Annotated in this window: 39 protein-coding genes (1 of these 39 running past the window's edge); 31 read left to right on the plus strand and 8 right to left on the minus strand. The window is 66.6% G+C overall.

Annotation, left to right across the window (positions count from 1 at the left end):
• The first annotated feature begins 233 nt into the window (after positions 1-233).
• The 4 genes from EP7_RS05420 (at position 234) to EP7_RS05435 (ending at position 8,182) form a co-directional block, all read left to right on the plus strand.
• The gene (locus tag EP7_RS05420) at positions 234-2,792 is read left to right on the plus strand and encodes a U32 family peptidase (protein ID WP_463526590.1); all 2,559 of its coding nucleotides are present in this window, start codon (positions 234-236) and stop codon (positions 2,790-2,792) included.
• 106 nt (positions 2,793-2,898) lie between these two features.
• Positions 2,899-4,914, plus strand: a complete 2,016-nt coding sequence (locus EP7_RS05425; RefSeq protein WP_463526592.1) for a hypothetical protein — start codon at positions 2,899-2,901, stop codon at positions 4,912-4,914.
• A 923-nt stretch (positions 4,915-5,837) separates the two neighbouring features.
• Positions 5,838-6,665, plus strand: coding sequence for an FkbM family methyltransferase (locus tag EP7_RS05430; protein WP_463526594.1), 828 nt, complete (start codon positions 5,838-5,840; stop codon positions 6,663-6,665).
• A gap of 212 nt (positions 6,666-6,877) precedes the next feature.
• Complete coding sequence (locus EP7_RS05435; protein WP_463526596.1) at positions 6,878-8,182, plus strand: homoserine dehydrogenase; 1,305 nt, start codon at positions 6,878-6,880, stop codon at positions 8,180-8,182.
• An 18-nt stretch (positions 8,183-8,200) separates the two neighbouring features.
• On the opposite strand, the gene EP7_RS05440 is transcribed toward EP7_RS05435, so the two are convergent.
• Positions 8,201-8,617 carry a helix-turn-helix domain-containing protein gene (locus EP7_RS05440; RefSeq protein ID WP_463526598.1) on the minus strand — a complete coding sequence of 139 codons (417 nt, stop codon included), beginning with the start codon at positions 8,615-8,617 and terminating at the stop codon, positions 8,201-8,203.
• 27 nt (positions 8,618-8,644) lie between these two features.
• The gene (locus EP7_RS05445; RefSeq protein WP_463526600.1) at positions 8,645-8,959 is read right to left on the minus strand and encodes a type II toxin-antitoxin system HigB family toxin; all 315 of its coding nucleotides are present in this window, start codon (positions 8,957-8,959) and stop codon (positions 8,645-8,647) included.
• Positions 8,960-9,294: 335 nt separating this feature from the next.
• Between EP7_RS05445 and EP7_RS05450 the strand changes: the two genes are divergently transcribed.
• From EP7_RS05450 to EP7_RS05465, 4 genes are all read left to right on the plus strand, one after another.
• Positions 9,295-10,503: a cofactor-independent phosphoglycerate mutase gene (locus EP7_RS05450; RefSeq protein WP_463526602.1), complete on the plus strand. Its 1,209-nt coding sequence runs from the start codon at positions 9,295-9,297 to the stop codon at positions 10,501-10,503.
• Positions 10,504-10,607: 104 nt separating this feature from the next.
• Entirely contained in the window at positions 10,608-12,407 is a 1,800-nt protein-coding gene (locus EP7_RS05455) for an aspartate kinase (protein ID WP_463526604.1), read from the plus strand.
• A 33-nt stretch (positions 12,408-12,440) separates the two neighbouring features.
• On the plus strand, positions 12,441-13,184 hold the full coding sequence (locus tag EP7_RS05460; protein ID WP_463526606.1) for a phosphatase PAP2 family protein: 744 nt from the start codon (positions 12,441-12,443) through the stop codon (positions 13,182-13,184).
• 2 nt (positions 13,185-13,186) lie between these two features.
• Positions 13,187-13,912, plus strand: a complete 726-nt coding sequence (locus EP7_RS05465) for a biotin--[acetyl-CoA-carboxylase] ligase (RefSeq protein ID WP_463526608.1) — start codon at positions 13,187-13,189, stop codon at positions 13,910-13,912.
• A gap of 113 nt (positions 13,913-14,025) precedes the next feature.
• Here the strand turns inward: EP7_RS05465 and secD are convergent, their stop codons facing one another.
• The 4 genes from secD to EP7_RS05485 all read right to left on the minus strand — a co-directional run bounded on the left by secD (position 14,026) and on the right by EP7_RS05485 (position 20,335).
• Positions 14,026-17,046: a protein translocase subunit SecD gene (gene secD, locus EP7_RS05470; RefSeq protein ID WP_463526610.1), complete on the minus strand. Its 3,021-nt coding sequence runs from the start codon at positions 17,044-17,046 to the stop codon at positions 14,026-14,028.
• A 182-nt stretch (positions 17,047-17,228) separates the two neighbouring features.
• Entirely contained in the window at positions 17,229-17,603 is a 375-nt protein-coding gene (yajC, locus tag EP7_RS05475) for a preprotein translocase subunit YajC (RefSeq protein ID WP_463526612.1), read from the minus strand.
• 63 nt (positions 17,604-17,666) lie between these two features.
• Positions 17,667-18,782: a tRNA guanosine(34) transglycosylase Tgt gene (tgt, locus tag EP7_RS05480; RefSeq protein ID WP_463526614.1), complete on the minus strand. Its 1,116-nt coding sequence runs from the start codon at positions 18,780-18,782 to the stop codon at positions 17,667-17,669.
• Between the two features lie 164 nt (positions 18,783-18,946).
• Positions 18,947-20,335, minus strand: coding sequence for a DNA-directed RNA polymerase subunit alpha C-terminal domain-containing protein (locus tag EP7_RS05485; protein WP_463526616.1), 1,389 nt, complete (start codon positions 20,333-20,335; stop codon positions 18,947-18,949).
• 769 nt (positions 20,336-21,104) lie between these two features.
• Here EP7_RS05485 and EP7_RS05490 point away from each other — a divergent pair.
• From EP7_RS05490 to EP7_RS05550, 13 genes are all read left to right on the plus strand, one after another.
• The gene (locus EP7_RS05490; protein WP_463526618.1) at positions 21,105-22,835 is read left to right on the plus strand and encodes a glycosyltransferase family 4 protein; all 1,731 of its coding nucleotides are present in this window, start codon (positions 21,105-21,107) and stop codon (positions 22,833-22,835) included.
• Positions 22,836-22,858: 23 nt separating this feature from the next.
• Positions 22,859-25,117 carry a polysaccharide biosynthesis tyrosine autokinase gene (locus tag EP7_RS05495; protein WP_463526620.1) on the plus strand — a complete coding sequence of 753 codons (2,259 nt, stop codon included), beginning with the start codon at positions 22,859-22,861 and terminating at the stop codon, positions 25,115-25,117.
• Between the two features lie 26 nt (positions 25,118-25,143).
• Positions 25,144-26,706: an O-antigen ligase family protein gene (locus EP7_RS05500; protein ID WP_463526622.1), complete on the plus strand. Its 1,563-nt coding sequence runs from the start codon at positions 25,144-25,146 to the stop codon at positions 26,704-26,706.
• A gap of 51 nt (positions 26,707-26,757) precedes the next feature.
• A complete protein-coding gene (locus tag EP7_RS05505) occupies positions 26,758-29,613 on the plus strand; it encodes a hypothetical protein (RefSeq protein ID WP_463526624.1) in 2,856 nt (951 codons plus the stop codon).
• A 72-nt stretch (positions 29,614-29,685) separates the two neighbouring features.
• A complete protein-coding gene (locus EP7_RS05510) occupies positions 29,686-30,717 on the plus strand; it encodes an exosortase/archaeosortase family protein (protein WP_463526626.1) in 1,032 nt (343 codons plus the stop codon).
• Between the two features lie 81 nt (positions 30,718-30,798).
• The gene (locus EP7_RS05515; RefSeq protein ID WP_463526628.1) at positions 30,799-31,473 is read left to right on the plus strand and encodes an EpsI family protein; all 675 of its coding nucleotides are present in this window, start codon (positions 30,799-30,801) and stop codon (positions 31,471-31,473) included.
• A 63-nt stretch (positions 31,474-31,536) separates the two neighbouring features.
• On the plus strand, positions 31,537-32,553 hold the full coding sequence (gmd, locus tag EP7_RS05520; RefSeq protein ID WP_463526630.1) for a GDP-mannose 4,6-dehydratase: 1,017 nt from the start codon (positions 31,537-31,539) through the stop codon (positions 32,551-32,553).
• 98 nt (positions 32,554-32,651) lie between these two features.
• Positions 32,652-34,082, plus strand: a complete 1,431-nt coding sequence (locus tag EP7_RS05525; RefSeq protein ID WP_463526632.1) for an alkaline phosphatase family protein — start codon at positions 32,652-32,654, stop codon at positions 34,080-34,082.
• Positions 34,083-34,167: 85 nt separating this feature from the next.
• Positions 34,168-35,487 carry a glycosyltransferase family 4 protein gene (locus EP7_RS05530; protein ID WP_463526634.1) on the plus strand — a complete coding sequence of 440 codons (1,320 nt, stop codon included), beginning with the start codon at positions 34,168-34,170 and terminating at the stop codon, positions 35,485-35,487.
• A gap of 34 nt (positions 35,488-35,521) precedes the next feature.
• Positions 35,522-36,868 (plus strand): hypothetical protein, encoded by a 1,347-nt coding sequence (locus EP7_RS05535; RefSeq protein WP_463526636.1) that lies wholly within the window; start codon positions 35,522-35,524, stop codon positions 36,866-36,868.
• Between the two features lie 33 nt (positions 36,869-36,901).
• Positions 36,902-38,107 carry a glycosyltransferase family 4 protein gene (locus tag EP7_RS05540; RefSeq protein ID WP_463526638.1) on the plus strand — a complete coding sequence of 402 codons (1,206 nt, stop codon included), beginning with the start codon at positions 36,902-36,904 and terminating at the stop codon, positions 38,105-38,107.
• Positions 38,104-39,312, plus strand: a complete 1,209-nt coding sequence (locus EP7_RS05545) for a glycosyltransferase (protein ID WP_463526640.1) — start codon at positions 38,104-38,106, stop codon at positions 39,310-39,312. The genes EP7_RS05540 and EP7_RS05545 overlap by 4 nt, the downstream gene beginning before the upstream one ends.
• Entirely contained in the window at positions 39,309-40,220 is a 912-nt protein-coding gene (locus EP7_RS05550; protein WP_463526642.1) for a glycosyltransferase family 2 protein, read from the plus strand. The genes EP7_RS05545 and EP7_RS05550 overlap by 4 nt, the downstream gene beginning before the upstream one ends.
• A gap of 16 nt (positions 40,221-40,236) precedes the next feature.
• Here EP7_RS05550 and EP7_RS05555 read toward each other — a convergent pair whose 3' ends face one another.
• Complete coding sequence (locus EP7_RS05555; RefSeq protein ID WP_463526644.1) at positions 40,237-41,343, minus strand: glycosyltransferase family 4 protein; 1,107 nt, start codon at positions 41,341-41,343, stop codon at positions 40,237-40,239.
• 206 nt (positions 41,344-41,549) lie between these two features.
• On the opposite strand from EP7_RS05555, the gene EP7_RS05560 reads away from it, so the two are divergent.
• The 10 genes from EP7_RS05560 (at position 41,550) to EP7_RS05605 (ending at position 57,328) form a co-directional block, all read left to right on the plus strand.
• Complete coding sequence (locus EP7_RS05560) at positions 41,550-42,527, plus strand: AAA family ATPase (protein ID WP_463526646.1); 978 nt, start codon at positions 41,550-41,552, stop codon at positions 42,525-42,527.
• A gap of 54 nt (positions 42,528-42,581) precedes the next feature.
• The gene (locus EP7_RS05565) at positions 42,582-43,979 is read left to right on the plus strand and encodes a DUF58 domain-containing protein (RefSeq protein ID WP_463526648.1); all 1,398 of its coding nucleotides are present in this window, start codon (positions 42,582-42,584) and stop codon (positions 43,977-43,979) included.
• Positions 43,976-46,237, plus strand: a complete 2,262-nt coding sequence (locus EP7_RS05570; RefSeq protein WP_463526650.1) for a transglutaminase TgpA family protein — start codon at positions 43,976-43,978, stop codon at positions 46,235-46,237. Before EP7_RS05565 ends, EP7_RS05570 begins: the two co-directional genes overlap by 4 nt.
• Positions 46,238-46,541: 304 nt before the next feature.
• Positions 46,542-47,531, plus strand: a complete 990-nt coding sequence (locus EP7_RS05575; protein WP_463526652.1) for a DUF1559 family PulG-like putative transporter — start codon at positions 46,542-46,544, stop codon at positions 47,529-47,531.
• 90 nt (positions 47,532-47,621) lie between these two features.
• Entirely contained in the window at positions 47,622-48,182 is a 561-nt protein-coding gene (locus tag EP7_RS05580; RefSeq protein WP_463526654.1) for a hypothetical protein, read from the plus strand.
• Between the two features lie 162 nt (positions 48,183-48,344).
• Positions 48,345-50,180 (plus strand): ABC transporter permease, encoded by a 1,836-nt coding sequence (locus EP7_RS05585; RefSeq protein WP_463526656.1) that lies wholly within the window; start codon positions 48,345-48,347, stop codon positions 50,178-50,180.
• Positions 50,181-50,285: 105 nt separating this feature from the next.
• Positions 50,286-53,258 carry a PVC-type heme-binding CxxCH protein gene (locus tag EP7_RS05590; RefSeq protein ID WP_463526658.1) on the plus strand — a complete coding sequence of 991 codons (2,973 nt, stop codon included), beginning with the start codon at positions 50,286-50,288 and terminating at the stop codon, positions 53,256-53,258.
• A gap of 433 nt (positions 53,259-53,691) precedes the next feature.
• Positions 53,692-54,801 (plus strand): alpha/beta hydrolase-fold protein, encoded by a 1,110-nt coding sequence (locus tag EP7_RS05595; protein ID WP_463526660.1) that lies wholly within the window; start codon positions 53,692-53,694, stop codon positions 54,799-54,801.
• 28 nt (positions 54,802-54,829) lie between these two features.
• Entirely contained in the window at positions 54,830-55,795 is a 966-nt protein-coding gene (locus tag EP7_RS05600) for a nitrilase-related carbon-nitrogen hydrolase (RefSeq protein ID WP_463526662.1), read from the plus strand.
• 744 nt (positions 55,796-56,539) lie between these two features.
• Positions 56,540-57,328, plus strand: coding sequence for a hypothetical protein (locus tag EP7_RS05605; RefSeq protein ID WP_463526664.1), 789 nt, complete (start codon positions 56,540-56,542; stop codon positions 57,326-57,328).
• A 103-nt stretch (positions 57,329-57,431) separates the two neighbouring features.
• On the opposite strand, the gene EP7_RS05610 is transcribed toward EP7_RS05605, so the two are convergent.
• Positions 57,432-57,671, minus strand: the end of a protein-coding gene (locus tag EP7_RS05610; protein ID WP_463526666.1) for a hypothetical protein. The gene runs 471 nt beyond the window's last position; 240 of the gene's 711 nt are visible here — the last part of the coding sequence; the start codon falls outside the window, past its right edge — the gene reads right to left on this strand; its stop codon occupies positions 57,432-57,434.

Genomic DNA, 57,671 nt, shown 5'->3' on the forward strand with positions numbered 1-57,671 from the left:
GGGGAGCCGGGCAGGGCGCTCTCATCGAGCGTTCATGCAACTGTAAAACAATAGTCGGCCCGCGGCAAGCTGTTTTGGACATCAATCCAATACGCACTCCTAAGGCGAACGTCAAGGATCCGGCCTCCGGATCGCCTGGTCGGCTTGTTCCCAGGCCTTCCCGGGCCGATAATGATGGGATGGTCCGGAATGCTTGATCCGACGAGGCTGGCCCCCATCCGGGGAGCAGGGGAATGACTTTGGCGACCGCAGACGTGGCCTCGACCGAGACAGCGACCGAAGTTCGGCCCGGACGGGGCCGACTGAAACCCGAACTCCTCGCCCCCGCGGGAGACCGGGCCTGCATGGTCGCCGCCGTCGAGAATGGCGCCGATGCGGTCTATTTCGGGCTGAAGGGACACAACGCGCGGGCCAGGGCGGTCAATTTCGACGATGCCGACCTGACCGAGGTCATGGCCTTCCTGCATCGCAGGGGGGTCCGCGGCTACGTCGCGTTGAATACGCTGGCCTTCCCCTCCGAGCTGGAGGCGCTCGAGACCTCAATCCGCCAGGTCGCAGCGGCCGGCGTCGACGCCGTCATCGTCCAGGACTTGGGCGTGGCCCGGATGATCCGGGCGATCTGCCCCGACCTGGACATCCACGCCTCGACCCAGATGTCGGTCACCAGCGCTGAGGGGGTGGCCCTGGCCCGCGAGCTGGGCTGCACTCGCGTGATCCTGGCCCGCGAGCTGTCGCTCGACGAGATCGGCCAGATCCGTCGGACGGCCGACCTGCCCGTCGAGGTCTTCGTCCACGGAGCCCTCTGCGTCGCCTATTCCGGCCAGTGCCTGACCAGCGAGGCACTCGGGGGCCGATCGGCCAACCGGGGTGAGTGTGCCCAGGCCTGCCGGATGCCTTACGAGGTCGTCTGCGATGGCGAGACCCGCGACCTCGGCCCGATCCAATATCTGCTCAGCCCGCAAGACCTAGCGGCATACGACCTGATCCCTCAACTGATCGAGCTGGGGGTCGCCAGCCTGAAGATCGAGGGGCGGCTGAAGGCGCCTGAATACGTCGCCAATATTTCCCGCCATTACCGGCGGGCGATCGACGCCGCCTGGGCCGGCGAGCCGGTCGAGTTCCAGCCTCGCGAGGTCCAGGAGATGGAGCTTTCCTTCTCCAGGGGCTTCAGTCACGGGTTTTTCGACGGCAACGACCACAAGCTCATCGTGCGCGGCGACCACGCCAAGAAACGCGGGATCTTCGTCGGCAAGGTCGCCTCTGTGCGTGGTGATCGGGTGCGTATCGACCTGGCCGCACCGGTCAAGAACGGCGACGGCCTGGTCTTCGACGGCGATGCAGACGCCAACGTCCCTGAGCAAGGGGGCCGAATTTACGGGGTGACCCGGCCGCCGATCCGGGGCCAGAAGCCGACCGATGCCGGCGAACTATGTGCCGGCCCGGCCGACCTAGCCTTCGGTGCCCGGGACCTTGACCTTGCTCGCCTGAGCGTCGGACAGCGGGTCTGGAAGACCGACGACCCCGAGCTGACCCGCCGGATCCGCAAGACCTACGAGGGCCCGCCCCACCGCCTGATGCCCGTCGACCTCCGCGTCGAGGCGACCGTCGGGCAACCCCTGAAACTGGAAGCCCGGACCGAGTCGGGCGTTGTGGCCAGGGTCGAGTCGGACGCACCGCTCGAAGCGGCCGATCGCCATCCCGCGACCGAGGAGATGCTAGCCGAGCAGCTCGGTCGGATGGGCGGGACAACCTACGAGCTGAGGGAGATGGACGTCCGCCTGGAAGGCCAGCCGATGGTCCCCAAGAGCCTGCTCAACGGCCTGAGGCGTGACCTCATCGTGAGACTCGATGCCGAGGCGGGCAGGGCGCCCGAACGGGCCATCGCCGAACGGTCCGTGCTGGGACAGCTACGGCCCTCAATGCCGGAAGTTAAGGCGGGTGCCCGTGTTCCGGCCGACCTGTATGCCCTCTGCCGGACCCACATTCAGGTCGAGGCCTCGATCGCGGCGGGCGTCGAGGGGCTCTATCTCGATTTCCAGGAGATCAAGGGATATCAGCCCTCGATCGCCGCGGCCAAGCAAGCTGGGGTACCGGTCTACCTGGCCACGCCCCGGATCGAGAAACCGGGCGAGGCGCCCATCTTCCGCTATCTAGCCAAGCAAGGGGCCGACGGGCTGCTCGTCCGCAATGCCGGCGGCATGGCCTTTTGCGTCGAGAATGAGATCCCCTACGTCGCAGATTTCTCGCTGAACGCGTCCAACGAATTGACGGTCGCCTACTTAATGGGCCGGGGCACCCAGAGGGTCACGGCATCCTACGACCTCAGTGTCGAGCAACTGGTGGACCTGCTTCGCGTGACCCCGCCCGACTGGCTGGAAGTGGTGATCCACCAGCAGATTCCCATGTTCCACATGGAGTTCTGCGCCTTCTGCGCGTTCCTCTCCCCCGGCACCGACAAGACGAATTGCGGCCGGCCCTGCGACGATCATGAGGTCAAGCTGAGGGATCGGACGGGGGTCGAGCACCCTTTGAAAGCCGACGTGGGCTGCCGCAACACCTTGTTCAACGCCGTGCCGCAGACCGCCGCCGAGTTCCTGCCGAAGCTCCTGTCGCTGGGCGTCCGTCGCGTCCGGGTCGAATTCGTCGACGACGACGCAGCCGGGGTGGGCCGGATCCTGGGCCTCTACCGCGGTGCCTTGACCGGGCAACGCGACGCCAGGACGCTCTGGAGGGCCCTCAAGGCGTCCAACCAGTATGGCGTGACGCGCGGGCAGCTCGCCGTCATCCAGTAAGCCCGTGCCGAATTTCTTCGGGCTCTGACAACTGTCTTGAACCGTCGAGATCCGCCCGTTAGCTTGGCCTCGATTGGGCCGACTATCCGGGCGAGGGTCTTCGACGATGTGCAATCGACTCAGCCGCTTGCTGTTTCTCTGGTTGGCTTCGCATGCGCTGGTCGGACCGGCGAGGGCCCAGCCGCATCCGACGCGTGAGTTCGAGATCCGGGGCGACCGGCCGTTCCTGGGCGGGGAGCCGATCGATCTCTGGGGGATCCGTTATGGCAATGCGCTCTATAGCGATGCGGTGACGGAACGACATGTCAACAACCTCGACAACATGGCGGCCCACGGGGTGAATTTGCTGGGCCTCTACCTCCAAGGGTCGAACGGCGGTTATCCGAATTTCGACGCCGGGCTGAACGGTTTCCATCGTGACGGGTCGTTGAAGCCCGCCGTGGCCGGTCGCTTGGCCTTGCTCGTGCGCGAGGCGGACAGGCGAGGCATGGTGGTGATGGTAGGCCTGTTCTCGCCACGCAAGGATCAATTCTTTCACGACGAGGCGGCGATCAAGCGGGCACTCCGGGAGGCGGGCGAGTTCCTGCACAAGAACGGGCTCAAGAATGTATTTGTCGACATCATGCACGAATACAACCACCCCGACCGGATCGACCACGAGATCTTCAGGGAGCCGGAGGGTCAGGCCAAAAAGGCGAGGCTGACGGCCTGGTTCAAGGAGGTGGCGCATGACGTCGAGGTGGGCGTCTGCCCGGCGGAAGACACCGGGACGGCCGACACCTACCCCGGCATGGACGTGCGGATCATCCAGAAAGAGATGCCGATCCCTGACTCCGGGTTCGTCGTCAACGTCGAGATCCAGAAGCAGGATTCCTACGAAAATGACGGTCGTTTCAACGCGGGTCACAGGGCGTTCATGGACGCCGAGTTCGCCAAGTATCTGAAGTCGCCGCATGCGGTCATGCTCTTTCATAGCGCCTTCACTCAGGGCATTTCCAACGTCAGCGGCACGGCGCCTCACGCCGAGATGGGCGGGATGGGGACGGGCCCCGACGACCGTGGCATCCGCTTCTACTATGAGTGGGTGCGCGACCACGTCGGGCGATATGAGTACCCCCGTCATACGCCATTTCAACCGGAGCCTGTGAAGGTCGCGACGACGACCAGGGTGTTCGAAGTCCGGGGCGACCGGGCCTATCTGGGCGGGGAGCCGGTCAAGCTCTGGGGGATCCGCTGCGGCAACGCGCTGATGAGCGCGGCGGTGACCGAGCGGCACATCCGCAGCCTCGACGCGATGAACCGGCACGGCATCAACCTGATCGCGGTGAGCCTGCAAGGCACCGAGGGGGGCTTCCCGAATCCCGACGCCGGGCCGAATGCCTTCCGTGCCGACGGTTCGCTGAAGCCCGAATACGCCGACCGGCTCGAGACGTTGATTCGAGAGGCTGACCGGAGGGGCATGGTCGTGGCGGTTGACATCCTTCAGCCCGGAAAGGTCCAGACACTGCGAGACGAGCCAGCGATCCGAAGGGCGGTGGAGGAAGCGGGGCGATTCTTCGCCGGCCGCCGACTTCAAAACGTCTTTGTCGATCTGTTGCACGGGCATGGACACCCCGAGTCGGCCCACCACGAGATTCTGCGAGAGCCCGACGGGGCATCGAAGCGAGCCAGGCTGCTGGGCTGGTTCCAAGCGACCGCACCCGGGGTTTTGGCGGGCATCTGCCCTCACGGTCGGTCGAAACTCGAGGATGGTGCTTCGCCAGGGTCGCTTCGACTCTTCGAGGATGGGGATGACCTGACTGGAAGTGGGTTCAAGGTGAAGGCGATCGCCGCCGAGTACGACTCGCCCGGAAACGAGGGGGTCTTCAACGCGTTCCACCGCGAGGCGATGGATCGGGAGTGGTCTACGTTCCTCGGTCGTGACGATGCGGCCTTGATCTTCCGCAGCGCCTTCGTCGAGGGGATCACCGGCGCGGGGGGGACCGGGCCGAATCCGGAGATCGGCGGTGATGGGTCGAACGACAAGGACCACCGCGGCGTGAGCATCTACGATCGATGGTTATCCGAGCATGTCGGCCCCTGGTCCTATCCCAGGCACGGCCGCCCGGGCGCCCGGCCCTGAGTCTGGCGTCGAAGGCCTGCAAACGCCTGTTGCGTGGCCAAATCGAGAACGAGCCTCGGTTCGATGGCGGCGATGGATCCGGCGATCGGGCCAGTTCAAGAGGTCCTACGGTCTCGACTTGCGCCGCGCCGGGTTCGTTTCGTCATCTCGATTTGGGCGGTCCGGGTCCCCGGGGCTCGAGCCCGGTCGGAGATGTTCAGGCTTCTCTTTATTTGGCGTTATATCTACTTTTTTTGGCGATTTCGCTGCGAGTGTTGAGATTCGGAGCATTGACTCCGCTTGAATGTTTGGACTTTGTTTAATAATTCGACTTGTTGAATCGTTGTGTTTCAAGTGGTTTTGCTCATTGCTGAAGTCCTTGCCTCGACAGGCGTTGTGGCACCGTTGGTTGGGGGGAATGCGTGAGCCCCACTAAGTACGATCCTGAAAAATGAGCCGATTTCTGCCCCTTTTCAGGAATCGATGGAAGACATCCCGCTGCTTGGACACGTCGGGCGGTTTCAGTGCTATTTCACCGTATCGGGCGAGATCTTGATCTCGGCAGGGCTGCGCGCATTCACCGGGTCGGCCGCGTTTTTGGGTGATCGTGGCGTGAGCGATGGCGGCGATTCGACATCATCGGGGGGCGGCCGACCGTCGGTTTCGCCGTCGATCGGAAGAGTCGACGCATCGTGAGGGACGTCGAGGTGGTGATGGTCGGAGATCGATCGCCTTTTTGGCTCGCAGGCTCGATGATGTGAGCGTGGATAGGCGAGTGGTCGCGTGGGCGGGCATTTCGCGACGGGACGGTCATGAAACTTGTATCGGGCGCCCAGACATGCAGTAATGGCCGAGCTTCCGAGGTCTTCGATAAGTCGGAATCAATTCGGGGCCCGGAGCGTCGCACGACGGCGGAGGGGCCTGATCATGGGGGTCTGATTCGCATGAAATACCTCTCGAGGCTGGCCCTTTATGTCAACGCGGTGGGCCTTCGGGCCGCCTTCCGCTTTCGTGTCGCGAAAGTCCAAGAGTACCTGGCCGCGAAGAAATGGATCGCGACGAGCCGAGAGCCGGTCCGGATTCAGATCAAGGGATACGCCCACCCAATCTGGATGCGAGTCGGCACGTCCGACCTCCACGTCTTCTATCAGCTCTTCGTGATGAAAGAGTACGACTTCGACATGGGCATCGACCGCGATCAGGTGCGTCTGATCGTCGATTGTGGCGCCAACGTCGGATATACGTCCGTCTTCATGCTCAATAAATTCCCCAATGCGCGAGTGATCGCCATCGAGCCGGACCCGGACAATCTGGAGGTCTGCCGCAAGAACCTCGCCCCCTATGGCTCGCGTGTGGAGGTGATCCGCGCGGGGGTCTGGTCGCACGAGACCAACCTGAAGCTGGTCCGCCCCGAGGGGCGTGATTTCGAGTGGGGAATCCAGGTGAAGGAGGCCGCCCCGGGCGAGCCTGCGGATCTGTTCGCGACGAGCATCCCGGCGATCCTGGAGCGCTCCGGAGCCTCGACGATCGACCTGCTCAAGGTCGACATCGAGGGGTCCGAGGAGGTCGTCTTCGCGAAGGACTGGGGCTGGCTCGACCACGTGAAGACGATCGCGATCGAGCTTCACGGTCAGAAGCGGGCGGACGTCTTCTTCCGCGCCATGGGCGATTACCACTACGACAAGTCGATCTCAGGCGAGCTCACCGTCTGCACCGGCATCGCCCCGATCGCGGCACACGCGGCTGCGCTGGCCCAGCCTTCAGTCGGCTGAGGACGCCCGCCGGGCTTCGACCTCGACCCCGGGGAGAGTCGGAGGCCCCGGCCCGAATCGACCACGGGGGCGATTGGGGGTCGGTTTCGAGGCCCGAGTCCACTATCATGGCAGCCGGGAGCGGTCCGCGTCGGGGCCCGGACGAGGTCGTCCGGGGGCGGGCGTGGCTGCCCTGAGTCGATCGGCCGGTTTTGCTGGGACGGGTGATTTCAATGGAACGGTTGACGGTGGGTCTGCTCGGTCTGGGGACGGTCGGCTCGGGGGTGGCCAGGATCCTGACGCGTGAAGAGGGGGTGTTCGCCGGCCGGCGTGGACCGCGGATCGCGCTCAAGGTGGCTTCGGTTCGCGACCTGGGGAAGGCCCGTCCCGACTTCCCGAGCTCGTTGACGCTGACGGATGACCCCCGTCGGGTGGTCGACGACCCCGAGGTCGACGTGATCGTGGAGGCGATGGGGGGGACCGATCCGGCGCTCTCATTGGTGCTCCGGGCGCTGGCCAACGGCAAGGACGTGGTGACGGCCAACAAGGCGATGCTGGCCGACCACGGCCCCGAGGTCTTCGCGGCGGCCAGGGCGGCCGGGCGCGCGGTGGCGTTCGAGGCGAGCGTCGGAGGCGGTATTCCGATCATCCAGGCCCTCGGCGTCGGGCTGGCGGCCAACCGGATCACGGCGCTCGCGGCGATCGTCAACGGAACGTGTAACTTCATCCTCAGCAAGATGATCCGCGAAGGTCTGGCCTACGAAACGGCCCTGGCCGAAGCCCAGGTCCAGGGGTTTGCCGAGGCCGACCCGGCCATGGACGTCGACGGCACCGACACCGCACACAAGCTGGCCGTGCTGGCACAGATCGCGTTCGGGGCGGGCGTGACAACCGACCAGATCCTGCGCGAGGGGATCGACAAGCTACAGGCCGACGACATCCGGTACGCGGGCGAGCTGGGCTATACCGTCAAGCTGCTGGCCCATGGCAAGCTCTGGGAAAGCGGCCTGGAATTGCGGGTGGCGCCGACCCTGGTGAAGAAGGGGACCCCGCTGGCCGAGGTGAGCGGGCCCTATAACGCGATCCGAGTGATCGGCGATTCGGTGGGCGACACCCTCTTCTGCGGCCGAGGCGCGGGGATGATGCCGACGGCCTCGGCGATCGTGGGCGACCTGATCGACGTGGCGACCGGCCGCGCGGCCCTGACCTTCCGCGCCCTCGACCTCTGGCCCGCCGATGCCCCCGCGACCAAGCTCGTCGGCCCCGAGCAGATCCGGAGCAAGTACTACCTCCGCTTCAGCATCGCCGACCGCCCAGGCGTGATTGCCGCCCTGACCCGGGTTCTGGGCGACCACGGGATCAGCATCGCCAGCGTGATCCAGCACGACCCCGGCGAGGACGTCCCGCCCAGCGGAGCGGTCCCCCTGGTGGTGATGACCCACATGGCCGTTCGAGCGAGTGTCGAAGATGCCCTGGCGGAAATCGACCGGCTCGACGTGGTGCATTCCCCGAGCGTCTGCCTTGGTGTCGAGGATTGATTCGATCGGTTCCGTTCGCTAAAGGAAAATCCCGGGGTTCACCCCGAAGTATGCGCCCAGGGCCCGCATCACCGAGCGGCTGGGCTCTCGCCGGCCCGCGAGGATTTCCGAGATCGTCGTGTCGCTGACCCCGGTACCGCGGGCCACCACGGCCTGCGTGACGCCCTTGCTCTCGATCAGCGACGCGAGCATGCGGGCGGGAGAGACCTCGGGCTCGCCGTACAGGTCGGTCTCGTGTGCCTCGATCAAAACGCCGAGCGTCTCCATGTAGGCGGCCTGGCCGGGGGTGTGCTGAGGGATATCGATCAATCGGTTCATCATTGCAATCGAACGATCGTGGTCGTCATCCGTGCCGATCGCCAGGAGCGGGTGCTCGTGCACGAGTGCCAGATAATCCTGGTCCGCGGCCGGCAGCTTTCGAGCCCTGGTCGTCACGATTTCCCTCCTCGAAGAGACCACACCTCAGAGTTCCATCCATCGACCTCGATCGTACTCGCGATGGGTCATCACCGCCCGGATGTACACTTTGCCCGTGGTGTAGAAAACCCTCGCAACGATCCGGTATTTGTTGCCGCCGAGATTGAAGACGACCAGGCCACCGACAAGATCAGCGTGGGCATACGATGTACGGATGTCGCTGAAGGTCCGCCAGCGTGCGTTGCGAACTTTCTTGAACCACTCGTCGAGGGCTTCGGGGAGCGACGGATCTTCGGGGTGTAAGTCGGCGAACTCACGTAAGAGCTTACGGCTGATGATGTGCTGCTGGCCTTGGCCCATCGCCGTCTCGCTTCACCGTACGACCTCGTTCAAAACTCGGCCGATCCAATGAATTTACTTCGCAAAAACGGGAAGCTCAAGGTTGGAGTTCGCAAATTCGGGAAGCGATACGAATTTTCAGCCGTTCTTGTTTGCGGAGTTCTGGACGCGGAATCGAACGTCGCAGGCGGGATTGGCAAGTGGTGCCTGTAGGTCTGCTGGATCATGAACGGTTGAAGTCGGATGGAGCGCTGGCGAGGTTTCGGACTTCCGGGCGGGTTTGCAGTAGAATCTTGGGGCTGCAGAGGGGCCCGGGAGTGGCCCTCTGAGTTGCGACGAACCGGTCGAGGCCGCCGATGTCCAGGAAGTATCTGATCGTGATCCCAGACGGTGCGGCCGATGCGCCTCAGGCTTCGTTGGGGGGGAAGACTCCGCTCCAGGCGGCGCGGATTCCGGAGATGGACCGGATTGCGCGAGAGGGGGTGCTCGGTCGGTCGCGGAATGTGCCTGATCGGTTCAACCCGGCCAGCGACGTGGCGACCCTGAGCCTGTTTGGATATGACCCCGAGGAGGTCTATACCGGGCGGGCTCCGCTGGAAGCCGCGGCGATGGGGGTGAAGCTCGGGCCGTATGACTGGGCGATCCGCTGCAACCTGATGACGATCAATGACGGCCGGATGACCGACTTCACGGCGGGGCATATCACGAGTGAGGAGGGGAAGGAGCTGATCGCGGCCCTTCAGGCGACGGTGGGCCGGGATGCGATCGAGTTCCACCCCGGAGTGAGCTATCGGAACCTGATGGTCTACCGTGGCGGTCCCGACGATTGCCCGTTCGGGCCCGAGACAAAGACCACGCCCCCGCATGACGTGCCCGACCAGCTCGCGGCGGATCACTTGCCGACGGGGCCTGGCTCGGCCTTGCTCAATGAGCTGATGCGGGCGGGAATGTCGGTGGTCGTCGACCATCGGGTGAACCGGGCACGCGAGGCGGCGGGCAAGAGGCCCGCGAATGCGATCTGGCTCTGGGGTCAGGGGAAGGCCCCGGTGCTGGTGCCGTTCGAGCAGTTGCGCGGGCTGAAGGGGGCGATCCTGTCGGCCGTGGACCTGGTCTTCGGCGTCGGAATTCTCGCGGGCTGGACGCGCGTGGACGTGCCCGGCGCAACGGGGTACCTGGACACCGATTACGCGGCCAAGGGGCGGGCGGCGATCGAGACCCTGAAGACTCACGACCTGGTCTGCGTCCACGTCGAGGCGCCCGACGAGGCGAGCCACGAGGGGCGTGTGGACGCGAAGGTCGAGGCCCTGGAGCGGATCGACGCGGACATTGTCGGGCCGGTTCGCAAGGCGCTCGAGGCGTACGGCGATTATCGGATCCTGGTCTCGCCCGATCACGCGACGCTGCTGAGCACTCGGGCGCACGACCGGGCGCCTGTGCCCTGGGCGATGGCCGGGACGGGACTGCCGGCCAGCGGTGGGACGTACGACGAGGTGGCTGCGGAGGCGGCCGGCGGGCCACTGCTGGAACAAGGGTTCCGGCTCATGGATCGGTTCCTGGAAGGGTGACGAGGCCGCCGGGGTGGTCGCCCCGGCTCGTCTGAGGGTTGGATTGGTCGCCGGGTGGGCGGTTTGCGTCGCCGGGCGTTGGTTCTTGGTTCGGAGCTTCGACGTTGCCTCTCATCGTGCAGAAGTTTGGCGGGACGAGCGTCGCCGACGCGAGCAAGATCCTGGCGGCAGCCCGGCGGGCGATCCGCGCCCACCGCGCGGGGAACAAGGTTGTCGTGGTCGTCTCGGCGCGGGGAAAGACGACCGACGAGCTGGTGGCGATGGCCCGCGAGATCGACCAGACGCCGGCCTCGCGCGAGATGGACATGCTGCTGTCCACCGGCGAGCAGGTGAGCGTGGCGCTGATGGCGATCGCCGTGCAGGCGCTCGGAGTGCCGGCGATCAGCTTCACCGGGGCCCAGATCGGCATCGTCACGGATAGTTTTCATACGAAGGCGCGGATCAAGAACATCTCGACAGAGCGAATGGTGCAGGCGCTGGATGAGGGGAAGGTCGTGATCGTCGCGGGGTTCCAGGGGGTCGACGAGCAGTACAACATCACGACCCTGGGTCGCGGCGGGTCGGACACGACGGCGGTGGCCCTGGCGGCCGTGCTGGGTGCCGACGCTTGCGAGATCTATACCGACGTGGACGGCGTTTATACGACCGACCCGCGCATCGTGCCCGAGGCGCGGCGGGTCGACCGGATCAGCTTCGATGAGATGCTGGAGCTGGCCAGCCTGGGCGCGGGGGTGATGCACTCGCGGTCGATCGAATTCGCCAAGAAGTACGGCGTGCCGATCCACGTGCGGAGCAGCTTCACCGACGCCCCGGGCACCTGGATCGTGGGCGAGGGCGACGCGCGGCGGCTGGGGGTGCACGTCACCGGCGCGGCGCTGGCCAAGGACGAGGCGCGGATCACTCTGACGGGCGTGCCCGACCGGCCTGGCGTGGTGCATGCGATCTTCAGGACGATCGCCGAGTCGAACATCGTCGTCGACATGATCGTCCAGAACGCGGCGACGGCCGGCGTGACCGTGGTCAGCTTCACCGTGGCCAGCGGCGATCTGGCGGACACCTTGCGCGTGGCAGAGATTGCCGCGAAGGCGGTGGGCGCGACCGGTGTGACGCACGACGCCCAGGTGTCGAAGGTGAGCATCGTCGGGCTGGGGATGCGGACGCACACAGGCGTCGCCCGAGAGATGTTCGCGGCGCTGGCCCGCGAGGGCGTGAATATTCAGATGATCACCACCAGCGAGATCAAGGTGAGCGTGCTGGTGGACCGTGCGTCGGGGCCGAGGGCCCTGAAGGTGGTGCACGCGGCGTTCCAGCTGGAGCGCGAGGCGGCCGATCTGCCGGGGATCAGCGAGGTGCCGCCGACTTCGGGCCGGGCCCATACCAAGGCGCAGCCGACGGAGAATGCCAAGGGCTCCGATGGGCGTATGCTCGCCGGGATGGAAGACGTGGTGGTCAGCGGCGTGGAGCTGGACGACCGCCAGGCGCGGATCACGCTGCGTGACGTGCCCGACCGCCCCGGGTTCGCCGCCGGGGTATTCGACCGGATCGCCGACGCGGGCGTCTTCGTCGACATGATCGTTCAGGACGCCGGGTTCGACGGCCTGACGCACCTCTCATTCACGGTCCCGTCGCAGCAGGCCGAGCGGGCCGCCGACGCGGTGCGGGCCGAGGCCGAGGGGCGGGTCCAGGTGGAGCCCTCCATCGCCAAGCTTTCGGTCATCGGCGTCGGGATGCGGACGCACACGGGGGTGGCCACGCGGATGTTCGGGGCCCTCGCGGAGCGGGGGATCAACATTAATCTGATCAATACCAGCGAGGTCCGGATTAACGTGGCGACCGACGCGGCGAGCGGGCCGCGTGCGATCGAAGCGTTGACCGAGGCGTTCGACCTGGGTGCCGGGGCCTGATCCGGGACGGCCCGGGAGATTGAGGATCGTCGGATGCGGACACAAGCCGATGGGGCGCCGGCGAACTGGCGCCGGCGACTCTACGTGCTGGTTCTGGCCGACTGCCTGGCGATGGCCGTGGCATTCGGCCTTCTGACGGACCAGGCGAGTCAGCCTCAGTTGGTGCCGATGGACCGGGGTGCCACGGCCTGGCTGCGCGACTATCGTGCGGACTGGCCTCTGGTGACGGATCTTGCCCACCTGATCACGGTGGTCGGCAATACGAGCGTCGCGACGGTGATCGTGATGGCGACGTTTGCAACCTGGTATACGCTGGCGCAGGCGGGCTATGTCCGATTCCGGTTGAGAGAGGCGAGCTACTGGCTAGGCGCGATCCTGGTCGGGCGACTGCTCTGCTCGGGGATCAAGCAGGTGTTGAAGCGTGAGCGGCCTCCCTCGCTCATGCGATTAGTCGATGAGACAACATATAGCTTCCCCAGTGGGCACGCGAACTTCGCTGCACTGGCGTTTGGCTTCTGCACGATGGCCCTGCTGCGTTTGATTCCCAAACGGTACGTGCTTGCTCGCTGGACGGCCGTGCTCAGCTGCCTGCTGGCGACGCTGCTAGTGGCTGGCAGTCGGGTCTGGTTGGGGGCGCATTACCCGACGGACGTGCTGGCAGGGTATCTGCTCGGCCTGACCTGGTTTTTGCTGTCCCTAATGCTGGCGACGCAGCTGGGCTTGCACGAGATCATCGACCCGACGACCCCGCCCAAGGAGTCAGGGCCATCCGCCTGATCGTGCGGGACGAGGCGGGTTCGACCAACGACGAGGCGGCCTTGCTGGCGGCCTCGGGCGGGATGACGCTGCCGTTTGCGGTGCGCGCCCTGCGACAGACGAGCGGCAGGGGGCAGGCGGGCCGGGCCTGGTGGTCGGACTCCGGGAGCCTGGCCCTGACGGTGGCCCTTGATCCGGGGGCGTCCGGCCTTCGAGAATCGCAGGAGCCGAGGGTGGCCCTGGCAACGGCCGCCTGCCTGGCCTTGCGCATCGGGCGTGAGATCCCCGCGCTGGCGGGGCAAATCGGCGTCAGGTGGCCCAATGATCTGGAGGCCGGGGGCCGGAAGGTGGGGGGGATCCTCACCGAACGAGCCGGCGGGGTGCTGCTCGTCGGGGTGGGCCTGAACGTCACGACGGACTTCGCCAGTGCCACCGACGACATTCGAGGGATGGCCGATTCGCTGGCGGGGCTAGCAGGCGGCTCGCTGGGAGAGGATGCGCCTGGTCGGGCGGCAGGCTGGGTTTGCGAGGAAGTTGAGCGGGCCGTGAACGGGCTGACGACGTCGGATGCCTGGCTCGCCGAGGCCTGGAATCGGCTGGACACGCTGGCGGGTTGTCCGGTCCGGGTTGAGCGAGCGGGGCGTCTGACGGAGGGGATCGGCCTGGGGATCGACGCGGACGGTTGTTTGCGGCTGGGCGTGCGCGGCGGGGTCGAGGTGGTGGCGGCCGGTCGAATTCTGCGCGAGTGATTCTGAAAGGCACGATCAGCCATCGCAGGTCATACGAACGGCCGCCCGTCTCCTCATGATCGAGGGGACGGGCGGCCGTTTTGGGTCCGGGATCGAGGGAGCCTGAAGGCGGCTCAGCGGGCCTTGGTTGCGGCGGCCAGCTCGCGGGCGGCGGCCTCGGCGGGTTTCTCGCCGATCCAGTCGACCAGAATCGGGGCGGCGATGTAGATGGTCGAGTAGGTTCCGCTGAGGAAGCCGACGACCAGCGAGAAGGCGAAGCCGTGGAGGCCTTCGCCGCCGAAGGCGTAGAGGATCACCACGACCAGCCAGGCCGTCAGCGAGGTCAGGATGGTCCGGCTGAGGGTCTGGTTGACGGCCTCGTTGATCATCGCGGCGGTGAGGACCGGCGTCTTGCCGCGGATCTCGCGGATCCGGTCGAAGATGACGATGGTGTCATTGACCGAGAACCCGATGAGCGTGAGGAACGCCGCGATCATCGGCAGGTCGATCTTGAACGGCTCGATGCCGAGGTACTGCTGGAAGCCGGGGATCCGGGAGAGCCAGTAGCTGGCCGCGACGGCGCCCAGGGTGAACAGGACGTCGTGGACGACGGCGATGATGGCCGCCAAGCCGTAAGTGAGCGACTTGAACCGGAGCCAGAGGTAGGCGGCGATGATGAGCCAGCTCGCGATCGTGGCGATGACGGCGAGCTGCTTGGTCTCGCCGGCGACCACCGCGCCGAACTTCTCGAGTCGTTCGTAAAGCAGGTTCGGGTTGGACTGGATCTGGGCGGCGAGGGCCTTGAGCTGGGCACCGGCGACTTCGGGCTCGAGGTCGGTGCGGACGACCAGGGTGGTCGAGGAGAGGTCGGGCGAGCCGGCGGTCGCCTTCGGGTTGACGACCTCGAACCTGGAGGTCGGGTTGATGACCTTGGCGGCGTTGAGGCTCTGCTCGAAGGCCGAGGCAATCCGGCTCGGGGGCTGCTCGCTGTTGAACGTCAGGGTGTACTGGCGACCGCCCGCGAAGCGTGAGGCCGGTGCCGGGGTGGTGCCGGCCACGGGGGCGGGGGCCGTGGCGATGGGAGCGGGCTCGGAGAGGGTCATGACGATCTTGCGGAGGGCGCCCTTGAAGGCGTCCTGGATCTTGGCGGAGACGACCGCGACATCCTGCTCGGTGGTGCGGATGTTGTACCGAAGGCCGGCCTTCTCGCCGCCGATGTTGAGGGTCTCGACGGTGACGTCGGGTAGGCCCGCGGCCTTCTCGCGGACGAACTCGGCGCGGCGGGAGCCGGTGAGGTCGCGGACCTCGGGGTCTTCTGGGTTCAGGCGGATGGTGACCAGGGTTCCGCCGGTGAAGTCGATGTTATACATGGTGTTGCCACGCATGTAGACCAGGGCCAGGCCGACGGCGATGACGATGGTCGAGCCGACCATGCAGGCGCGACGGTAGCGGATGAAGTCGATGTTGGTCTTGTCCATCATCTTCATCATCGTCAGCTTGCGGATGTAGCCCTTCGAGTAGCAGAAGTCGAAGATGACCCGCGAGACGTAGACGGCGGTGAACAGGTTCCAGATCAGTCCGATGATGAGGGTCAGGGCGAAGCCTTTGACTTCCTCGGTGCCGACGAAGTAGAGGACGAAGCCGGAGAGCATCGTCGTGATGTTGGCGTCGAGGATGGTCGTCCAGGCACGGGAGAAGCCGTTGCGGATCTGCTGGGCAAGCCCGGCCCCTCGCTCCGCCTCTTCCCTCATGCGTTCGAAGATGAGCACATTGGCATCGACGGCCATGCCGATGGTCAGGGCCAATCCCGCGAGGCCGGGGAGGGTGAACGTGGCGCGGAAGAGGGCCATCGAGCCGAGCAGGAGGACCATGTTCAATACGAGCGCGACGACGGCGACGAGGCCGGCGAAGCGGTAGTAGGCGATCATGAACAGGGGGACGACGAGCATCGACAGCTCGATGGCGAAGATCCCCTTGGCGATGGTGTCTTCACCCAGGGTCGGCCCGATCTTCTCTTCCTGGAGCGGGTTGGGATTGAGGCTGGCCGGCAGGCTGCCCGACCGGAGGATCTCGACGAGGTTGTCGACCTCCTTGGCGCGGAAGCCTTGTCCGCCCCCCTCGATGACGCCCGTCTCGCGGATCTCCGAGTTGATCTGAGGCGCGGACATGACGACGTTGTCGAGAAGGATGGCGAGCTGATAGTGGAACGCGCCCCCCTCCTTGGGGAGGTGGCTGCTGGTCAGCGAACCGAACTTTCGGGCACCGGCGCGGTCGAAGACGAAGCCGACGGCTGGCTGCATCTTCTCGTCCTGGGTGCTATACACCCGGGCGAGATACTGGCCGGTGACGTTCTGCCGCTCGGGGGGGAGCTGGCAGAGGATGTAACGCTCGACGCGGCCGGGGGCGACGGTCTCCTCGCGGACGATGGGGTCGGCCTGGCGGGTCGAGTCCTTCGGCGGCGTGCCGATGTTGCTCGGGCTCTTCTCGATCTTGTAGGAGGCAACGCTGGCCAGCCCGTGGGGAGTCTCAAGCGTCAGGGAGTCGGCGGTGTTCTCCTTGATCAGCGGCGCGACGGTGCGATCCAGGCCGGCGGCGTCCTTGCCCGTGATCTCGACGGGAAGCCCGACATAGGCGTTCTTGGTCCAACGCTGGGAGGCGTCGGTGAGCGTGGTGCCGCCGGAGTTGCTGACCGGGGCCGTGCCGGTGATGGTCTCGCCGAGCTTGGCCCAGGTGTGGCCGGCGGGGGGCTTCAGGATGGCGCCGGGCTCGTAGGCACGCTTGGCGATGGCCTGAGCGCGGGCGTCGTAGCGGTTGGCGAGGATCCGGAATTCGAGCGAGCCGACGTCGGTCATCTTCCGCTTGACGTCCTCGACCTCGTCGTCGGAGGCCTCGGACAGGATCAGCTCGATCCGGTTGCTGCCGATCTTGCGAATCGGCCGGTCGAGGACGCCATCGGGGTTGATGCGCCGCTTCAGGGCGGTGATCAGGTCATCGATGTTGGCGTTCGACTTGCCGGAGTCGTTGTTGACCTCGTAGACGAGGATGGTTCCGCCCGACAGGTCGATGCCCGGCTTCAGGCCGTAGACGTAGATGAACAGCAGGAACAGGGCGGTCAAGCCGCCGATCAGCGTGAATTTCTGGGTGAAGTTCTTCATCGTGATTCCTGCGTCCATCGCCATGGGCCGCGGGCCGGCGGCGGCGGGTCGGCAACCTGGTTTGCCCCGATCAATCGGGGGGGAGAGTCACGGCGTAGTGGATTGAATCGGGAGGGTCGAGGGCCGCTGCCGGCGTCTGCGCCGGGGCGTCGACCTGCGTCGAGGGTCGCCCGGATACGGGCTCACTCGGCGGCTTCGACCACGCGGGCGATGCTGCCGCGGCTGAATGTCAGGCGCATCTTGTTGTCATCGTCGACCCGAAGCACGACCTTGTCGGCCGCCTTGTCGATGGAGACGACGGTGCCGTAGAGGCCCATGTTGGTGATGACCTTGTCCCTGGGCTTCAGCGCGTCGACCGTCGCCCTGAGCTTCTTGGCCGCCTGTTGCTGGGGGCGGATGAGCACCAGGTAGAAGATGGGCAGCATCGGCAGGAGGGGCAGCAGGTTTACCAGGGGATTCCCGCTGGGGGCCTGCGGGGCGGGGGCCGCCTGGGCTTGGGCGAAAAGCATCACAAGGTCGAGCGGGCCGAGCATATCATCCATCCGTCGGTCGGGCATTCATAGCGGTGGTCGAGGGTGCCGGCGGGCCGTCCGGCCCGGCCTCACGGAGCACTGTAACGTCTAGGGCCCGAGAACGTCCAGGATTTCCAGCTTGAATGGGACATACGTCCCCGCGCGGATCGCTTTGCGGGCTTGCGCCATTAGCCGGTGGATGTAACTGAGGTTGTGAATCGACGCCAGGATCGGCCCGAGCATCTCGCCCGCGTTGAACAGGTGGCGGAGATAGCCCCGGCTGAACCGGCGACAGGCCAGGCAGTCGCAGCCAACCTCGATGGGCCCGGGATCGAGCTTGTGCACGGCGTTGCGCAGCTTGACGGGGCCGGCGGAGGTCAGGCAAGTCGCGTTGCGGCCGTTGCGGGTGGGGAGCACGCAGTCGAACAGGTCGATGCCGGTCTCGATGGCGTCGAGCATGTCCTGTGGCCGGCCAACCCCCATCAGGTAGCGAGGCCGGTCGTCGGGCAAGTGGTGCGTGCTGGCCCTGAGGGCGGCCCGGACCTCGTCACGGGTCTCGCCGACGCTGACCCCGCCGACGGCATAACCGTCGAAGTCCATCTCCACCAGGGCCTCGGCGCAGCCGGCGCGAAGGTCCTCGTGAGACCCCCCCTGGACGATTGCGAACAGGGACTGGTCGGTGCGGGTGTGGGCGTCCTTGCAGCGACGTGCCCAGCGGACAGTGCGCCCGGTGGCGTCGGCCACGGCGGACTTCGCCGCGGGGAGCGCGGGGCAGTGATCCAGGCACATGGCGACGTCGGCGCCGAGGGCCTCCTGGATCGTGACGGCGCGTTCCGGCGTGAGGTCCAGGAGGCTGCCATCGAGGTGCGACCGGAAGGCGACGCCTTCCTCGGTGAGCTTCGACCGCGCCGAGAGGCTGAACGCCTGGAATCCGCCCGAATCGGTGAGGATCGGCCCTTGCCAGTCCATGAAGGAGTGCAGGCCGCCGAGGGTCTGGATGACGGCCTCGCCGGGGCGGAGGGCCAGGTGATAGGTGTTGGCCAGGACCATCCGGCTGCCGGTTTCAATCAGCTGGTCCGGGGTCAGACCTTTGACCGTCCCCTGGGTGCCGACCGGCATGAACGCGGGGGTTTCCAGGCTGCCGTGCGGTGTGTGGAGGATGCCGAGACGCGCGCCGGAGCCGGGATCGCGGCAGACCACTTCAATCCGGACTGGGCGGGGCAACGCGGGGCCTCGGTGCGGGGGAGAGGGATGGTCGTCCGGGCGCATCTTCGACCGGCACGATGATTCGGGGTCTCTGAACACAATGCGATTGCCACGCGTCCAGTCGGAGGACGCGTGGCAACCGGGGTCGTCTCGGGGAATAGATCAGTGACCGCGGGCGAAACTCACTCGTTCTTGAGCTTGAGATTCAGCTCGGCGAGCTTCTCACGGACTTCATTGAGGGAGGTCACGCCGAAGTTCTTGCATTCGAGGAGCTGGTCGCCGGTGTAGCTGAGCAGCTCGCCGACGGTCTGGCAGCCGAGCTTCGTCATGCACTTGCGGGCGCGGACGGAGAGGTTCAGCTCACTGATGGTCCTGGCCATCATGGCCCGCTCTTCCTGCGACATCTCGGTGTGGCCGGAGTCGTGCCCGCCCATTCCGCCGCCGCCACCACCGCCGCCGCCACCGCCGCTGCCGCCAAGTCCGGCTGCCGCCGCGTGTTGCTGGCCGCCTTCGAGGGCGAGGCCGAGCCAGAGGCCCTTCGACTGCATCATCTCCTTGATCTCGGCGAGGCTGGTCTCGCCGAAGTTCTTGGAGGCGAGCAGCGCGGCCTCGGTGGTCCGGGTGAGGTCGCCGAGCGTCCGGATGTTCATCTTGCGGAGGCAGTTACGGCTCCGGACCGACAGCTCGAAGTCGGTGACCGGGATCTCCATGAGCTTGCCCTTGGCGAGATTGTCTCGCTCAAGGTTCTCGTCATAGTACATGTCGCGGCTGGCGCGACAGTCGCGGAAGAAGAGGCGGGCGCGGGGCTGGTTGGGGTCGAAGGAGAGCACCTGGCGGTAGCACTTCTCCGCCTCGCGGAACTCCATCCTGTCTTCGTACAGGACGCCCAGGTTGATGAGGGCGGCCATGGGGACGGGGGGCCGCTTCAGGCACTCGCGGTAATATTCGAGTGCCTCGCCATCGTTGCCATTGAGGTCGTTGTAATAAGCCAGCTCGAACAAGGCGCCGGTGTGCTGCCTGTCCGAGGCGATCGCCTTCTCGAACTCGGAGACGGCGCCGGTGATGTCGCCTTCGAGGGTCAGCAGGCTACCGAGCTGGAAATGGTACTCGGCGGTCCCGCCGGAGCCGGTTTCGAGCGTGTCGAGCAGGGCACGGGCCTCTTCGACGCGGCCGGCGCGGCGAAGGGCGCCGACGCGGTGGAGTTCGGAGACGCGGGGCTCGTGGCCGGCGGCGGCGGCGGCGGCGAAGGCCGCGGCGGCGTCGTCCCAACGCTGGATGTTCTGGTAAGCAAGGCCCTTGTGGAACAGGCCGAGGCCGTTGTCGCCCGCCCGATTGAGATGGTCAAGGCCGTGCTGGTAGCGGCCCATGAGGACCTCGCCGACACCGATCCGGAGCGAGGCATCGGGGACGGGGTTGGCCTTGTGTCGATCGCGGATGACCGCCACGGCGTCGCGCAGGGTGCGATAGCGCGACGGGTCTCGCCCGAGCGCCTCACGCAGGTCGGCGACGGCCGAGGCGGTGAAGGGTTCGCGGTCAAGCAGGGTGCGGACATCGGAAGTCAGTTCGGCCATCCGTCTCGATCTCCTCACCATCCGACGCCAAGCACGGGAGGGCGCGCATGGACCGCGGGCCAAGTCTCGTCCCAGACTGACGCTCGCGCCGGTGGCCTATCAATGGACACTCAGTCTAACAGGACTCACGCGAAGTGCAAGCCCCCGATCAATGCATGCGTGTGCGTCAGGGCTTCCGGGCGGTTCGCGGGGCACTCCTCCATGTTCCCGGGCGAACGATGGACCGCGATTGGGAGGGGAACCCACGAGCGGGGATGGCCCGACCCAGCCTGGAATCCGAGGACAGGTCCCTTCGGCATTGAGGCGGCTCGACTTGAGTCGAACCGGGTCGGAATGGTCGGATCTCGGCTTGACCTGGATTGTGGCCGGGGCAATACTGCCCTCGCCTACAGAGGTCTCCGGCCCTGGCGGAACGGCCTCGGCGGATCGACCCGGAAATTGCACCTACAGAGGATCGCGTTGGATCGCGAATCATTCATGCGCATGGATGTGCGGGGGCTCGCGTCGACCTGACGCGGATCGGTCGGCGGGATGCCGGCGATCGCAGCGGCCCCAGTTTCTCACCGATCTCCGACTGTGTTGCGTCTCACGAAGTCGTGGCAGGCGCAACATCACGTCGTCGCCTCTCGGCGTCGTCGCACGTGCTTGCCGCGTTGCGCGCCGTCGAGGGCTCCCCGCAGTCTCGCCGGCCTGCCGATGGAACCAGGCGCAGGGCAATCGCCGCGGACCGGACCGTCCCGACGCACCCCGTCGAGGAAACGCCCCAGACATGATGATCTCGAACGCTTATCTGATGATTTTCGCCGTCGCCTTCATGGGCTGCGTCCTGGCGACCCCGGTCGTCACGCGTATTGCGGTCTGGGCCGGCGCGATCGACAAGCCCGACCAGTTCCGTCGGGTCCATAAGGGGGCGACCCCGAGGATGGGGGGATTGGGCCTGGCCTTCGGCATCGCGCTGGGGCTGCTCACCGCCGCATTGGGTGCGCCTCCCGCGGATTGGTCGGAGTTCGAGGCCTGGCGGGCGACGCTCCTGCCGATCGCCTGCGCCGGCCTGATCGTCCTGCTGATTGGCGCGGTCGACGACTCGAAGGAGATGTCGCCGAGGGTCAAGCTCCTGGGGCAGGGGGCCGCGGTCCTGGTCCTCTATATGGGCGGGATCCGGGTGCATGGCCTGAACCTGCTGGGGTTCTCCATCGACCTGAGCCGGCCGACGTTCGAGCTGGCCCTGGCGGGCGGGACGCTCTCGGTCGCGTTGCCATCCTTGCTTGCCACGACGTTCTGGTTCCTCGCCTGCATGAACATCTGGAACCTGATCGACGGCATGGATGGGCTGGCCTCGGGCGTGGGCCTGCTCGTCAGCGGCACTCTGATGCTTGTGGCGATTCACCAGGACAACCTAGGTGTGGCCATCCTGGCCGCGTCGTTGGCCGGCAGCCTGGCGGGGTTCCTCCTGTACAACTGGCATCCGGCCTGCATCTTCCTGGGCGACAGCGGCAGCCTGCTGATCGGGCTCCTGATCGGTGTGATCGGCGTCCAGGGGTCGTTGAAGGGCCCCTCGACGATCTCGATCCTATTCCCGATCCTGGCGATGGGCCTGCCGATCTCCGACACGGCGATGGCGATCTTCCGCCGCTGGGTGAGGAACCTGCCGCTCAGCTCGGCCGACCGTCGGCATGTCCATCACCTTCTCATCGGCCTAGGCCTGAACCCGGCGCAGGCGGCCTTGTTGCTGTACTGCTTCTCGGGGTTCCTCTGCGGCGTGGTCATGATCGGCGTGGCCTTCAATAATGAAGTGCTGGCCCTGGTGCTGGGGATTTCGGGCTGCCTGGCCTTCCTGCTGATTCTGACGAGCCGCCGCGATGAGCTCGCCTGCCTGCGGGGCGACCTCCAGAGCCGGCTGGTTCGCGGGCGGCAGGAGCGGTTCGCGGCGAAGGTGACCTGGGAGGCGATCCAGCGCATCGAGCTCTGCGAGACGCCCGACCGGGTCCACGAGATCGTGGCCGATAGCGCCCGCAAGCTGGGCTGCGACTCGCTGCGGGTCGAGTGCTTTCGGCGGGGCGAGTCGATCTTCCGCCGCGAGGTCGAATCGTTGCGGGAGCTGAATGCCGAGACGCCGGTGTCGGGCCCGACGGCCACGTTCCGACTGGATTGCGGAGACGACCTGGAGATGGCGGTCTCGCTGCATCAGGACTCCGAGTCGAGCCTTGAGGCGGACATCGCCTTCCGGTTCCTTCAGCGGCTCTCGCTTGCCACCGCCGAGCGGGTGGGTCTTCTGATGGATCGCGAAGAATCGCCCGTCACCGCGACTGATACCGCGCCGCGTCCCGCGGCTCCCCGGGTGATCGCGTCTCAGACGCCCGCGGCGGAGCCCCGCGAAATTCTGGCGGTTCCGGCGGGCTTCCTGATCGCGCCCGTCTGGACTCCGCTCAACCGACTGCGCTCGATGATCCGAGGCGGTTCCGGCACGATGCCACGCCATCCTTCGCTCACCGACGAGTAATCTCACCGGGAGACATGCGTTCCATGGATGGAATCCAAGCCTACAACGCGGCCCCCAGGCCCGCCCCGACGACCAGCTACGGTGCGTCCGCGGGCCACCTGCACGCCCACGTGATCCCGCACTCGAGCGGCGCGACGAAGGGGCCTGCCGATTACCTCAGGGCGTTGCGCCGGCGGTTCTGGCTGGCCCTGGCCCTGGCCTTCCCGATCATCATGGCCGGCTCCTGGTACGCACTTCGGCTGACGCCGATCTACCGGTCGGTCGCGGAGATCAAGATCGAACGCCCGCAGAGCGACCACGGGATGAGCGCCCTGCTGGCCCACGACGTGGTGAGGCGGGACGCCGAGGCGGACGCGAAGTTCGCGCCCAACCAGATCCAGATCCTGCGCAGCAAATACCTGGCCGACAAGGTTCTGACCCGGCCCGAGATCGTCCAGTCGGCGGCCGCCGGGACCGACCTCGCGGCCGAGCTGATGGCCAACCTCCAGCACAAGATCCAGCCCGGGACGAGCCACTACCACATCTCGTTGGAGGGGACGGACCCGGCGCAGACGATGGTGCTACTGCGGGCCCTGCTCGCGGAATTCAAGGACCGCAGCAAGGAGGAGAGCAGCGCCCTCCTGGAGCGGAACAAGCACTTCGCGGCCGAGCAGCTGAACACCCTGCAAAAGAAGTTGGCCGTCCTCGACTCGGAGATCACCCGCCGACTGACGAGCTCGACGACGATCGGCCCCGAGGGGAAGAGTCTCGTTGAGGACGAATATGAATATCTGAAGGGGATGGAGGCCCGCAAGCAGAATCAGGTGGACGACCTCGCCCAGAAGATGCAGCTCGAGAGCCTTTATCCGACCCTTCGCGACGCATCGCCGGCCAACCCTTCCGCCGGAGCTCTGGCCGAGCTGGAACGGCAGCGGCGCCTGCTGACCGGCCGGATGAAGAAGGCGATGAAGGCGACCAGGAATCCCAAGGGAGACCCCGGCCTGAAATTCCTGTCGGGCGAGTTGAACGAGGTAATGGACGAGATCCAGCAGTATCGCCAAGGTGCCACGGCTCCCGTCGAGCACGAGGACCGGACGGGCTTCGTGATCGAGACCGCCAAGGCCGAGGTCGAGAGCATCCATGAGAAGGCCAAGTCGGCCCTGACGAAGTTGCAGGACTCGATGCCCGACCTCCACGACTTCCAGAACCTGATGGAAGAGCGTCGGCGCGTTCATGTGCTCCTTGCCGAGACCGAGGGCAAGAAGCAGAGCTATGACGCGATCTCGCAGACGCAGGGCGAGCCCGTCACGATCATCAGCAATGCGAGCGAGCCGACGACGCCGGTCCGGCCGAACCGGCCGGTCTACTTCATCGCCTGCGCCATCCTTGGCCTCGGGCTTGGCGTCGGCCTGGTCTGCGGCATGGAGCACCTGGATAAGTCGGTGAAGGTGCCCGAGCACCTGACCACAGGACTGGGACTGCCACTCTTCGGCGTCATCCCGCGCATCCGCAGGACGGCCCGCGTCCACCGAGGCGGGCACCTCTGGACCCCCGGCGCACCAACATCGTTGGAGGCGGACGCCTATCGCAATTTGCGGGCGAGTCTGCTGGGCCTGACCGGGCCCGACGGGCCGATGGTCACGCTGCTGATCACCAGCGCCAAGGCCGGCGAGGGGAAGAGCACCACGGCCCTGAACCTGGCCGCCACCTGTGCCCGCGCCGGTGAGCGGACTCTGCTGGTGGACGTGGACTTCCGCCGTCCCAGCCTGGCGTCGGCGTTCCCAGACGACGGGCACAATCTCGGACTGGTCGACGTGCTGGCCGAGGATATCCCCTGGTCGCGGGCTGTTGTCCGGACCGAGATCCCCAACCTCGACTTCATCCCGGCGGGCGACACGAGCAAGATCCCCGTCGAGATCCTGGGCACGCTGGAGATGCGCCAGCTTCTGAAGAGCCTGTCGCAGCATCACTATGACCGCGTCATCCTGGATGGGCCGGCGATCCTTGGCCTGGCCGACTGCCGGATGCTGGGCCGGATGGTGGACGGGGCCCTGATGGTGGTGCGGGCCGGTGCCCTGGAGCTGCGGCCCTTGCAGCGTGCCAAGGCGATGCTCGAACAGTCGAAGGTGCCGCTCGTCGGTGTTGTGTTCAATGCCCTGTCGGACGACTGGGAAAACTGGTCGAGCTATGGCAGAGAGGCCCTCTTCACGACGGGCCTGGAGCTTGGCCGCGAGGCGCGGGCGGATGGGTCGGACGATGAGGCCGCGGCGCTGCCCGCGGGCTCGGGGTCGTTCCGGTCCTGAATCGAGACTCGCACGGAGGCGGTCGCTTGAGCTGGCAATTACGACTTCGCAACGGAATCGATCGGGCCCTGGCCGTGTCCATCGCGACGATGGTTCTGGGTTCGGCGCTGGCCTTCGGCGGGGCGGTCTGGTGGGCCAGGCCGGTCCTGGCGGCCCTGGCCGTCCTGATCGCGGCGCTGATGGTGGCCCGCGGGACGCTTGAAGGTCGGATGCGGATGCTCAAGAGCCCCCTCGCGGGCCTGGGCCTCCTGGCAATTGGCCTGGCGGTGCTGCAACTGGTGCCGCTTCCGGCATCGATCGCAGGGAAAGTCTCCTCCCGATCGCACGATGCCTATGCACGAGGCCTGCTTTCCGACGTGGTTCTGGCGGACGACCCCGAAGCGGTCCTGCCCGAGCCGAGCACTCTGCGGTCGGCAGTGAGCGTGGATCGCGCGGCGACCCTGAGATGGGCAGTCGGCGCGATGACCTGCCTCTGCCTCTTCTGGGCGGTTTCGCACTTCGCCGACCGGCTCCAGCGGCTCAATCTCGTCTGGGGCGCGGTGGTCTGGGCGTTTTACCTGAATACGGCGCTGGCCCTCGTGCAGTTGGGCGGGCAGTCGAGCGGGCTGCTCGGGACCTTCGGCCCTGGCTCGGGACGTTCGTGGGCGCCGACGGCCGATGATCTCCTGTCGGTGCCCAATCAAACACATTTCCGCGTGCTGAGCGATGAACGCGTGGGCCAGGCGGCCTGGGGCGTGGATCGGCCGGAACGCCCGATGAACCTGGGGACGCTGATGGGCGGCCCCGGCGCCTTCCTGGCTCTGGCCGCGCTCGGACTCCCTCTTGCGTTGGGAATGACCCTCCAGTCGATGGCCCCGCGTGGCAGCCGTGAGACACTTCTGTCGAGGCTCGATACATCGGGGCAGGGGGGATTCGTGCTCCTGGGCACGGTGCTGGGACTCGGGGGTGCCGTCCTCATCGGCGCGATCGCCGGGCCGTTGCTGGTGCTGCCCTTCGTGCTCTCTGTGCTGCTCGTCGGCCTGCCCGCGGCCTGGCCGTCCGGTCTGCGCTGGTCGGCCTTGGGGGCAACCTCGCTCGTCGTGGTGGCACTGGCGGGGGGCGTGAAGTTGGGCGAGTCGAGCCTGATGCCCGAGGCGGCCCGCTCGTGGGTGGCCCGCGACGGCTGGCACGACACCTCGGTCCTCTGGAAGGAGGCCGCGCGGATCGGCCGCGACTTCCCGCTGATGGGGGCCGGGATGGGGACCTTCCCGACGGTACTCCCACTTTACAAAGAGGCCGACGCGGCGACGACCACGGCGCAGAGCAGCCTGCTGCGGCTCTGGGCCGAGGCGGGGCTCGCCGGCATCGGACTGGCCGGCATCGCGGCGCTCTGGGGCCTGATCAAGCTGCCGGCGGCGATCAGGCGGGTTGGGTCGGCCGACCGGGTTTTGTCGACGAGCCTGGTTGGCGCGACCGTCGGGTTCGGGGTATTCTCGGCGGTCCACTGGTCGGTCGAGACGACCGCCGTGGCGATGGCCGCCAGCGCCCTGGGTGGAACCCTGAATCGCTGGCTTGCCGGTGCAACGGACCTGTTCATCGAGCGGGACTGACGAAGTGACCGCCCGATGCGCGTCGCGGCTCATGGAGGAGGCGACGGACCGATGCCTACATCTACGTATCTGCACATCCGGTCGAGAGACTCGGCGCCGACCCACGTCGTCGAGCTGGTGGGCGCGTCGGTGCGCATCGGCGTCGGCCCCGAGTGCGAGGTCAGGCTCCCGGACGAGCCGGGCCTGGCCGACGTCGAGGTCCTGCTGCGACGCCGCGGGGAAACCTGGCACGCGCAGCCGATGGCCTCGGCCGGCGGCCTGCTCGTCGACGGTCGGGCCGTGGATCGTCCCCGCCCGCTGGCCCTGGGCATGACGATGCGACTGGGCAGCTACTGGCTGACCCTCAAGTCGGCCGGCGCCTCGGGCGAGGCTCGGACCCCGGCGGATTCCGCGGCGACGATCGAAGTCGACGCCCATCCGGTTGAGTCGCCGGTCGTCCTCGATGGCGACCAGCCCGATCAGGGTTCGGACGAAGCCCGAGAGAAGGATCGCCTTTCTCGCTGGGAATCGCGACTGAGCCAGCGCGAGCGGTGGCTCAAGGCCCGCCAGGGCGAGGCCCGGTGGGAGGCACGCTGGAAGGCCGCGGGCGAGACCCTTCGGGACCGCAGCCAGGCCGCAACGACCACCCCCCCGGCGGCCCCGAGGCCGACGCCATCGAATCTTGGGTCAGCCTCGGTCACGCGGCGTGCGCCCCAACCGCAGGTCAGGCCGCTCCCCGATCCGCCCTCCGTGTCGCGGATCATCGCTCCGTCTGCGGCAACTCGGACGCGAGGCATTCCGGATCCCCTCGCCGCACGTCGCGAGACCAGGACCCCTTCCTACTCGCCCACTCCGACCCTCAGGCCGGCGGCCCCGCCACTGAAGCCGGCGGCCGCCCGGTCCCGGATCGAACCCCTCCCTGTCGTTGAGCCGGTTCCCGATCCGATCGAGGTCCGGGCTCCCATCCCTCAGCCTGTCGAAGCCGAGGTTCCCGCGTTCGAGCCGGCTGCGCCGACGAGGTTAATCGACGAGTTACCGGCCCTGCCGAACCCGTTCATGGATGCGCTCTCCGTGGCGCTCCAATCGGGCGAGCGGTCGATGGTCATCATCCCCAATCCGGCGGCCGATCCGTCGTTCATGAAGCAGTTGGAGAAGCCGACCCTATCGCTGCCGGCTCCGGCGCCAACTGCCGAGCACGAGCCGGTCTCGGGCCGTCCGATCGAGATCGAGACATTTGCCGAGACGATGTCCGCGATCGAATTCTCCTCCGTGGTAGAAACCTTCGACGCCGAACCGATCGTCGAGTTTGTTCCCGAAGAGATCGAATCGAGCGTCGTCGAGCTGGACGCGGCCGAAGAACGCCCCAGGGGGGGCTGGATCTCGTCCCTGCTGGGTTTCCGGCGGCGAGCTTCTGCCGTTGAGGCTGAAGTCGACGAGGTCGAGGAGGAGGTCGCCGACGCCGCTGACGTTGCCGACGCGGTGGAAGACGAAGCCCCGATTGTACAGGCGGAGGTTGCCGAGGCGTTCGAGGTCTCCGATCCGTTCGAGGTCTCCGAGGTCGAGGAACCCGCGATCGAGGCCAACGCGGAGGTCGAGGTCGAGGTTCCTCCGGCCGAGTCGCCCATCCGGCTCGCGCGATCGGGGGCCGAGCGTGCCCCGGATCCCAGGCCGCTGGAGCCGCTGAAGCGCAGGTCGGCCGAGGAAGAGTGGCCGAGCGTCCGGCAGATCATGCAAAATTACGCCGCCAATGCGGCGCGGAGCCGTGAGACTGAGCCGTCGGACGCGAGTTCAAAGCCCCCGAGGCTCCAAGGATCGGCCCAGTCCGTGCGATTCCCCGACCCGACCGAACGCCGGTCTCCCGATTCCTGGTCGATCTCGGCCTGGGTGGCCACTCCGGCCGCGGCCGCGGCGGTGCTCGCCCTGGGTCTCGGTGGCCTGAGTCTCAGCTGGCAGTGGGCCCGCGATGACCAGGCTGCGGGCGCGGTCGCCGACCTGCTGCTGGCGGAACGCGGCCCCCGTGTGGTCGACCTCGAGACCGCGACCGGCCCCTCGACGACCTGGTGGCGGACCACGCCCAGGCATATGTACCACTGGGCGGTCGCGCTGCACCGTGGTGGGGCCGACACGGCCCAGGTTTCCGAGGCGCTCAACGCGGCGCATGGGGCCTCCCCTCTGGCCTCGGCCACCCGATTCGCCCTCTCCAGGGATGCCGGCGACGACTCCCAGCCGTGGGGCGCCATGGGGCTGGGCCGTGACTCGGCCACGCTGGCGTCGGCCGGCCACACGCTGGCTCGCGCGGGCAAGCTTGAACAGGCGCTCCACGCTTATCGGCACGCCCTCGAGATCGCCATCACGACCGACCTGGATGACCTGCCCGCCCCCGAATATCTGGACGAGCCCGCCCACCGCTACTCCCTCCCCTTCGAGGGGGCAATCGCCTCCACGTTGAAGGACATGGCCGAGCAACCCGCCTGGTCGAACGACCCACGCTGGATCGAGGCGGTGCCCGACTTCGCCGTCGCGCAACTGGCCGCGTCTCGAGTTCTGCGTGAGCGTGGCCGCTCCGCCGAGGCCGACGCCGCGTTGAAGCGGGTGATCGACCGAGCCGACGCGGTGAAGGGCGACGGGCCGGAGGCCGTGATCGAGCGGGCCGCCCGCGCCGAGGCCCTGGCGCTGCTGGGCCGATTCGCCGAGTCCGAAGAACACTACCGCGTGGCCATCGCCATGATGCCGCTGGACGTCGTCAAGCGGTCGTGGTGGATGAACGTGGCCGACCTCGCGTCGCGGCAGGCCGACAGCGGCAAGCGGCGGATGGCGCTGGAGGCGGCCAAGTCGACCGACCCGAATGACGCCATCACCGGCCGCGCCGTCAGCACCCAGATGCAGGAAGATGGCGGCCGGGGCGACACACGCATCACGGCGCAGTAATCGGCCCGCCGGCCCCCGTCAACCCGCCTGCTTCCATTGATGGACACCTCTTCCAGGATGGGGACGCATCCGATGCCAAGCACCACCGAACCCATGAAGCCCCCCCCGCCATCGCGAACCGGTCCCGATCGTCCTCCGCTCGTCGAGTGGATCGAGCGGTCCATTTTTTCACCCGCGGGACGGGTCGACCTGATCGGTGCCGCGGCGTGCCTCGGGCTGATGGCCTGGCTGTTTGCCTCGAACCTGAGGCACTTCGCCTACATCTGGTCGACGGACGAGAATTACAGCCACGGCTTCCTCGTCCCCCTGATCAGCATCTATTTTGTGAATGAAGCGATGAAGGGGGGGCCGATCGAGCGCACCAGGGGCGTGGGGCTCGGCCTGACCCTGATCGTGCTGTCGGTGCTCGGCCGTCTGGCCACCGTGTTGGTCCCGGTCGGGTTCGTGGCCGACGGGGCGCTCCTGCTGGGCATCGCGGGGATCTGCTCGCTGCTGGCCGGCACGACCGCCTTGAGGCGGTTCGGGTTCGCGATCGGATTCCTCGTGTTCATGATCCCGCTGCCGGTGGCGCTCTATGCCCTGATCGCGTCGCCCCTGCAACTGATGGTCAGCCGCGTGGCCTCCCGGCTGCTCAACACGATCGGGATCCCGGTCCTCTGCCAGGGGAACTTCCTCACCCTGCCCGGAGACATCCGCCTCTTCGTGGCCGAGGCATGCAGCGGGATGCGGCAACTGACCGGCTTCCTGGCCCTGACGACCGCCGTGGCCTACGGCGCCTCTCGGCCCGTCTGGCAGAGGACCGCGATCGTCGTGGCATCGGTCCCGATCGCGCTGACGGCGAACATCGTCCGGGTCTCCCTGACCGGCTGGATCTCCTACAAGATCGACCCCCGCTACGCCTCGGGCGCATTCCACACGGTCGAAGGGCTGCTCATGATGGGCTTCGGCCTGTCGATGCTCTACGGCGGCTGTCGACTGCTCGACGTGATCTCCGACGTGCTGGAGCCCCGTGGTCCGAGCAAGCCCTCTGATCCCCCGCCGGCCGCCAAGACCGCCGACGCGACATTGGGCGACTTCCGATTCGAGATGGAACCGGCCGGCTGACCGCCCCTCCGGGGTCGCCGATGCATCCTGGACGCACCCACTCATTCTGGAGGTCGAGCGACGCTTGCTCGAAGGTTGAGCATGAGCCCCATCTGCCGACTGATCGCCTGTTCTACCTTGCTCCTGACGGGCATCGGGGCCCAGGCCGCCCTGGAGGTGGTCACCCAGACCGACCGACCCGAGCTTCGAAAATCGCTCGAAGAATTGCCGCTCTCGCTCGGGGATTGGAGCGGCCGTGATGTGCCGATCGACCCCTCGATCCGCGAGCGGGCCCAGACGGATGATTGCCTGAACCGGGTGTATGAGTCGTCTCGCAACCCCGGCGTCCAGTTCGGCCTCTGGATCAATTACTCCAGTCGTGGCTTGAACATGCGGCATTCGCCCGAGGTCTGCCTCCCCTCGACCGGCTGGGTCAAGGCCGAGTCATTGTGCAAGGTGATGACGGTGGACCGCCGCGCGGGTCCGCCGGTCAAGTTGAGCCGGCTCGTCTACTCGCAAGGTGAACTGGTCCAGAGCATCGGGTTTTGGTACTACATCTTCGGAGAAGGTCGCCTGGAGCGCCTCGTCCGCCAGTTGCCGATCACCAGTCGGAGCAGTCACGGACGAACAACCCGAGGCTCGGGGATGACTGTCGAGGTCTTCTGCTCGGGAGAGCTGGACCCGGACGGAGAAGTCCTCCGTGGCTTCGTCGATGCGCTGATGGTGGAACTGGATCGATTCCTGCCCGAGGAGCGGGCGGAATATCACGTCCCCTGATCGTAGGGCCCTGGACCCAACATCCGGCGGAACCGGTCGACTGGCCGAAAAGGAAGCGAGCCGATGAAACGTGCGTTGATCACCGGGATCACCGGGCAGGATGGTTCTTATCTCGCCGAGTTCCTGCTGAGTAAGCCGGAATACGAGGTCCACGGCCTGGTGCGCCGGGCCAGCACGCTGAACCGCCAACGCATCGACCACCTGTTCTACGGCGGCAACGATTACGGCGACCGGTTCCAGCTGCACTATTCCGACCTCGCCGACGCGTCGAGCCTCGCCGGCCTGGTCGAGACGATCAAGCCCGACGAGGTGTATAACCTCGGAGCACAGAGCCATGTCCGCGTCTCCTTCGACCAGCCGCTGTACACCGCCGACGTCGTCGGCCTGGGTACCTTGCGTATCCTCGAAGCGTGCCGCCACCTGAACAAGTCCAAGCCGGTCAAGTTCTACCAGGCGTCCAGCTCCGAGATGTATGGCTCGGAAGCCCCGCCGCAGGGCCTCCACACGCCGTTCCACCCACGCAGCCCCTATGCCTGCGCCAAGCTGTATGGCCACTGGCAGACCATCAACTATCGCGAAGCCTACGGGATGTTCGCCTGCTCGGGCATCCTCTTCAACCACGAGAGCCCGCGCCGTGGCGAGTCGTTCGTCACTCGCAAGGTGACCCTGGGCGCCTCGCGGATCAAGGAAGGACTCCAGAAGAAGCTCGTCATGGGCAACCTGGAGAGCAAGCGCGACTGGGGCTTCGCCGGCGACTACGTCCGGGCCATGTGGCTGATGCTCCAGCAGGATCAGCCCGACGATTACGTCGTCGCCACCGGCGAGACCTACTCGATCCGCGACCTCCTGGAAGTCGCCTTCAACCAGGTCGACCTCGATTACCGCGATTATGTCGAGTTCGACACCCGCTACACGCGGCCGTCCGAAGTTGACATCCTGCAGGGCGACCCCACCAAGGCCAAGAAGGTGCTGGGCTGGGAGCCCGAGGTCAACTTCGAAGGCCTGATCAAGATGATGATGGACCACGACCTTGAGCTCGCCCGCCGCGAGAAGTATGTTCAAGGTTACCAGTCGGTCTGATCAAGATGCGACTTCGGGTGACGCCGGTCGAAAGGCCGGCGTCGCCCCGCATTCATCCACCAGGCGCCTACGCACGATCGAGACGAGGACGGCACCAGATGGCGGGCACCCCAGAGACCAAGGTCGTCATCATCGGGCTCGACAGCCTCGAGCCGAGCCTGGCCTTTGAGCGCTGGGCGGACAAGCTGCCCAACCTGACCCGGCTTCGCGAGCGCGGCGCCTGGGGCAAGCTGCGAAGCTCCGATCCGCCCATCACCGTGCCCGCCTGGATGTCGATGATGTCCAGCAAAGACCCCGGCACGCTGGGCTATTACGGCTTTCGCAACCGGGCCGATCGGTCGTATGAAAAGATGACCACCGCCACGTCGCTGGCCGTGCGCGAGCCGCTGCTCTGGGACTACCTGGGCAAGGCGGGCAAGAAGGTCATCATGCTGGGCGTGCCGCAGACCTACCCGCCCAGGCCGGTCAACGGGCTCCTGGTCAGCGACTTCCTCACCCCCTCGATCGAATCCAACTACACCTATCCCCCCGAGCTGAAGGCGGAGATCGCCGGCCTGGCCGACGTGCACCCCTACGAGTTCGACGTCTCCGACTTCCGCACGCCGAGCAAGGACAAGATCCGCGACTCGATGGTCCGGATGGCCGATAAGCGGTTCGCGCTGGCCCGCCACCTCCTCACGACGAAGCCCTGGGACTTCTTCATGATGGTGGAGATGGGCACCGACCGCGTCCATCACGCCTTCTGGCAATATATGGACAAGAACCATCACCGGTACGAGCCGGGGAATCCGTATGAGTCGGTGATCGAGGACTATTACGTCCACATCGACCGCAAGATCGGTGAGCTGCTCGACGTCCTCCCCGCAGACACGACGGTGCTCGTGGTGTCCGACCACGGGGCGCAATGCATGGAGGGGGGGGTCGCCCTGAACGAGTGGCTCATCCAGAAGGGCTACCTCGTCCCCGAGCAGATGCCGACGACCCCCTGTCGCCTTGAAGCGATCAAGATCGACTGGTCCAAGACGACGGCCTGGGGATCGGGCGGCTATTACGGCCGGCTGTTCCTCAACGTGCAGGGGCGCGAGCCGCAGGGGATCATCCCGGCCGACCAGTACGAGGCGACCCGCGACAAGCTGATCGCCGAGATCGAGGCGATCCCCGACCACGAGGGACGGCCGATGGGCACACGGGTCCTGAAGCCGGAGAATCTCTATCGAGAGACGCGCGGGGCTGCCCCGCCCGACCTCTTCGTCTACTTCGGCAACCTGACCTGGAGGTCGGTCGGCACGGTCGGCACCGGGAATATTCACACGTTCGAGAATGACACCGGACCTGACGACGCGAATCACGCCCCCGAGGGGATCCTGATCGCGGCCGGGCCGGGCATCGAGCACTCCGACTGGGTTCAGGGCATGCAGCTGATGGACGTGACGCCGACGGTGTTGCGCCTCTTTGGCCTGGACGTGCCCACCGACCTGCAAGGGCACGCCGTCAAGGCGATTGTCGACGCCGAGCCTGCTCTGACCTGAGCAGATCTCGATCGTGCTCGCGCCTGCTCCCGTTCCCGCTTGCTTTGCACCCACGTGACGACACCCGCGGATCAAGGACGATCTCGTGTCTCCCCAGGCACCCACCGAAGAACGCACCGAGACCCTGACGGTCGGCCAACCCGAGCCCTCGGTCCTGGTCGCCTGTCCCGATGCCCGCCCGCCCGGCTACGAGGCGGTCGCGGGATTGGCGCGGTCGGGCCGGCTGGCCCGGTTCGAGACGTCGACGTATTACGGCGGCTACGGGCCGCTGACGAAGTTTGTCCGCGAGATGGCCCCCTGCCAGTTCGCCCGATTCAGGCGGCTGGCCAAGCGGAGGCATCACCCGGAGATCCCCCGCGACCGCGTGAGCATGGCCCCCGGTGTCGACCTCTGCCTGGCCGCCGAAGGGCGACTCGCGGGCCGGTTCCCGGGCGGTCGTCGGGAGGTCGCTCGCTGGAGGACGACCCGGTTCGACCTCCGCGTGTCCCGCGCGATCGAGCGGACCAAGCCCGACGTGGCGCTCCTTTTCAGCGACGTGGCCTCGGTCCACGGATGGCCGACCTGCCGCCGACTGGGCGTCCGGTCGATCCTGAGCATGGTCCATGGCGACGTCCGCGAGGAGCAGGAGATCCTCCGTCGCGAGGCGGAGCTGTCGCCTGAGTTCTTCCCGATCTATCTGGGCGACGGCAAGCTCGATCTCGACGAGCTGGCATGGCTGCACGACCGACGACTGAGCGACCTGGAGGGGGCCGACCGGATCTTCGTCCCGTCGGATCACATCGCCCGGACCCTGGCCCGCCACGGCACGCCCGAGGAACGAATCCGCGTGATCCCTTACGCGGCCGACCTGCGACGATTCCGCCCCGACCTGGAGAAGCGTACGGGCGAGGGCTGTACGTTCCTCTTCGCAGGCGGGATTACTCAACGCAAGGGGATCGGCTACTTGCTGCAAGCCTGGGATGAGATCCGCCGACCCGGTTGGAAATTGCAGCTTCTGGGCCCGTTGCCGGCGCGGACCGGCCCGCTGGAGCCCTATCTCGACCGGGTCGAGCTGCTAGGCCGACTGGGGCATTCCGAGGTGGCGGCGAAGATGGCCGCGGCCGATGTCTTCGTCTTCCCTTCGCTGTTCGAAGGCTCCGCGGTCGTCACCTACGAGGCGATGGCCTGCGGCCTGCCGAGTGTGCTGACGGCGGAGGCGGGCTCGGTCGTCAGGGACGGTGTCGAAGGCCTGGTCGTCCCCCCGGCCGACGTGGATTCGTTGGCCGCGTCGATGCATCGGATGGGCGAGGATGTCGATGCCCGTCTGAGGATGGGCGAGGCGGCCAGGAGCCGTGCCGAGCAGTTCGACTGGTCGCGATACCAGGCGTCGATCAACGCCGAGATCGACGGCCTGCTCGCGGGCTGAGCCGACCGACCGACTGGCACCACGGATGGCCCCCATGAATGACCTTACCTACGTTTATGCCACCGCGGCGCTCGTGATCGGGCTGGTCGCGTCGCAGTTCTTTCGCAGGGCATTCGATCCGTTCGCGCCGATCTGGATGTTCCTCGTCGGCTATTTCCAGGTCTACGTGGTGCAGGCCATCTCTTATCACGACTGGGCCCTGCGGGTCCACGGCGAGGAGTTGATCGAGGCGGCCGGGTTCAGGTCGTTCTGGGCCCTGTCCTGGTTCATGACCGTCTATTACTCGCCGCTTGGTCGACGGATCGCGAAGCTCCTGCCGGGGGCTCCGGCAGGGTGGTCGCAGGTGACCACGGGGGTCATGGTCCCTCCCTTGATCCTCTGGGGCCTGATCTCGTCGGGCCTGGTGCTCGCCACCGGCGGCGGCGACGGCGACGCGTCGGGGGCCGAGAACCTGCTCCGGCAGTTCCCGATCTTCATGGTCGTCGGCGGCGTGATGCTGATCGTCTCCGCGATGCACCGCGACCCGCCAAGCCCCACGCTGCGGCTCGCGGGGATCACCACCACGCTCATGTACGTGTTCATCTGGATGCTCAACGGCAAGCGGTCGCACTCGCTGATCGGCCTGCTGACCACGGTCGCCGCCTACTACATCTCCAAGGGGACCAAGCCGCCCAAGGTTGTGCTGCTGGTCACGGGGGTGCTGGGCGCGGTGGTCGTCTCGCTGGCGCTTGGCTGGCGCGGCAATGAGAATTACGAGCGGTCGGTGGCGGGGTTCCTGCAATACGTCACGGAATTCAATGCCGACTCGATCCTGGTCAATGCGAACCTCGCGAGCCGCGGGGAGGAAGAGACCGCGCCGGAGAAGACATCCAAGGAGACCGAGGAGATCGGCGGCTTCTACCTGATGATGTCCACGGTCCCAGACAAGTCGAGCTACGACTACGGCGAGTCGTACCGCCGGCTCTACTCGACCTACATCCCGCGTCTGATCTGGCGGGACAAGCCGATCTACGGCCGCGACAAGTGGGTTGCCGCCTGGATCGCGGGCTCGGAGTTCAAGCGGGACGAGACGTTCACGGGCCCCGCAATCGGCGTGCTGGGCGCCGCGCAGCTCAACGGCGGCGCGGGCGGGACCTTCATCGTCCTGGCGATCCTGGCCGCGATCCTGAAGACGGCTTATGAATACTTCAGGCTCTATGCACACACCGCCTGGGCCCAGGTCTGGTGGCCCCTGACGTTCTACAACGCCTGGCTGATGACGGTGAATGATGATCCGTTTATCTGGTTCTACTACGTCTACGGCCACACCACGCTGCCGCCGCTGGCCTTCCTCTGGATTTACAACAGGGCCCTCTACGGGAGCGCCAAGGCCTCGGCCTGAGGGCCGTTCGTCTCGACGGAGTGGGACACGCCGATGCATCTGGCAGTCACGTTCACCAATTTCGGGCCCTATCACCTCGCGCGGCTCCGCGCGCTGGGCGTTGCGTTGCGACGCGAGGGGGGCCGCCTCACCGCGTATGAGCTTGCCGGAAGCGAACGGCGTTACCCCTGGCTCGTCGAGGCCGGCGAGGAACCATTCGACTGGACTCGCCTCTTCCCCGACCGTGCGGTCGAGTTGCTGGCCGCCTCGGAATGCTCGGGGGCGATGAGAGAGGCCCTGGAGCGAGATCGGCCCGACGTCGTCGCGATCGTCGGCTATTCCCGGCCCGAGTCGATGGCCGCGTTGGGATGGGCCGACCGGCGGGGCCTGCCGACGATCCTGATGTCGGAGAGCCAGCACATCGACCATCCGCGGGTCTGGTGGAAAGAGGCGATCAAACGCCGAAGGGTCCGCCGATGCGCCGCAGGACTGGTGGGCGGACCCAGGCATCGCGACTATCTCGTCAGCCTGGGAATGCCCGCCGACCGGATTGCGCTCGGGTACAACGCGGTCGACAACAAGGCCTTCGCCGACGCGGCCGACCGGGCCCGGCGCGACCCGAATTCGAGGGCGGGACTGCCCGTTCGGCCCTATTTCCTGGCGGTCAATCGGTTCGTTCCCGAGAAGAATCTCGTCCGGCTCGTGCGAGCCTTCGCCCGCTATCGAGAAGCTGCGGGGGAGGGGGCCTGGGATCTGGTGCTCTGCGGCGGCGGGCCCGACGAGCCTTCGATCCTGGCGGCGATCGAGGCGAGCGGGCATGCGTCGGCGGTTCATCTTCCCGGCTTTCTCCAGGCCGGCGAGCAGGCACATTGGCAGGCGCATGCGGGCGGGTTCGTCCACCCGAGCCTGATGGAGCCTTGGGGCCTGGTCGTCAACGAGGCCGCAGCCTGTGGCCTGCCGCTGTTGGTCTCGGATCGGGCGGGGTGCGTCGAAACCCTGGTGCCTGACGGTGCAGGGCGGCGGTTCGACCCGAACGACGAATCGCAGATCGCCGATTGCCTGGGCTGGCTGGCCGGACTTCCCGTCGAGCGACGCGCGGCGATGGGCCGATTCGCCGCGGAGAACGCGGCGGAGTGGGGCCCCGAGCGGTTCGCTCGCGGCACGTTGGAAGCGGCCCGCATCGCCATCGAGAGGCCAGCGGGCAGGAAGTCCGCGAGCTTTTTGGCCATGGGCGCGACAACCAAGGGATGGTCCGCATGAGCACGCAACTCGAATCGGCCAATCGACCGGTTTTCTCGGAGAAATCTCCGGTGATCCGCCGCGGTTGGCTCCACGTCTGCAATGGGCTCGACCCGAGGCGGGACGGCGGGATGGTCCCCAGCATCCTGGGCATGACCGGGGCGCTCGCAGGTCGCGGGACCGACGTCTCGATCGTCACTCCTACTCCATCGAGGCTCGACGGTTCGGGCCCGTCCGACCGCGTCCGGCTTTACGGGCCCGAGACCGACCTCGAGGCCTCGGTCCGCGGGGCCGAAGTGGTCCACCTGCACGGGCTCTGGCAGGGGCACACGCGACGCGGTTCGGCCGAGGCCCGGCGTGCGAAGGTTCCCTACCTCATCGCCGCGCACGGGATGGCCGAGCCCTGGGCGATGAAGCATAAAGCCCTGAAGAAGCGAGTCTACACCGCACTCGTCGAGGGGAAGAACCTGCGCAGGGCCGCGTGCCTGCACGCCCTGGCCAGGCCGGAGATCGGCCACCTGCGGGCCATCGCCCCGAAGACCCCGGTCTGCCTGGTGCCCAACGGGGTCGACCTCGCCCCGTTCGACTCGCTGCCCGACCGGAGCGTGCTCGAGCGAGACCACCCCGAGCTCGCCGGCAAGTTCGTCGTCCTGTTCTACGGCCGTGTTCACCTCAAGAAAGGGCTGGACCTGCTGGCGCAGGCGATGGCGACCGTCTCCGGCGATCATCCCGAGATGCACCTTGTGCTCGCCGGCAATGATGATGGGGCGCTGGAGCCCTTCCTGGCTCAGGCCGAATCCCTGGGCGTGCGGGGACGGATCACGGTCGCCGGCCACGTCTCCGGTGCGCGGGCGAAAGCCGTCTGGGGCGCCGCCGATGCGTTCGTGTTGCCCAGCTACAGCGAGGGGTTCAGCATGGCGATCCTGGAGGCCCTGGCCTGCAGGCTTCCCTCGCTAGTCACCACGGCATGCCACTTCCCCGAGCTTGCGTTTGCCGAGGGGGCCATCGTCGTCGAGCCGACCGCCGCCGACGTGACCACGGGGTTGCGGACGCTGCTGGAGATGGCCCCGACCGAACGCCTGGCGATGGCGGGGCGGGGTCGTGCTCTGGTGGAAGAGCGCTTCACGTGGGATCGCCAGGGGGAGCGGCTGGCCGAGGTCTATCGGTGGGTCGCCGGGGGCGGACCCCGGCCCGATTCGGTCCTGATGCCGGGAGATGCCTCATGATCGGCCAATCCACGCGTGCCAAGGTCAGCGTCATCGTCCCGGCCAAGAACGAGGCCGAGAATCTCAGGAGGTGCTTGCCGGCCCTGGCCTGGGCCGACGAGGTCTTCATCGTCGACAGCCAGAGCACCGACGAGACGGCCGAGGTCGCTGCCGAGTTCGGCGCCAAGGTCGTGCAGTTCCGGTTCAACGGCATCTACCCGAAGAAGAAAAACTGGGCGCTCGACAACCTGCCGCTCCGCAATGATTGGGTCCTGATCGTCGACGCCGACGAGGTGGTCGTCCCCGAACTGGCGGAGGAGATCGCCGAACGGACCAAGGCCGACGAGGCGGATGGTTTCTATCTGAATATGAAGTATTTCTTCCTCGGTCGTCGGATCAAGCATTGCGGCTATTCCGAATGCTGGAACCTGCGCCTCTTCAAGCACAAGCTCGGCCGATATGAGCGGATGCCCGTGGCGCCCGGGGACCGGACTGGCGACAACGAGGCGCATGAGCATGTCGAACTGGAAGGCAAGGTCGTCCGGCTGGTGCACGAGCTCGACCATCACGCCTACCCGACAATTTCCGTCTGGGTCGAGAAGCACGACCGATATTCGAGCTGGGAGGCGGCGCAGTTCCGCCGGTTCCTCAGCGAGCCGATCCCCGTGTCGATCGGCCTGGGCAAGGCCTTCAAGCGGCGCCTGAAGAAGGTCTACCTCAGGCTCCCCTGCCGCCCGGCGATCCGGTTCTTCTACGCGTACGTGCTGCGCCTGGGATTCCTCGACGGCCGACCTGGTTTCATCCTCTGCGGGCTGCTGGCGTTCTACGAGTTCCTCTCCACCTCGAAGCGATACGAGCGGAGCCTGGCCGAGCCCGAGGAGGGTCGTTCCCTGGTCGGCGGCGCGACGGGACGTCTTCAGGCGGAGTAACTGGTCCGGCCTCAACTCAGGCGGAGATGCGGCCGGCGACGGGGACCAGGCAGGAGGGCCGGTCGTCGGCCAGTGCGTCGTCGTAGACCCGGATGAGCCGGTCGGCCTCGATGGCCGAGTCGTGGGTCTCGCCGATCGAATCGCGGCCGCGTGTGCCCAGCTCGGCGGCCCAGTCGGGATCGGCGAGCATGCAGAGCATCGAGCGCGCGAGCGCCTGGCTGTCTTCGGGGGCAACGATCAGGCCGCTCTGCCCATCTTCGACCAGGGAGCGGGGGCCTTGCACGTCGGCGACGATCGAGGGGACGCCGCGGGCCATGGCCCGGATGAGCGGAAAACCCGTGGTGGGCGTGGTCGAGGTCTGGCAGTAGACATCCATCGCGTCCCAGGGGCTCAGGCCCTGGATCGGCCGGCCCGCGAACGTGATCCGGTCGGTCATCCTCAGGCGGTCGGCCCTGCGGCGGAGGTCGACCTCGTCTTCTCCCTGGCCGATGACGACGAACTCGACGTCTGCCCCTGTGTCCAGCACGCGTCTCGCGGCGGTCAGGAAGGTGAAGAAGCCCGAGGCCGCGACCAGCGGGCCGGCGGCTCCGACCACGGCGACGCGCGTGCTGGCCGTCCGGCGGGTCCGGGAGGGCTCCGACCGCGAGACGCCCGGCCTGATGATTCGGAGCAAGGCCCTGGGAACGTTCAGGGTCCGGGCAAGCTCGTCGGCCAGGGCGTCGCCGGTGGGAAGGAGCATCCGGCACCAACGCTTCGAGACGCGGAGCACCGAGTCGATCGGCGGGAACTCCTCGATCGTCTGGACGTAGGGGACCGACCAGTGCTCGGCCAGGGCCAGGCCCAAATCGCTGAGCGAAGCGTCGAGGACGTGGATGAGCGGCCTGCGGATCGAAGGGTCGAGCCTGCGGATCGACCAGGCCCGTTGCCAGGCCCGGCCCAGGCCCGGGCATTCCACGACGTGAGGCATCCCGTGATCGCGATTCGCCTCGCAGCTCAGCGAGAGGAATCGGCAGTCGACGCCGCGGTCTGTGAGCGACCCGACCAGGGTCTTCCAGTCTCGGCCGGGGTCATTGCCGGCGAGCATGCGTGTCAGCAGCAGGACCGATCGGTTGCCGCGAGTCATGGCCTGGCCTCCCTCGCCCTTCGAGCGGCGCGAGCCTAACACAAATGGCCGGGTCGGGGCAGGCCGGCATTCGAGGCCCGACCCGTCCCGGTAGATTCGGTCGGCGAGGGCGTCCGCTCGTTGGAATCGGCGGGCCTCTTGTCTATACTCGAGCGTCCCGATGAACACAGCTCGGGTGATCCGGGGATCGATTCGAAGGGCTGCGCATGACTTCACCCGAAACGGCCGAGCTCGTTTCTCCTCCCATCGAAGACCTGATGGGGATGCTCCAGCGGCTCCTGGATAACGTCGCGAAGGTGGTCCTCGGCAAGCCCGAGGTCATCCGACTTGCCGTCGTCGCACTTCTGGCCGAAGGCCACGTGCTGATCGAGGACGTCCCGGGCGTGGGCAAGACCCTGCTCGCGAGGGCCCTCGCCGCGAGCATCGATTGCAGCTTCAAGCGGATTCAGTTCACGCCCGACCTGCTCCCGTCGGACATCCTCGGGTCGAGCATCTATAACTCGGCCTCGGGCGAGTTCCTGTTCAAGCCGGGCCCCATCTTCGCCAACGTCATCCTGGCCGACGAGATCAACCGGACCACGCCCAGGACCCAGAGCGCCCTGCTCGAGGCGATGAGCGACAACCAGGTTTCCGTCGAGGGGAAGACGTACATCCTGGACGCCCCCTTCATCGTGCTGGCGACCCAGAACCCTTACGAGTTCGAGGGGACCTATGTCCTGCCCGAGAGCCAGCTCGACCGGTTCATGATCCGCCTGAGCATGGGCTATCCGCTTCGATCCGAGGAGCGTCGGGTCCTGGCGACCCACCGCGCGGGGCCCCCCGTCGAGGCGCTCCGGCCCGTCCTGGGTGCCCACGACGTGACCCGGCTCCAGCGGGCGGTGCGCGAGGTGCGCGTCGACGACGCAATCGCCGACTACTTGCTGGATATCGTGCATGCGACCCGTGACGGCGAGGACCTGCACGTCGGGGTCAGCACCCGCGGGGCCCTGACCCTGTACCGTGCCGCGCAGAGCCTTGCGTTCGTCTCGGGCCGCGATTACGTGGTGCCCGACGACATCAAGGCCCTGGCCGTGCCGGTCCTGGCTCACCGGGTCGTGGGCAAGTCGTTCCTCCAGGCCGGCGAGTTCGGCGCGGCCGAGGCGATCATCCGCGACGTGGTCGACCGGATCCGTATCCCGTCCTGATTCAGGCTCCAGACCCCGCCCCAGCAGATCCGACGCGCAGGGAGCCGCCCCACGATGCCACTTCTTCGAAAGCGGAGGACGTGGGCCCAGCTCTCGCGCTGGGCCCGGCAACGCCAGCGCTGCACCTGGGAGGGGGCCGTCTATGCCCTCGTCTGGGCCGGGCTGCTGATGACGGGGATCTATCAGCAGATCAACCTGATCTTCCTGGTGGCCGGGCTCGTCTTCGGGCCGATCTTCGCGTCGTTAATCTTCAGCTCGCGAACCGTGCGAAAGGTGCGCGTCCATCGGCGGGTCCCGGCCTACCTGTTCTGCGGCGACCCGCTGAACCTGGACTACACGCTGGACAATGACCGGAAATGGACCGCGGCGCTGGCCATCTCGATCGAGGATCACCTGATCCCGCTCGACCGGACGATCCCCGGCTCCTCGACCATCAACCCGCGCATCTTCTTCGCGCGGGTGCCCAGCCTGGGCCGAGGCCGCCTACGCTGGCAAGGCCCCAGCCCCGCCCGCGGTCGCTACATGTTCAGCGAGATGGACATGAAGACACGCTCGCCGTTCGGCCTGCTGGAGTGGCAGGACACGGTGGGCGAGACCGATGAGCTGGTCGTCTATCCGCAGGTGGGGCAGCTTGCGCGTCGCTGGTACGTCATGCAGAGAGAGGCCAGCGAGACCCGGCGTGGCAGCCGGCATGACGTCACCGCGCAGCAGCAGGAATATCACGGGATGCGAGACTATCGGTCGGGCGACAGCCCCCGATGGGTCCACTGGCGCACCTCGGCTCGCGTCGGCCAGCTGATGGTCAAGGAGTTCGAGCAGCAGCACGAGCAGGATCTGGCGATCCTGATCGACCCCTGGCTGCCCCGGACCAAGGTGACGCCCGAGCAGCGCGAGAGCCTTGAGCTTGCCATCCGGTTCGTGGCGACGGTCTGCCTGGAGACCTGCCGGCACCAGGGCAGGCGTCTAATCCTGGGCTGGACCGGACCGACCCCGGGGCTTCGCCAGGGGCCCGCGTCAATCAAGCTGCTGCACGAATTGCTGGAGCACCTGGCCACCTTGAAGGGCTCTCCCGAGGGCCAGCTTTCGGCCCTCTTCGACGCCCTGCCGCCGGCGACCTTGCGCGAGGCGATCCTCGTCGTGATCTCGACCCGACCCCTGAACCTGACGGAGGAAGGCGAGCGTTCGGCGCGGCTCTCAGGCGCATCGGCCCGCGGACTGCTGGGGCGCGTCATTTCCTTCGACGCATCGAAGGGCGACCTGAACGACTTGATCCAATTCGGCAAGCCCGTCGTCCAGGCCGCCGCCTCGAGGCGCGAGGCCGACGATGTGGTCTTCGATCGGATCTCATCCACAGGATCTCGAGAGGTCAGGCGGGCTTCGCTCAGCGGCGAGTCGCCCCATCCCAGGGGGCCGCAGGCCCCGGCGGCCCATGGGCGGGAGGCCCGAACTTGAGGTTCTACACGGTCTATCGCGCCAGCTTCTATCTGATGCTCTTCTTCTCCACCCTGGTGATGAGCATCGATGCGACCGACGACAGCAAGATCGCCATCCTGTACCCGATCGTCGTCGCCGGCGCGGCGGTCGTTGCGCTCCTGACGGTGGATCGCGACCCCAAGCTGGGGCTCAGCCGGCCGATGGCCAACGTGCTGGCCCTGGGTTCGATCAGCCTGATCGTCCTGGAATATTCCATGGACGAGAACCAGACGCTGCTTGCGCTCGGGCACTGGCTGGTCTATCTCCAGCTGATCAAGATGTTCCTGCCCAAAACGATCGAGGACGATTGGTTCCTGATGCTGCTGGGCCTCATGCAGGTGCTCGTCGGCGGCGTGATGAGCCAGAGCGACGCGGTCGGCATCGCGCTGTTCGCCTGGGCGTTGACGGCCCTCTGGGTGCTGCATCTCTTTTCTCTGCACAGGGATGCGAGGCGTGTGCAGCAGCCCCCCGGCACGACGGTCACCCCGGCGCTCGACCTCTCCGAGCCTTACCCCGGCCTAGTCGACGGCCGATTCGCCTTCGCTGTCCTCAGGGTCGCGGCACTCACCTTACTTCTGGGGGGTGCCATCTTCCTGATGATGCCTCGCCGGGTGTCGATGGGCAGTTCGACCCGAGGTCAGCCGATCTCGAAGCATCTGACCGGGTTCGACGACACGGTGGAGCTGGGACAGCTCGGCGAGATCCTCGAGAACGACACGATCGTCATGAGCGTGGAGTTCTTCGACGGCACCGTCGAGGAGCCGAGGTCCCGGGTCAAGCCGGCCGACGATCCGCTCTGGCGCGGGGTGACCCTGGGGAGCTACAAGAACCGCCGCTGGAGCCGCCAGACGCGCCGGCCGGCGAGCTTCCCGCTCCGATCTTCAAAGGCCCCCACCGAGCCTTCGATCCTGATCCAGCAGATCCGCATGGAGCCGACCGACGGCATGGTCCTCTTCGGGATCAGGCCGATGATCGATGCCTCGGGATCACGCGGGAGCGAGCCCGACATCAGCGCCATCGACGGCACCCTGAGCCGCTCCGAGAGTCGGACCGGGATGTACGACTATAAGGTCTTCTCCACGACCGATCGGGACGGGCTCCAGCGTAACGAGCAGTTCCCCGACGCCGATCAGCTCGCGACCTACCTCTCCATGAACCCGGAACTCAAGAACGAGCTGAGGGCGATCGTCGCCCCCCTGGTCGCCGGCATTCCCGCCTCCGACTGGGACGCACGCGGCCGCGCGATCGAGGCCTATCTGCGAGACTCGGGGCAATTCTCCTACACGCTCCAGATCGACGTCATCGACCCGAACGTCGACCCTGTGCTGGACTTCGTACGCAACCGTCGCCAGGGGCACTGCGAGTATTTCGCCAGCGCCCTGGCGCTGATGCTCCGGTCGATCGACATTCCCTCCCGGATGGTCAACGGATTCAAGGGGGGGGATTGGAACGACCTGGCCGGCGTGATGACTGTGCGCCAGAAACATGCCCACAGCTGGGTCGAGATGCTCAGCCCATGGGACAAGGCCGACCGCTTCCGCAGGCCTCGCTGGATCTCGCTTGACCCGACCCCTGCCAACGAGCGCGAGGCCTCGGTCCGGTCGATGGGGGGCTTCAGCGGGAATTTCCGCCAGGTCAATGACTTCATCCGCTACCTCTGGGTGTTCTACGTGGTCGGCTACAACTCAGAGCGGCAGAAGCGGATCCTTTATGAGCCGGCGATGCGGCTCTATGGGGAGGCCCAACGCGGGTTCCAGATCATGGGCGAGGCGGGCAGGCAGGCCTGGACCTGGCTCACCGACTTCAAGCGGCCTCGCGAGTTCTTCAGCGTGCGCGGGATGTTCGTGTCCATGGCCGTCTTGCTCACGCTGGCGTTGCTGGGCTTCATCCTGAGGTGGGCGTTCCGGCGGCTGCGACGCTGGTTCCGTGGCGAGGCGAAATCCGACGATCAGCAGGCCATCGGGGTCGCTTTCTACCGGCGGCTGGCCCAGCTTCTCTCAGGGCTCGGCCTGGATCGCCCCCCCACCGAGACCCCGCGCGAGTTCGCACACCGGGCGATGGTCTCGCTGACGTCGAGAGGCGGCCGATTCTCCGAGGTCGCCGACGTCCCGCCCCTGATCGTCGACGCCTTCTATGGTGTGCGGTTCGGACAGATCGAACTCACTCCGGATGCCCTCGAACGGCTCGAATCGCGGCTCGACGAGCTTGAACTGGGCCTGAATCCGCAGACGAGCTAGCTCACCGCCCTGGCTCCGCGAGACTCACGAGTGCGGGATCGGTCGCCATCGATCCCGCATCGTCTCGCGCCTAGATCGAGTTGTTTGAGTTTGGAAGAGACGCATTGCATCGTCTCGTGCAGTCGTGCGCCTCAATCTGCCATTATTTTGAGCAGAAACAGGAACAATCAGGCGTCTCCTATTGATCTCGGTGGAGGTTGTGATAAACCTGGGTAGGTTCGATGTTTAACGTATATTTGCCGGGCGGGTCTGGCCATCCCTGAATCGGCGAGCAGTTCCCCCTATTTCGGCCACGGAGCGTCCCATGCGTCGCAGAGGATTCACTCTGATTGAGTTGCTGGTTGTCATTTCTATTATCGCGGTTTTGATTGCGCTTCTCCTGCCCGCGGTTCAGAGCGCCCGCGAAGCCGCCAGGCGTGCCCAGTGCATCAACAACATCAAGCAGATCGGCCTGGCCATGCACAACTATCACGACTCGCTGGGGAGCTTTCCCCCGGGCTCGATGGTGCAGGTCGGCTGGGACGGCTCCTGGTGGGCCTGGTCCACGTTCATCCTGCCGCAGCTCGAGCAGGGCCCGACTTACAACGCGATCAACTTCTCGCTGAGGAGCGGCGCCAACACGAGCGTGGAGCATGTGACCGTCTATCGGACGATCATCTCGGCGTATCTCTGCCCTTCGGACGACTCCAACAAGCTCTTTACCGACCGGAAATGGACGAACATCCTCGACCTGGGGACGTCGTACACCGCCGCTCCGTTGAACTATGTGACGAGCTGGGGCGACCAGAAGACGGGCAACCCGCTCTTCGACATCTACTCAACCCAGGCGGCCGGCACCTACTGGGGATGCAACAACACGTTCTCGGGCATGTTCGGCGATTGCAGCTCCGGGGCGGTCACGAGCCTGACTTCGTGCACCGACGGATCGAGCAACACCTTCCTGGTCGGCGAGAATTCGCCCAACTTCAACGGCCAGCTCATGTGGACCAACGGCCACGGGGCCTACGGCGGGACCATCGTGCCGCTGAACTGGAAGACGAATCTGAGGGATAACGAGGTGGACCCGACCGACGGAACCACGTGCAGCACCGCCTACATCACCTCGATCCAGGCGACCCACTGCTTCCGCAACCAGGTCTACAACTTCGCCTTCAAGAGCAAGCATCCGGGAGGGGCCAACTTCTGCCTGAGCGACGGGTCGGTCCGGTTCGTCAAGCAGACGGTCAACCCGCGGACGTACGCCGCCCTGAGCACCAGGGGTCGCGGCGAGGTCATCTCCTCCGACGCCTACTGATCCGGGCGAGGCCGGATTTCGGCCACGGGCGGGGCGGTGTCGCCCCGCCCTGTTCTTGCCCGTTTGCACCGAGCGGAGGAGGAGGCGTCCATGCGAAACGCGATGATCCTGTTCCAGGCGGGCCTTCTCGCCGCCCTTTCCGGCTGCGGCTCCGACAACGGCCTGGAACTGGCCCGGGTGACCGGGACGGTGACCCATCAGGGGAAGCCGCTGACCTACGGCTCGATCATGTTCGAGCCCGACACGACGAAGGGGACCTCGGGGCCACCCGCGATTGGCTCGATCAACAAGGATGGGTCGTTCGTGCTCTCGACGGAGTCGGCCGGCGACGGCGCGGTCGTCGGGGCCCATCGCGTGGCCATCATCGGGCTCGACCCCGAGGGCGCCGACCAGCCGCCCGCGCTGCCCGACCCGACGGTCGACCCCAAAGCCTTCATGGTGGCCAAGAATAAGGCGGGGATGCTCGCCAGCCGCCCCAAGAAGGCGGCCCAGGAGACCTTCACCGACAAGACCGGCAAGGTCTTCCGCGTGACCGTGCCGGCGAAGCTCTCCAACCCCGCGACCTCGGAGATCAAGGTCGAGGTCGGTCGCGGGTCGAACGGGGTCCATCTGGAGATCGACGAGGCTGGTACGGTGAAGGTCAGCAGCTAGCGCGGGTGGGCTGAGGACCTCGATTTGCTCGCCCGAAGACCGGCACGTGGCGCTTCGCCCCCCTCGGGCCGCAAGCAAGGGCCTTGGGGTGTAGGGGATCCGTCTGCTAGTCTGGAATGCTCCAACGGATCCCGCCCACGTTGCCCCATCGGAGTCGGTGCGTTGTTCGCTGGACCCATCATCGCGCGCGAGGTCATCACGGCCCCGCGCCCGCCCCGCTTCTATGTGGCCCGAGCTTCCTACGTCGGACTGCTGTTCATCCTGATGTGGACCGCCTGGCAGTCGCTGATTGGCTGGCGAGATGTCAGCGAGGTCGGCCTGATCTCGCGGTTCGGCGTCATTTTGTTCCAGTTCTTCGCCCTGCTCCAGCTGACGCTGATGCTGTTCTTCGCCCCGCTGGCGGCGGCCACGGCGGTGGCCCACGAGAAGGACCGGCGGACGTTCATCCTGCTGCTGATGACCGACCTGCGCGACGTCGAGATCGTGCTGGGCAAGCTGTCGGCCAGCCTCCTGCAGATCGGGACGCTGCTGCTGACCGGTGCGCCGGTCTTCTTTCTCTGCCTGCTTCTGGGGGGCGTCTCGCCGCTCCAGATGTTGGACGTTCTGGCGGTGACGGCGGCCGCCGGCTTCGTCGGCGGTGCACTCGGGCTGCTGGTGGCCCTGGCCCGCGACCGGACGTTCCAGTCGCTCGCCCTGACGGTGCTGGTGCTGGTGCTCGGGCTTGCGGCCGTCGAGGCCCTGGGCATCGCCTTCCCCGACCTGGCCATCGCCGGGGTTCCCCTGGCCCAGGCGCTCAATCCTTACCGGGCGATCGTCGGCGTCCTGTCGTCGGCGACGGGGGTGAACGCCGTGCTCCGGCCGAGCCTGGTCTTCGTGGCCGCGGCTAGCCTGGCCGCCGTCGCACTGGTCGTCTTCGGGGTCTTCATGCTGCGCATCTGGAACCCCGGCCGCAACGAGCCCCGCGAGCAGCGCGAGGGGCAGGGGGCCGAGGAGGTCGAGACGCTCGTCGAGGTCGAAGAAGTGCCGGCCGGCCTGCCCGAGTCGACCCCGGCCACCGATGGTGAGACCATCTCCACCGGCCTGCACGTCCCGCGACGCACCCACAAGCGGATCACCCGCAAGGCCGGGGTATACCGCCGACCCTGGACGAATCCGATCCTCTGGCGCGAGCTGATGACCAGGGCCTACGGCACCAAGCCGCTCATCATCAAGGGGGCCTACCTCCTGGCCTTCGCGCTGGGGGTGGCCTATTACGCCGGAACCCCCGGGCTGGACTCGGACACCTGGCGGGTGGCCAAGGTCCTGATCCCGCTGTCGATCCTCAGCCTGATCCTGGTCAACGCCCAGGGAGTAACCTCGCTGACCAGCGAGCGCGACACCGGGGCCCTGGACCTGCTGCTGGTCACCGAGCTGAGCCCGCAGCAGTTCATCTACGGCAAGCTCTACGGCGTGCTCTATAACACCAAGGAGATGGTCGCGCTGCCGGTCGTCTTCGCCCTGGGGCTGGCCTTCGCCGGCAAGCTCACGTGGGAGTCGGCCGGGTACGTCGTGGTCGACTTCCTGCTGCTCTGCCACTTCTCGGCGATGCTGGGGCTGCATGCGGCGTTGACCTATACCAACAGCCGTGCGGCGGTGGCGAACAGCCTGGGGACCATCTTCTTCCTGATGGTCGGCATCCTGATCTGCGCCTTCCTGATCATCCTGAGCGACCAGGAATTCGGCCGCCAGCTGCTCAGCTTCCTGATCTTCATCGGCGCGGGGAGCGTGGCCCTGTTCGGTTCGCTGGGGTCGAGGAACCCGTCGAGGGCCATCGCCCTGGTCGCGCTGCTGACGCCATTCTGGTCGTTCTACTGCGTGATCAGCCTCTTGAACGCCGACATCCTGGCGGCCTTCCTGGTCAGCGCGGGCATCTATGGGTTCGCGCTGCTGGCCATGCTGGTGCCGGCCGTCGGCGACTTCGATATCGCGCTGGGACGAACGGGCGCCATCCAGGGCTAGGGTGTACTCGATGGCGGGAGGCGTCCAACTTGGGTAAATTACCCTGGTCCGCACCCTCCCGCCCTCGATCGGCCGCGCTGGCCGTCTCCCCCGGAAGCCCCCGCCATGCCATCCCGCACCTCGATCTTCGCACTCGTGCTGGCGCTGCTCACCTCGGCCGCCGGCGCCGACGACGACCTGGCCAAGGAGCTGCCGCGAATCGGCTCGAAGACGCCGGCGCAGGCGCTCGAGTCCTTCAAGCTCCACCCGGGCTTCCGGCTCGACGAGGTGGCCATCGAGCCCGCCGTCACCGATCCGGTGGCCATCTGCTACGACGCCGATGGCCGGCTCTATGTCGTCGAGATGCGGGGCTACCCCTATCCCCAGAAGGTGGCGACGGGCAACGTCCGCCGGCTTGAAGATAAGGATGGCGACGGTCGATACGAGACCAGCACCATCTTCGTCGACGGTCTGTCGTGGCCGACCTCGGTCGTCCCCTACGACGGCGGCGTCTTCATCGCCGTGGCCCCTGACATCCTTTATGCGAAGGATGCCGACGGCGATGGCGTGGCCGAGATCAAGGTGAAGGCGTTCAGCGGCTTCGGCGTCGACAACGTCCAGGCCCTGCTCAACGGCCTGCTCTGGGGCAACGACGGCTGGATTTACGGGGTCGCGGCGGGCAACGGCGGCGAGATCGTCAACCACCTGAAGCCGGGCTCCAAGCCGGTCTCGGTTCGCGGTCGAGACTTCCGATTCAAGCCCGACGGCTCGGCCTTCGAGGCGATCTCCGGCGGGGGCCAGTTCGGCCACTCGTTCGACGACTGGTACCATCGGTTCACCTCCGGCAACTCGAACCACATCCGCCAGATCGTCCTCCCTTCCCAGTACCTCGAGCATAACCCGGCGCTTGCGGCCGGCGCGGTCATCGACGACATCGCCGAGGACGGCCCGGCGGCCCCCGTCTTCAGGATCAGCCAGCCCGAGCCCTGGCGGATCGTCAGGACCCGGCAACGCGCCGCCGACCCGGTCATGTCCAAGCGACTCCCCCCCAGCGAGTTGGCGATCACCGGCTTCTTCACCTCGGCCACTGGCGTGACCATCTACCGCGGGACCGCCTTCGACGAGCCCTATCGCGGCAACGCATTCGTCGGCGACGTGGGGGGGAATCTGGTCCACAGGAAGACCCTCGAGAAGCATGGGGTGGAATTCCTGGCGAAACGGGCCGACAAGGGGGCGGAGTTCCTCGCCTCCACCGACAACTGGTTCCGGCCCGTCAACTTCGCCAACACTCCCGACGGCACGCTCCTGATCCTGGACATGTACAGGGAAACGATCGAGCATCCGTTCTCGATTCCCGAGCCGATCAAGAAGCACCTCGACCTGACTAGCGGGCATGACATCGGCCGGCTCTACAACCTCGTCCCCTCCGGCTTCAAGGCACGGACAAGGCCCTCGCTGGGCAAGGCGACCGTCGCCGAGCTGGTCGCGACCCTGTCCGATCGAGACGCCTGGTGGCGCGAGACGGCCCAGCGACTCCTGATCGAGCGGCGCGATCCGGCGACGGTCGGGCTGCTGCGCGACGGGCTGGCGAAGGTGGGCACCCCGCTGGGGCTGGCCCATCGGCTCTGGACGCTCGACGCGCTGGGTGCTCTGACGGCGGCCGACGTCCGGCTGGCTGCGGGATCGGCATCGGCCGACCTCCGCGAGCAGGCCGCGCGGCTGGTGGCCGACCACCCCCAGATGGCCGTCGAGCTGGGCGAAGAGTTGTCCAGGCTGGCTGCTGACGCCGAGCCGATGGTGCGGTTCCAGACCGCCTTCGCGCTCTGGAAGGCGGTCGACGGCGTGGCCCTTCCGGCGCTGGCATCGATCGCCAGGGCGGCGGACGGCGATCGATGGGTGCGGGCGGCGGTGCTCAGTTCGGTGGGGGGGAGGCCGCTCGCCTTCCTCGACACGCTGAAGGGGTCCGACGGGTTCCTGGCCACGCCAGCCGGTCGGGCCTGGGTCGAGGAGGTGGCGGTGCTCTGCGGCATCGAGAACACCAAGTCGGATCTGGATGCCTTGCTGGCACGCTACGCCGGCAAGCAGGCCCCGGCGGGGCAGGCCGACGCGGTGGCGCTCGGGATCGGCCGCGGGTTGCAGCGGTCGGGGGGCTCGCTGCGGGCCTATCTCGACGGCGGCTCCCAGGCGCTTGCCGACCTGTTCGACGGCGCGGCCGGGGTGGTCAACTCCGAGGCCGGCGAGGCCGATCGCGTCCGCGCCATCAGGCTGCTGGCCCTTGGCTCGGTGAACCGCGCGGTCGAAACCCTGACCCCGCTGCTCGACGGCCGCCAGCCGACCTCGGTGCAGCTCGCGGCCTTGCAAGGGCTGGCGGGCTTGCCCGATGAGCGGGTCGCCGGGGCCGTGATCGGCCACTGGAAGTCGCTCAGCCCGGCGGTGCGTGGCGAGGCGATCGAGGTCCTCATCGCCCGGCCCGATCGGGTCAAGGCCCTGCTCGACGCCGTCGAGGCGTCCACCATCGCCGCCACCGATCTCGACGCCGCCAGGCGCAAGCAACTGCTCGCCTCGACCGACCCCGCCACTCGCGACCGCGCCGCCGCCTTGCTGGGCAAGGTCGTCAAGTCGGATCGCTCGAAGGTGGTCGCCGACTTCCTGCCGGCCCTGACCCTGACCTTTGACCGGGCCAAGGGCAAGGGGGTCTTCAAGGTGGCCTGCTCGACCTGCCACCGCGTCGAGGGGGTCGGGGCGGAGGTCGGCCCGAACCTGGCCACGGTGACCGGGCGTTCGGTCGAGGACCTGCTCGGTCACATCCTCGACCCCAACCGCGAGGTCGCCCCGCAGTTCGTCAACTACTCGGTGGCCACCACCGACGGCCGGGTCGTCACGGGCCTGATCGCCGAGGAGTCGGCCACGACCTTGACCCTCAAACGGGCCGAGGGGGCCGTCGATCTCGTCCCTCGCGCCCAGATCGAGGAGGTCACCTCGACGGGCCTCTCGCTGATGCCCGAGGGGCTCGAGAAGGGCCTGACCCAGCAAGATTTCGCCGACCTGATAGGCTACGTTCGAGGTATCCAGGGACCCGTGCCGGCCGCCACCAAGTAGTCTTCCAAGCTCCCGGATGGCGTCGCAAGTCGTTCCTCTGGCACGGCCTGCGGCGCGCCGGGTTCGTTTCGTAATTTCGATTCGGGCTGGATTATCGGACCCATCACCGACTTGATCGAGGTTTGGATCGCCCGTGTTCTTCCGGATTGTCAAAGAGCGCGAGGGGGCCCTGGCCGACCTGGGTTGGTCGGGTCTGAACTTGCCGGGGAGATAGTTGCGATCTCGGCGGATTTCCGGCAGGATTTCTGCGAGTGTCTCGAAAAAACGACATGCACCGAGGACCGGCGGCCTGACGGCGAGCAGTCGGAGGTTGCGGGTCGGCGGAATTGAAGCGTCGTCGACAATTCGGTTGGGCGTTTCGAGCTGGATATTGCTCTTACGTCTGGTCGATGACTCGAATTGGTGCACTCGATTGACCGGCCGAGGATGCTCGATGAGACGGCTTGCTTGGATCGGACTCTGGCTCCTGGCCGCGACGCCAGCGTATGCGCAGCTCGGCAACCACACCAACCTGAATCGGCTCAATCGCCGAATCTGCGGGCGGGTCGTCGACTACACGCAGAACCACGGGCAGGACAACCGGATCCCGTCGGCCGCGTTGGGTATTCCTCGCGACCTGTACGTCTACCTGCCGCCGGGGTACACGCCGACGAAGGCGTATCCGCTGGTGCTCGACATGCACGTCTCCTACATCGACGAGCACACGTTCGTCGCGCTCGGCCGGGTGTCCGAGATTGACCAGCTGATCACCTCAGGTCAAATGCCGCCGACGATTGTCGCCTGCGTCGACGGCCTGGTCGACGGGAAGAACAGCATCTTCAGCGTCCACTCGTTCTTCCTGGACGGAGTTCGCGGACGGTTCGAGACGCATGTGCTCCAGGAAGTGATCCCGTTCCTGATGACGCAATACTCGATCCGTCCCGAGCCGCAAGCCCACGCGCTGGTGGGGGTGTCCGCGGGCGGTTTTGGCGCCATGAGCATCGCGCTTCGGCACCCCGAGCTGTTCGGCGCGGTCGCCGCAATCGGGGCCCCCTTGAACCTGCGATACACGACGTGCCGAGGTCGTTATTTCGATAACTTCGACCCGTCCACGTTCCGCTGGTCGGAGGTGTACGACCCCAACATGGTCATCGGCAAGGCGTACTTCAGCCTGCGGAAGACGAGGGCCAAGGCCTTCATGGCCCCCGTCTTCGGCGACGGCCCCGACGTGGTGAGCCGGGTGAAGGCGACCAATCCGGCCGACATCATCGCCCGCCCCGACTTCCAGCCCGGTCAGCTGGCGATGTACATTGCCTACGCCGGCCGCGACAACTACAACTTCGACGCCCACGCCGAGTCGTTCCTCTGGATTGCGCGCCAGCGGGGAATCGCGGTCGACGCGGTGGTCGACCCGTTCGCCAACCACGGCCTCAGGTTCTTCCGCGAGAACCACATCCCGGCCTACCTCTGGGCCAGCCGCCACATCCTCCCCCCGGTCGACCTAATCATCGGAGCACCTGCGATCGTGCAATCCGACCGGAACCTGGACGGTGCGACTCGCTGACGATCTCTGTCCTGAAGGACGAGCCAACATGCGCGACATCCGGGTGGCCGCGGCCCAGTTCGAGCATCGGGACGGCGACAAGGCCTATAATCTGAGCCGGATTGCCGAGCTGACGGCTCGCGCCGCGGCGAAGGGGGCGGAGGTCGTCTGCTTCCACGAGTGCAGCGTCACCGGCTACACCTACCTGCAAACCCTCGATCGCGACGGGCTGGACGCCGTGGCCGAGCCAGTGCCGGGGGGCGAGTCGACCCAGGCGCTCATCGAGATCGCCCGAGCCTCGAACGTCGTCGTGATGGCGGGCCTGATCGAGCGGGCCGCCGACGGCCGTCTGTTCAAGTGCTATGCCGCGGTCGGTCCCGAGGGATTGCTGGCCAGATTCCACAAGCTGCACCCGTTCATCAATCCGCACCTGACGCCCGGCGAAGGCTACTGCGTGGCCGAGATTCGCGGGGTGAAGTTCGGCTTCCTGATCTGCTACGACAACAACCTTCCCGAGAACGTGCGGGCCACGACCCTGCTGGGCGCCGAGGTCATCGTGATGCCCCACGTGACCGGCTGCACCCCCTCGCCGATGCCCGGCCGGGGCGCCGTCGACCCGATCCTGTGGGACCGCCGCCACGAAGATCCCGCCCGACTGCGCCAGGAATTCCAGGGCCCCAAAGGCCGAGGCTGGCTGATGCGATGGCTTCCCGCCCGAGCCTGGGAAAACGGCATCTTCGCCGTCTTCAGCAACCCCATCGGCCGGGACCACGACACGATCAAGCCCGGCCTGGCGATGATCCTCGACCCCAGCGGCGAGGTCCTCGTCGAAAGCCACGAGCTGGACGACGACGTCGTCATCGCGCTCCTGAAGGCCGATGCCCTGGACGATGCGCCCGGCCGTCGCTATCTGCGAGCCAGACGCCCCGAGCTCTACGACACGCTGGTCGAGCCGCATCCTCCGGGGCATCAACCGGTCACGGCGCCAGGATGGAAGCGGACCTTCGAGGGCTGAGATCGAAGGTCACGAGTCGTTGAATCTTGAATATCAGAACGCGAATCTTTCTCAGCTTCGGCCGACGGCGGACCGTGGATCGACCACGGGACGATGCCATTCAGCCTAGCAGACTGCGGGAATTTCGAGAGCCTTCGATCGAAGCAGACGAACCGAGCCTTCGGGACGAATCGGTGCCAATCGAGCGAGGCCGCGAACTGAACCGCCTCAATCGCATTGATGTGCCAAGCAAGTCGAGCTCGACCGATGAGATTTCAAGCTGCGACGAGTTGATTCGCACCAAGCCGGATCATCGTGAGGCGTCGCGACCTAAGGTCTCCGAGGGATTTTTCGCGGAGCTGGGCTGATCGCTCTCGTGACGCGAGGCCAGTTCGCACCTTGCTCGCGGCGTCAGACACAGTTCAATTTCGGTCATCGAGGAGATGTCGACTTCCGACTTCGGATGCGCGAATTTCTCTCGGGCGATGGATTTCCGAACTCGTCGTGACAACACTTCACGAGGGCACTCGGGCACATCGACGGTCAAGGATCGTAGCTCTGATAAGGTTACGGGTCATTCCGATTTCCGGATCGACCTCCCGAGGCCGCCCAGGCCATCACCGGCGTTCAACTCGGAAAACCAAGCTCTGGGCTCGGCGACGCGCGGACAGCCTGTTGGTTTTCAACATCGAAGTGGCCGTCACACCATGGTGCGTCGGTCCGTCATGTTGAGAGCGGTCGTATGACGACATCCAGGAGCATCGCATGCCAGGCATCGATCCCACCGAAATCACCGAGCAGATGCGGACGTTCCACGCCCAGGACACGGCCGAGCAGGCCGGATGGATGCTACATAGTCCGATGTGGCGCACGATCTCGGCTCGCTTCTACAATCTGCACCACATCGACCTGCGCAAGCACGTTAAGTCGATCGTCAAGGTGAACCCGACGATCAACGCCGGCTTCGACTTCGTGGCGGTTGATGCCGAGAAATGGGCTGAAGCGCTGCAGCACGGGGGGTTCCAGCCGGACTCGCGCGAGCGGATTCTGGGAATCCTTCCGTCGGTGGGCAGCATCGCGGCGCTGGCGACGCACGGGCAGGGGTATCGGGAGAATTCCGAGCCGAGCCTGCATTGCGCGGTGGCGAAGGATTACTGCAACGTCCACCTCGACAATGTCGGCATCCGCCTGGGCAGCTACAACGCCAACGCGCCGCAGCACATCGCGGACGAGCTGATCTGGCAGGACAAGATCCTCCCGGCGATGCTGAAGATCGGCATCTCGTCGCACTTCGTCGATATCCTGCGACGCGTTCACCCGATTGTGCCGAATCTCCGGCAAGTGACGGCGGTGACGAAGGAATGGCAGCCTCGCATCGGGGTCGAGCTCGATCTCGCCCGGGTGCGCAGCAAGGACGCGTCCAAGCAACTGCGGGTCTACATCGACTTCTCGCACGCGTGCAGCAACTCGACCTGCAAGCTGCTCAACAACATGCAGGGCAAGACGTACAACGATGATCGCGTCATGTTCACGATCGAGGTGACGGGCCTGTAAAACTCGATCGCTCAGGGACGTCTCGCTCGGCGAGGCGAGCTGAGTCTTCGGCTTCATCCACGTCCGAAGGCCTGTTTCGCTCGTCACTCATGCGTCCCTCGCACTATTTGGGCTTCCGACAAAGCCCGCAATCGCTCTTGGGAATGAGCTGTGGTGGGACGATCTTGATCGGGTAGCGGCCGAGACCGAGTCTCTCGATCAGCCACGAGTTCTCGTACTGATATTGATCGAATTGGCTTCGCATCATCATCTGCCTGGCGATGTAGCGACTGGCGGGCTTGCCGATCCGGATCAGGGGATAATGGTTGCGCCCGAGCTGGGGATCGACCGCGGCGACGGCGTG

This window comes from Isosphaeraceae bacterium EP7, from assembly GCA_038400315.1.
GTDB lineage: Bacteria > Planctomycetota > Planctomycetia > Isosphaerales > Isosphaeraceae > EP7.

Bases quoted from the DNA above. Each gene is read 5' to 3' on its own strand.
- EP7_RS05420 (WP_463526590.1), top strand. From the start codon at position 234: ATGACTTTGGCGACCGCAGACGTGGCCTCGACCGAGACAGCGACCGAA.
- EP7_RS05425 (WP_463526592.1), top strand. From the start codon at position 2,899: ATGTGCAATCGACTCAGCCGCTTGCTGTTTCTCTGGTTGGCTTCGCAT.
- EP7_RS05430 (WP_463526594.1), top strand. From the start codon at position 5,838: ATGAAATACCTCTCGAGGCTGGCCCTTTATGTCAACGCGGTGGGCCTT.
- EP7_RS05435 (WP_463526596.1), top strand. From the start codon at position 6,878: ATGGAACGGTTGACGGTGGGTCTGCTCGGTCTGGGGACGGTCGGCTCG.
- EP7_RS05445 (WP_463526600.1), bottom strand. From the start codon at position 8,959: ATGGGCCAAGGCCAGCAGCACATCATCAGCCGTAAGCTCTTACGTGAG.
- EP7_RS05450 (WP_463526602.1), top strand. From the start codon at position 9,295: ATGTCCAGGAAGTATCTGATCGTGATCCCAGACGGTGCGGCCGATGCG.
- EP7_RS05460 (WP_463526606.1), top strand. From the start codon at position 12,441: ATGCGGACACAAGCCGATGGGGCGCCGGCGAACTGGCGCCGGCGACTC.
- secD (WP_463526610.1), bottom strand. From the start codon at position 17,046: ATGAAGAACTTCACCCAGAAATTCACGCTGATCGGCGGCTTGACCGCC.
- yajC (WP_463526612.1), bottom strand. From the start codon at position 17,603: ATGCCCGACCGACGGATGGATGATATGCTCGGCCCGCTCGACCTTGTG.
- EP7_RS05485 (WP_463526616.1), bottom strand. From the start codon at position 20,335: ATGGCCGAACTGACTTCCGATGTCCGCACCCTGCTTGACCGCGAACCC.
- EP7_RS05490 (WP_463526618.1), top strand. From the start codon at position 21,105: ATGATGATCTCGAACGCTTATCTGATGATTTTCGCCGTCGCCTTCATG.
- EP7_RS05495 (WP_463526620.1), top strand. From the start codon at position 22,859: ATGGATGGAATCCAAGCCTACAACGCGGCCCCCAGGCCCGCCCCGACG.
- EP7_RS05505 (WP_463526624.1), top strand. From the start codon at position 26,758: ATGCCTACATCTACGTATCTGCACATCCGGTCGAGAGACTCGGCGCCG.
- EP7_RS05510 (WP_463526626.1), top strand. From the start codon at position 29,686: ATGCCAAGCACCACCGAACCCATGAAGCCCCCCCCGCCATCGCGAACC.
- EP7_RS05515 (WP_463526628.1), top strand. From the start codon at position 30,799: ATGAGCCCCATCTGCCGACTGATCGCCTGTTCTACCTTGCTCCTGACG.
- gmd (WP_463526630.1), top strand. From the start codon at position 31,537: ATGAAACGTGCGTTGATCACCGGGATCACCGGGCAGGATGGTTCTTAT.
- EP7_RS05525 (WP_463526632.1), top strand. From the start codon at position 32,652: ATGGCGGGCACCCCAGAGACCAAGGTCGTCATCATCGGGCTCGACAGC.
- EP7_RS05535 (WP_463526636.1), top strand. From the start codon at position 35,522: ATGAATGACCTTACCTACGTTTATGCCACCGCGGCGCTCGTGATCGGG.
- EP7_RS05540 (WP_463526638.1), top strand. From the start codon at position 36,902: ATGCATCTGGCAGTCACGTTCACCAATTTCGGGCCCTATCACCTCGCG.
- EP7_RS05545 (WP_463526640.1), top strand. From the start codon at position 38,104: ATGAGCACGCAACTCGAATCGGCCAATCGACCGGTTTTCTCGGAGAAA.
- EP7_RS05550 (WP_463526642.1), top strand. From the start codon at position 39,309: ATGATCGGCCAATCCACGCGTGCCAAGGTCAGCGTCATCGTCCCGGCC.
- EP7_RS05555 (WP_463526644.1), bottom strand. From the start codon at position 41,343: ATGACTCGCGGCAACCGATCGGTCCTGCTGCTGACACGCATGCTCGCC.
- EP7_RS05560 (WP_463526646.1), top strand. From the start codon at position 41,550: ATGACTTCACCCGAAACGGCCGAGCTCGTTTCTCCTCCCATCGAAGAC.
- EP7_RS05565 (WP_463526648.1), top strand. From the start codon at position 42,582: ATGCCACTTCTTCGAAAGCGGAGGACGTGGGCCCAGCTCTCGCGCTGG.
- EP7_RS05575 (WP_463526652.1), top strand. From the start codon at position 46,542: ATGCGTCGCAGAGGATTCACTCTGATTGAGTTGCTGGTTGTCATTTCT.
- EP7_RS05580 (WP_463526654.1), top strand. From the start codon at position 47,622: ATGCGAAACGCGATGATCCTGTTCCAGGCGGGCCTTCTCGCCGCCCTT.
- EP7_RS05590 (WP_463526658.1), top strand. From the start codon at position 50,286: ATGCCATCCCGCACCTCGATCTTCGCACTCGTGCTGGCGCTGCTCACC.
- EP7_RS05595 (WP_463526660.1), top strand. From the start codon at position 53,692: ATGAGACGGCTTGCTTGGATCGGACTCTGGCTCCTGGCCGCGACGCCA.
- EP7_RS05600 (WP_463526662.1), top strand. From the start codon at position 54,830: ATGCGCGACATCCGGGTGGCCGCGGCCCAGTTCGAGCATCGGGACGGC.
- EP7_RS05605 (WP_463526664.1), top strand. From the start codon at position 56,540: ATGCCAGGCATCGATCCCACCGAAATCACCGAGCAGATGCGGACGTTC.